The 57671-nt window shown below is 48.9% G+C and carries 53 protein-coding genes (2 of these 53 cut by a window edge); 15 read left to right on the top strand and 38 right to left on the bottom strand.

Going from position 1 to position 57671, the window contains the following annotated elements; all coding sequences use genetic code 11:
• The 4 genes from ABCW45_RS06545 to ABCW45_RS06530 all read right to left on the bottom strand — a co-directional run.
• On the bottom strand, positions 1 to 1403 hold the 5' portion of the coding sequence (locus tag ABCW45_RS06545; protein ID WP_117468990.1) for a tripartite tricarboxylate transporter permease. 100 nt of this gene lie to the left of the window's left edge; only the first 1403 of its 1503 coding nucleotides appear in the window; its start codon is at positions 1401 to 1403; its stop codon lies off the left edge, out of view.
• 15 nt (positions 1404 to 1418) lie between these two features.
• Positions 1419 to 1946 carry a tripartite tricarboxylate transporter TctB family protein gene (locus ABCW45_RS06540; RefSeq protein ID WP_117567658.1) on the bottom strand — a complete coding sequence of 176 codons (528 nt, stop codon included), beginning with the start codon at positions 1944 to 1946 and terminating at the stop codon, positions 1419 to 1421.
• 3 nt (positions 1947 to 1949) lie between these two features.
• Complete coding sequence (locus tag ABCW45_RS06535) at positions 1950 to 3080, bottom strand: Bug family tripartite tricarboxylate transporter substrate binding protein (protein WP_343220508.1); 1131 nt, start codon at positions 3078 to 3080, stop codon at positions 1950 to 1952.
• A gap of 173 nt (positions 3081 to 3253) precedes the next feature.
• Positions 3254 to 4615 carry a sodium-dependent transporter gene (locus ABCW45_RS06530; protein ID WP_343220507.1) on the bottom strand — a complete coding sequence of 454 codons (1362 nt, stop codon included), beginning with the start codon at positions 4613 to 4615 and terminating at the stop codon, positions 3254 to 3256.
• A gap of 278 nt (positions 4616 to 4893) precedes the next feature.
• Between ABCW45_RS06530 and ABCW45_RS06525 the strand changes: the two genes are divergently transcribed.
• Positions 4894 to 5799, top strand: a complete 906-nt coding sequence (locus ABCW45_RS06525; RefSeq protein WP_343220506.1) for a LysR family transcriptional regulator — start codon at positions 4894 to 4896, stop codon at positions 5797 to 5799.
• A gap of 225 nt (positions 5800 to 6024) precedes the next feature.
• Positions 6025 to 6528, top strand: coding sequence for a shikimate kinase (locus ABCW45_RS06520; RefSeq protein WP_117468987.1), 504 nt, complete (start codon positions 6025 to 6027; stop codon positions 6526 to 6528).
• Between the two features lie 94 nt (positions 6529 to 6622).
• On the opposite strand, the gene ABCW45_RS06515 is transcribed toward ABCW45_RS06520, so the two are convergent.
• The 5 genes from ABCW45_RS06515 to ABCW45_RS06495 all read right to left on the bottom strand — a co-directional run bounded on the left by ABCW45_RS06515 (position 6623) and on the right by ABCW45_RS06495 (position 10866).
• A complete protein-coding gene (locus ABCW45_RS06515; protein ID WP_015552966.1) occupies positions 6623 to 6820 on the bottom strand; it encodes a DUF951 domain-containing protein in 198 nt (65 codons plus the stop codon).
• 109 nt (positions 6821 to 6929) lie between these two features.
• Positions 6930 to 7919, bottom strand: coding sequence for an L-glyceraldehyde 3-phosphate reductase (gene mgrA, locus ABCW45_RS06510; protein ID WP_343220505.1), 990 nt, complete (start codon positions 7917 to 7919; stop codon positions 6930 to 6932).
• A 119-nt stretch (positions 7920 to 8038) separates the two neighbouring features.
• Entirely contained in the window at positions 8039 to 8761 is a 723-nt protein-coding gene (locus ABCW45_RS06505) for an NAD-dependent protein deacylase (RefSeq protein ID WP_117503081.1), read from the bottom strand.
• 146 nt (positions 8762 to 8907) lie between these two features.
• Positions 8908 to 9933 carry a GNAT family N-acetyltransferase gene (locus ABCW45_RS06500; protein ID WP_015552963.1) on the bottom strand — a complete coding sequence of 342 codons (1026 nt, stop codon included), beginning with the start codon at positions 9931 to 9933 and terminating at the stop codon, positions 8908 to 8910.
• A 3-nt stretch (positions 9934 to 9936) separates the two neighbouring features.
• Positions 9937 to 10866, bottom strand: a complete 930-nt coding sequence (locus ABCW45_RS06495; protein WP_015552962.1) for a DUF2156 domain-containing protein — start codon at positions 10864 to 10866, stop codon at positions 9937 to 9939.
• A gap of 356 nt (positions 10867 to 11222) precedes the next feature.
• Between ABCW45_RS06495 and ABCW45_RS06490 the strand changes: the two genes are divergently transcribed.
• Positions 11223 to 12182: a bifunctional 4-hydroxy-2-oxoglutarate aldolase/2-dehydro-3-deoxy-phosphogluconate aldolase gene (locus tag ABCW45_RS06490; RefSeq protein WP_117483544.1), complete on the top strand. Its 960-nt coding sequence runs from the start codon at positions 11223 to 11225 to the stop codon at positions 12180 to 12182.
• Between the two features lie 154 nt (positions 12183 to 12336).
• Positions 12337 to 13362 carry a sugar kinase gene (locus ABCW45_RS06485; protein WP_021905128.1) on the top strand — a complete coding sequence of 342 codons (1026 nt, stop codon included), beginning with the start codon at positions 12337 to 12339 and terminating at the stop codon, positions 13360 to 13362.
• Between the two features lie 143 nt (positions 13363 to 13505).
• Here the strand turns inward: ABCW45_RS06485 and ABCW45_RS06480 are convergent, their stop codons facing one another.
• The 10 genes from ABCW45_RS06480 to ABCW45_RS06435 form a co-directional block, all read right to left on the bottom strand.
• Entirely contained in the window at positions 13506 to 14138 is a 633-nt protein-coding gene (locus ABCW45_RS06480) for a GNAT family N-acetyltransferase (protein WP_120039906.1), read from the bottom strand.
• A 2-nt stretch (positions 14139 to 14140) separates the two neighbouring features.
• Positions 14141 to 16285: a M28 family peptidase gene (locus ABCW45_RS06475; RefSeq protein ID WP_343220504.1), complete on the bottom strand. Its 2145-nt coding sequence runs from the start codon at positions 16283 to 16285 to the stop codon at positions 14141 to 14143.
• A 126-nt stretch (positions 16286 to 16411) separates the two neighbouring features.
• Positions 16412 to 17287 carry an SseB family protein gene (locus ABCW45_RS06470; protein WP_117468982.1) on the bottom strand — a complete coding sequence of 292 codons (876 nt, stop codon included), beginning with the start codon at positions 17285 to 17287 and terminating at the stop codon, positions 16412 to 16414.
• A 154-nt stretch (positions 17288 to 17441) separates the two neighbouring features.
• A complete protein-coding gene (locus ABCW45_RS06465; RefSeq protein WP_015552957.1) occupies positions 17442 to 18821 on the bottom strand; it encodes a L,D-transpeptidase family protein in 1380 nt (459 codons plus the stop codon).
• Between the two features lie 364 nt (positions 18822 to 19185).
• On the bottom strand, positions 19186 to 20436 hold the full coding sequence (locus ABCW45_RS06460; RefSeq protein ID WP_117503546.1) for a M20/M25/M40 family metallo-hydrolase: 1251 nt from the start codon (positions 20434 to 20436) through the stop codon (positions 19186 to 19188).
• 388 nt (positions 20437 to 20824) lie between these two features.
• Positions 20825 to 21337, bottom strand: a complete 513-nt coding sequence (locus ABCW45_RS06455) for a nitroreductase family protein (RefSeq protein ID WP_015552955.1) — start codon at positions 21335 to 21337, stop codon at positions 20825 to 20827.
• A gap of 31 nt (positions 21338 to 21368) precedes the next feature.
• Entirely contained in the window at positions 21369 to 21656 is a 288-nt protein-coding gene (locus ABCW45_RS06450) for a cation:proton antiporter domain-containing protein (protein ID WP_015552954.1), read from the bottom strand.
• 2 nt (positions 21657 to 21658) lie between these two features.
• Entirely contained in the window at positions 21659 to 22423 is a 765-nt protein-coding gene (locus tag ABCW45_RS06445; protein ID WP_343220503.1) for an amino acid ABC transporter ATP-binding protein, read from the bottom strand.
• 19 nt (positions 22424 to 22442) lie between these two features.
• On the bottom strand, positions 22443 to 23093 hold the full coding sequence (locus ABCW45_RS06440) for an amino acid ABC transporter permease (protein WP_343220537.1): 651 nt from the start codon (positions 23091 to 23093) through the stop codon (positions 22443 to 22445).
• Between the two features lie 346 nt (positions 23094 to 23439).
• Positions 23440 to 24300 carry an amino acid ABC transporter substrate-binding protein gene (locus tag ABCW45_RS06435; protein WP_117567680.1) on the bottom strand — a complete coding sequence of 287 codons (861 nt, stop codon included), beginning with the start codon at positions 24298 to 24300 and terminating at the stop codon, positions 23440 to 23442.
• Between the two features lie 347 nt (positions 24301 to 24647).
• On the opposite strand from ABCW45_RS06435, the gene bsh reads away from it, so the two are divergent.
• The gene (gene bsh / locus ABCW45_RS06430) at positions 24648 to 25622 is read left to right on the top strand and encodes a choloylglycine hydrolase (protein ID WP_343220502.1); all 975 of its coding nucleotides are present in this window, start codon (positions 24648 to 24650) and stop codon (positions 25620 to 25622) included.
• Between the two features lie 62 nt (positions 25623 to 25684).
• Entirely contained in the window at positions 25685 to 26629 is a 945-nt protein-coding gene (locus tag ABCW45_RS06425; protein WP_343220501.1) for a dipeptidase, read from the top strand.
• A gap of 300 nt (positions 26630 to 26929) precedes the next feature.
• Here the strand turns inward: ABCW45_RS06425 and ABCW45_RS06420 are convergent, their stop codons facing one another.
• The 3 genes from ABCW45_RS06420 to ABCW45_RS06410 all read right to left on the bottom strand — a co-directional run bounded on the left by ABCW45_RS06420 (position 26930) and on the right by ABCW45_RS06410 (position 31221).
• Positions 26930 to 28018, bottom strand: coding sequence for a mandelate racemase/muconate lactonizing enzyme family protein (locus tag ABCW45_RS06420; RefSeq protein WP_215704114.1), 1089 nt, complete (start codon positions 28016 to 28018; stop codon positions 26930 to 26932).
• A gap of 101 nt (positions 28019 to 28119) precedes the next feature.
• Complete coding sequence (locus ABCW45_RS06415; protein WP_117551886.1) at positions 28120 to 29802, bottom strand: M28 family peptidase; 1683 nt, start codon at positions 29800 to 29802, stop codon at positions 28120 to 28122.
• Positions 29803 to 29820: 18 nt separating this feature from the next.
• The gene (locus ABCW45_RS06410) at positions 29821 to 31221 is read right to left on the bottom strand and encodes a YfcC family protein (protein WP_343220500.1); all 1401 of its coding nucleotides are present in this window, start codon (positions 31219 to 31221) and stop codon (positions 29821 to 29823) included.
• A 272-nt stretch (positions 31222 to 31493) separates the two neighbouring features.
• On the opposite strand from ABCW45_RS06410, the gene ABCW45_RS06405 reads away from it, so the two are divergent.
• Positions 31494 to 32159, top strand: coding sequence for a Crp/Fnr family transcriptional regulator (locus ABCW45_RS06405; protein WP_181967959.1), 666 nt, complete (start codon positions 31494 to 31496; stop codon positions 32157 to 32159).
• Positions 32160 to 32236: 77 nt separating this feature from the next.
• On the opposite strand, the gene ABCW45_RS06400 is transcribed toward ABCW45_RS06405, so the two are convergent.
• From ABCW45_RS06400 to ABCW45_RS06390, 3 genes are all read right to left on the bottom strand, one after another.
• Positions 32237 to 33619 carry a M20/M25/M40 family metallo-hydrolase gene (locus ABCW45_RS06400; RefSeq protein WP_343220499.1) on the bottom strand — a complete coding sequence of 461 codons (1383 nt, stop codon included), beginning with the start codon at positions 33617 to 33619 and terminating at the stop codon, positions 32237 to 32239.
• 192 nt (positions 33620 to 33811) lie between these two features.
• Complete coding sequence (locus ABCW45_RS06395) at positions 33812 to 34306, bottom strand: nitroreductase family protein (RefSeq protein WP_343220498.1); 495 nt, start codon at positions 34304 to 34306, stop codon at positions 33812 to 33814.
• 124 nt (positions 34307 to 34430) lie between these two features.
• Positions 34431 to 35069, bottom strand: coding sequence for a hypothetical protein (locus ABCW45_RS06390; RefSeq protein WP_343220497.1), 639 nt, complete (start codon positions 35067 to 35069; stop codon positions 34431 to 34433).
• Between the two features lie 416 nt (positions 35070 to 35485).
• On the opposite strand from ABCW45_RS06390, the gene ABCW45_RS06385 reads away from it, so the two are divergent.
• Both ABCW45_RS06385 and ABCW45_RS06380 read left to right on the top strand, forming a co-directional pair.
• The gene (locus tag ABCW45_RS06385) at positions 35486 to 35698 is read left to right on the top strand and encodes a helix-turn-helix domain-containing protein (protein WP_343220535.1); all 213 of its coding nucleotides are present in this window, start codon (positions 35486 to 35488) and stop codon (positions 35696 to 35698) included.
• A 136-nt stretch (positions 35699 to 35834) separates the two neighbouring features.
• A complete protein-coding gene (locus tag ABCW45_RS06380; protein ID WP_117468963.1) occupies positions 35835 to 36497 on the top strand; it encodes an AroM family protein in 663 nt (220 codons plus the stop codon).
• A gap of 312 nt (positions 36498 to 36809) precedes the next feature.
• Here ABCW45_RS06380 and ABCW45_RS06375 read toward each other — a convergent pair whose 3' ends face one another.
• The 8 genes from ABCW45_RS06375 to ABCW45_RS06340 all read right to left on the bottom strand — a co-directional run bounded on the left by ABCW45_RS06375 (position 36810) and on the right by ABCW45_RS06340 (position 46103).
• Complete coding sequence (locus ABCW45_RS06375; RefSeq protein ID WP_015552943.1) at positions 36810 to 37988, bottom strand: ribose-phosphate pyrophosphokinase; 1179 nt, start codon at positions 37986 to 37988, stop codon at positions 36810 to 36812.
• A gap of 211 nt (positions 37989 to 38199) precedes the next feature.
• A complete protein-coding gene (locus tag ABCW45_RS06370) occupies positions 38200 to 39198 on the bottom strand; it encodes an ATP-binding protein (protein WP_117515022.1) in 999 nt (332 codons plus the stop codon).
• Positions 39199 to 39311: 113 nt separating this feature from the next.
• A complete protein-coding gene (locus ABCW45_RS06365; RefSeq protein ID WP_117515034.1) occupies positions 39312 to 40439 on the bottom strand; it encodes a DnaD domain protein in 1128 nt (375 codons plus the stop codon).
• A gap of 405 nt (positions 40440 to 40844) precedes the next feature.
• Positions 40845 to 42227, bottom strand: coding sequence for a UDP-N-acetylmuramate--L-alanine ligase (gene murC, locus ABCW45_RS06360; RefSeq protein WP_117515024.1), 1383 nt, complete (start codon positions 42225 to 42227; stop codon positions 40845 to 40847).
• 323 nt (positions 42228 to 42550) lie between these two features.
• The gene (locus ABCW45_RS06355; RefSeq protein ID WP_015552939.1) at positions 42551 to 43054 is read right to left on the bottom strand and encodes a QueT transporter family protein; all 504 of its coding nucleotides are present in this window, start codon (positions 43052 to 43054) and stop codon (positions 42551 to 42553) included.
• Positions 43055 to 43291: 237 nt separating this feature from the next.
• A complete protein-coding gene (locus tag ABCW45_RS06350; RefSeq protein ID WP_343220496.1) occupies positions 43292 to 44731 on the bottom strand; it encodes an ATP-binding protein in 1440 nt (479 codons plus the stop codon).
• A complete protein-coding gene (locus ABCW45_RS06345; RefSeq protein WP_117503558.1) occupies positions 44712 to 45083 on the bottom strand; it encodes a hypothetical protein in 372 nt (123 codons plus the stop codon). Before ABCW45_RS06345 ends, ABCW45_RS06350 begins: the two co-directional genes overlap by 20 nt.
• 237 nt (positions 45084 to 45320) lie before the next feature.
• Complete coding sequence (locus tag ABCW45_RS06340; protein WP_117503560.1) at positions 45321 to 46103, bottom strand: helix-turn-helix domain-containing protein; 783 nt, start codon at positions 46101 to 46103, stop codon at positions 45321 to 45323.
• Between the two features lie 186 nt (positions 46104 to 46289).
• On the opposite strand from ABCW45_RS06340, the gene ABCW45_RS06335 reads away from it, so the two are divergent.
• The 6 genes from ABCW45_RS06335 to ABCW45_RS06310 all read left to right on the top strand — a co-directional run bounded on the left by ABCW45_RS06335 (position 46290) and on the right by ABCW45_RS06310 (position 51956).
• The gene (locus tag ABCW45_RS06335; RefSeq protein ID WP_343220495.1) at positions 46290 to 46892 is read left to right on the top strand and encodes a hypothetical protein; all 603 of its coding nucleotides are present in this window, start codon (positions 46290 to 46292) and stop codon (positions 46890 to 46892) included.
• Positions 46889 to 47659, top strand: a complete 771-nt coding sequence (locus ABCW45_RS06330) for an ABC transporter permease (RefSeq protein WP_343220494.1) — start codon at positions 46889 to 46891, stop codon at positions 47657 to 47659. The genes ABCW45_RS06335 and ABCW45_RS06330 overlap by 4 nt, the downstream gene beginning before the upstream one ends.
• Positions 47646 to 48362, top strand: a complete 717-nt coding sequence (locus tag ABCW45_RS06325) for an ABC transporter ATP-binding protein (protein WP_343220493.1) — start codon at positions 47646 to 47648, stop codon at positions 48360 to 48362. Before ABCW45_RS06330 ends, ABCW45_RS06325 begins: the two co-directional genes overlap by 14 nt.
• A 240-nt stretch (positions 48363 to 48602) precedes the next feature.
• Entirely contained in the window at positions 48603 to 49625 is a 1023-nt protein-coding gene (locus ABCW45_RS06320; protein ID WP_343220492.1) for an ABC transporter substrate-binding protein, read from the top strand.
• 380 nt (positions 49626 to 50005) lie between these two features.
• Entirely contained in the window at positions 50006 to 51286 is a 1281-nt protein-coding gene (locus ABCW45_RS06315; protein WP_117483569.1) for a DUF1576 domain-containing protein, read from the top strand.
• Between the two features lie 133 nt (positions 51287 to 51419).
• Positions 51420 to 51956: a VanZ family protein gene (locus tag ABCW45_RS06310; protein ID WP_117483570.1), complete on the top strand. Its 537-nt coding sequence runs from the start codon at positions 51420 to 51422 to the stop codon at positions 51954 to 51956.
• A 185-nt stretch (positions 51957 to 52141) separates the two neighbouring features.
• On the opposite strand, the gene ABCW45_RS06305 is transcribed toward ABCW45_RS06310, so the two are convergent.
• From ABCW45_RS06305 to ABCW45_RS06285, 5 genes are all read right to left on the bottom strand, one after another.
• A complete protein-coding gene (locus ABCW45_RS06305) occupies positions 52142 to 52870 on the bottom strand; it encodes a DUF554 domain-containing protein (protein ID WP_021905098.1) in 729 nt (242 codons plus the stop codon).
• Positions 52871 to 53226: 356 nt separating this feature from the next.
• Positions 53227 to 54009 (bottom strand): tryptophan synthase subunit alpha, encoded by a 783-nt coding sequence (gene trpA, locus ABCW45_RS06300; RefSeq protein WP_117567286.1) that lies wholly within the window; start codon positions 54007 to 54009, stop codon positions 53227 to 53229.
• On the bottom strand, positions 54002 to 55186 hold the full coding sequence (gene trpB / locus ABCW45_RS06295) for a tryptophan synthase subunit beta (protein ID WP_117483572.1): 1185 nt from the start codon (positions 55184 to 55186) through the stop codon (positions 54002 to 54004). The genes trpA and trpB overlap by 8 nt, the downstream gene beginning before the upstream one ends.
• A gap of 197 nt (positions 55187 to 55383) precedes the next feature.
• Positions 55384 to 56889, bottom strand: a complete 1506-nt coding sequence (locus ABCW45_RS06290; protein WP_343220491.1) for a xylulokinase — start codon at positions 56887 to 56889, stop codon at positions 55384 to 55386.
• Between the two features lie 122 nt (positions 56890 to 57011).
• On the bottom strand, positions 57012 to 57671 hold the 3' portion of the coding sequence (locus ABCW45_RS06285) for an ABC transporter permease (protein ID WP_117483574.1). 282 nt of this gene lie beyond the right edge of the window; 660 of the gene's 942 nt are visible here — the last part of the coding sequence; its start codon lies beyond the right edge, outside the window; its stop codon occupies positions 57012 to 57014.

Raw genomic sequence — 57671 nt, 5'->3', positions numbered from 1 at the left:
ACGATCGTGATCGGATGTCCGAACATCGCCATAAACGGGTTGTCGGAGGACGATGCCAGGGACACGGCCTGACGGAAGTTGGAATCCATCATCTTTCCGAGTACCATCGCAAGGATCAGCGGGGCAACCGGATAATCGAACCGCCGCATCATGAATCCCATCAGTCCGAAGAAGAACATAAGTCCCACATCAAACAGACGGTTGTTGCACGCGAAGGAACCGATCACACAGAGGCTCGTTACCACCGGGATCATGATGTTCTTCGGGATCGTAATGACCTTACAGATCCTCGGGGCAACAATCAGTCCTAACAGTAAAAGCGCAAAGCACGCGATGATTCCCGCTACTACGATCGAGTAGAAGGATTCTTTGTTCTGGGTGATAAATAACGGACCCGGCTGTAAGCCATGGACATAGAATACGGAAAGGATGATCGCGGTAACTGCGTCGCCCGGAACCGCCAACGTCAGCATCGGGATCAGTGCACCACCGATACATGCGTTGTTGGAGGACTCACTGGCCACGATTCCTTCCACTGCGCCCTCACCGAAGGGAACCTCCGGCTTCTTTACGAGACGCTTCGCCTCATTATATGCGATAAAGGATGCCACCGGTCCGCCTGCTCCCGGAAGAGCGCCGACTAAAAGACCGATCGTGGATGTATATAAGGAAAGCTTCCAGCTTTTTAAGATCTCTTTCAGGCTGACCTTCGCCTTTTCCATTGCAAGGACATTCTGCTCCTGCTTCATGTTGTATACAACAGAGAGCACTTCTGCGAAACCGAAGAAGCCGACAAGTGCCGGGACTGTGCTGACACCGCCCGCGAGGTTCTGGATTCCGAAGGTCAGGCGCTTTGTTCCCATCAGCGGATCCAGTCCGATCATGCTGATCACAAGACCGATCATAACGCTGATAAGGCCCTTCGCGTAATTCTTCGTGCTGACGGAACCAACCGTCGCAAGTCCGAAGAGGGCCAGAAGGAAATAGTCCATCTTTGTAAATTTGATCGCAACTCTCGATACCGGCTCCGCTAAGAGTCCCAGAGCCAGAAGACCAAATAAGCTTCCGATAAACGAGTAGATCGTTGCAGTAAAGAGCGCCTTGTAGGACTGACCTTTTTTCGACATCGGATAGCCGTCCAGTGTCGTTACGACCGATGAAGGTGCGCCGGGGATATTGATCAGGATCGCCGATACCGCGCCGGAGAAGACTCCGACTACATAGACACCCATGATCATCGCCAGGGCGTCTGAATGTTCCCAGGTATAAGTAATGGATACGAGAAGCGCGGTCGCCATGGACACGGAAAGTCCCGGGATCGCTCCTACGAACAGGCCAGCCACAGAACCAAGGAGAACCATAAGAATAAACCGCGGATCGACCACGGATAACATCTGCATCATTTTCCTTTCTCCTTTCTATGGCAGAAGCACATGTAAGAATGTGCGGAATGCGAGGCTTAAGAACAAGGTGGTTCCGATCGGCACGAAGACAAGGACCGGAATTTTTCTGACACCCATGAAAATCATCATGGCGATCAGGAATACCACCGTCACAACCTCAAATGTCGAAAATGTATACGCAAAAGATAAAATTCCGATGGTGATATACGGAATTTTAATGAAGGCGAGAGCCGCATAGTAGATCGCACAGAGGATCAGGGCGATCACGACCCAGCGCCTCTTTTCTGTTTTTCCTGCCTTTTCCGGCTTCTTGTCATCCGAATTTGCGGCAGCCTTTTTCATCGCCGTAACTCCCTCTCCGACGATCCATAAGGACAGACCGATCATGGCGATCGCCACGATCAGCGGAAACAGGTACGGGGACTGTGCCCAGCTTTTGTTAAACCCTTTCGCGTAGGATAAAAGAGAATACGAGAGCAGCACAAGGCCGCTCCCGCAAAATACAATTCCTTCGACGATCAGCGAATGAATCTTATTCTTCATTGATTATTCTCCAATTCTCTTGATGCCGAACTCTTCCGGACTCTTCTCGGCAACACCGTTGTCATACTGTAACCAGCAGATTACGGATTTCCAGTTGTCATAGAATGCCTGGATCGATGCGTCATCTTTGTACTCGTCATATACCGGATCCGCTGCGTTCTGTTTTACGAACTCGGTCCACTCCGGATCTGCGAATACCTTCTCAGATGCTGCCTTTAATACATCAACGACCTCCTGCGGTGTATCGTTGTTTACAACGAAGGAAAGGAGTGTGTACGGGATATTTAAGTACTTTTCAGCTTCCGGAACTGTCTCTGTAAACGCCGGGATATCCGGGTAAGCGTCCATTCTCTTATCGGAGAATACTGCTAACGGTTTCACATCGCCGCTTTCGATATAGCCGCCGAGGGTGGAGATATTCGGGTTTGTGAAGTCAACCTGCCCACCGATGACACCGAGAAGCGCGTCGTTACCGGAGTCAAAGCTTGTCATAGCAACTTCATAGCCGAGCTCTTTTAATACAAGTCCCTGATTGTGTCCGCTTCCTCCAGGGCCGGAGTGGGACATTGTGATCTTTCCCGGGTTTTCCTTGATCGCATCAAGAAGCTCCTGAAGTGTGTTGTACTTGGAGTCTTTTCCGACTACAAGAACCTTCGGATCACCAACCAACGGAGAGATAACGGTAAAATCATCGTATCCAAGGTCACAGATATTCATGGTTCTGTAGGTTCCCATCGTCTCTGCACACACAAGAAGTGTGTAGCCATCAGACGGCTGCTCTTTTACGAACTGGCTTCCGATGGATCCGGACGCGCCACCCTGGTTTGTAACGGTAATCGGCTGTCCTAAATATTTTTCAAGCAGAACTGCAAGCTTTCTGCCCCATGTATCGGTTGTTCCGCCTGCACCGTAAGGAATGATCATTGTGATCGGTTTTGTCGGATAATCTGCGGTCGCAACAAGATCGCCGGCAGCCTCTGCGGTTGTCTCGCTGTCTTTTGCTGCTTCTGCAGTTGTCTCAGCTGCTTCTGTTGCTGCTGCGGTCGTCTCGGTCTTGGAAGATGTGGAGACACTGCATGCAGTCATGGACAGGCACATCATAGCGGCCATGCCCAGTGCAATCATCTTTTTCATTGTGGTACTCTCCTCTTTTTTGTATTTGCGATGATTATTATAACACAGGTTATTTCGATATTCAATATAAAAGCTTTTACGCTTTAAAGTTTTTATGTATATATCGCGTTAAACCGATAAGTTTTTCATAAATTCCTGTCTTTTTATGAATTTCGTGCATATCGGACAGCCTGTTATCCGATCAGTCCCTGGATCAGGATCACCAAAATCAGCACCGGAAGAACATACCGGAAATAGATCTTCGCCCAGTTCGCCCCCGGCATCTTAAGTCCCGCTCCCTTGTTTGCCTCCGCGAGATACTTATCATATCCCCATCCCCACTTGCTCACGCAGAATAAGAGATAAACAAGGGATCCAAGCGGTAAAAGCAGGTTACTGACTAAGAAGTCCTCAGAATCCAGAACATCTCTCGCGCCGATGATGTGGAGGTTACTCCATACATTGTAGCCCAGAACACAGGGCAGGCTGGCGATCAGGACGAAAATGCAGTTGACCACGGAAGCCTTCCTTCTGCTCCATCCAAAGTTATCCATGCAGCTGGAAAGCAGATTTTCGAACACGGCGATAACGGTTGAGAAGCTTGCCGCCGACATAAATAAGAAGAACAGCATGCCCCAGATCCGTCCGCCTGCCATGTTTGCAAACACGTTCGGAAGTGTGATGAAGATCAGCTGTGGGCCGGCATCCGGCTGTACGCCGAAGGAAAAGCATGCCGGGAAGATAATCAGTCCGGCGGAAAGGGCTACCAGCGTATCAAGGCCGCAGATCCGTACCGCCTCACCTGCAAGCGTATGTTCCTCGGACATGTAGCTCCCGAAGATCTCCATTGCCGCAATGCCAAGGCTTAATGTAAAGAAGGACTGGTTCATGGCCGCCATGATCACCGATCCGAGCCCGACCTCCGATGCGCGTTTGAAATCCGGGAGAAGATAAAAGCTCAGTCCCTCTTTCGCGCCCGGAAGGATCAGGCTGTGTCCCGCAAGCACCAGGATCAGCAATAACAGCGCCGCCATCATCCATTTTGTGATCTTCTCAAGGCCATTCTGAAGACCTCTGCTGCAGATAAAGAATCCGACAACAACAGTCACAGCCATCCAGAATCCCATCTCACCGGGATTGCCAAGCATATCCCCAAATACTCCCGCGACCTGATCCGTATTCATTCCGGTGAATGTTCCCATCGCGAACTTCACGAAATAGCTGAGCATCCAGCCGGATACGGTTGTGTAATACATCATTAACAGGTAACAGCCAAGGATACAGAACCATCCGTGTACATGCCATTTACTGCCCGGCTTTTCCAGGACCCGATACGCGCCGACCGCGCTCTTTCGTCCCGCACGACCCACCGCAAGCTCCATTGTGAGGACCGGGACGCCCATACACAACAGGAACAGCAGGTAGAACAGGACGAACACGCCGCCGCCGTTCTGTCCCGCTACATACGGGAACCGCCACACATTTCCAATTCCGATCGCACAGCCCGCGCTTACCAGTAAAAAGCCTAAACGTGAGCCAAAATTTTCTCGTTTCATAAGCATAACTCCCCTCTTACAGCTGCGGCCCGCGCCTGTCTTATCCGCAGCTCTTATCCTGCTGCCTTACTGTATTCGGTATGGTACAGCATGTTCCGTTTGGAACATATCTGCCCTTGTTGCGCCATCCAGCATCAGTAGTCTTATGATACCGCCCGGTAAAAGGATTTGCAACCGCGCATTTTGTATGATATCATAAGAAAAACTTATCTTTTACGAAGAGTAACGATGCTTCCCACAGAGTGGGGCGATTTATTCCTATTTTTTAGGAGGAGCTTATGAACACAAACCAGCTGCGCTACTTCGTGACCGCCGCTGAATGCCGCAGCTTCACGAAAGCCGCGGACCAGTTTTATATTACCCAGACTGCCATCACCCAGCAGATCCGCGCGTTAGAAGACAGCCTCGGCATCCCGCTCTTTGACCGGTCGAGCCGCCCGATCTCCCTGACTCCGGCCGGAAGCGCATTTCTAAGTGATGCAAGGTCGATCCTCGGCCGCATTGATCAGGCGGTAAACCGGATTCAGGAGGTTTCAACCGGTATGGTAGGAACCCTGCGGATCGGATATACAAAAGGCTTTGAGCGAAGCAATTTTTCCAACTCCCTGCGTTTCTTCCATAATAAGTATCCAAATATTCTTGTCTCCTGTTACCGCCGGAACACCGATCTTCTCGCCGCGGGGCTATTGAAGGACGAATATGATATTATTTTTACCTGGGACAGCACGGAGCTCGTGAAAAACGAGTCCATTGAATACCGGCTCATTGAACGCAGTCCTCTGATGGTAGCGGTTTACAGCAATCATCCACTTTCCAGGCGGGAATCCCTTCAGCGGTCAGAGCTCCACGGCGAACGCCTGCTGTTCATGACCCCGTCCAGCACCGGGGATTCCGTCAGTGACCTCCGCTTCTACGAGATGTATGAGCAGGCCGGATATCATCCGGACATCTTCTTCCGTTCCAACGATGTGGAGAGTATTCTCATGATGGTATCCATCGAGGAAGGGATCTCCATTATTCCTTCCTATGTGACGCATAAGCTGACAAATGCGGAAAACCTTGTGTTTATCCCGCTGATCGGCGAAGAGGAGGTCGTTGAGATCATTGCGGCGTGGAAAAGATCCTCCGGGAATCTGGCGCTGCAGCAGTTTTTGGGGCATTATCCATTGTTGAAGTCGGAGTAAAATATGTGTCGGCAGACTCGCCCGCCCACGTTTTAGGAAACCGCTTCTGCTATTCCCGGAAACTTTGTCCTCACTCTTATTGCCTTTCTTCTATATCTATGGTATTTTATATGTGCTTTTCATTTACAGACCGACATTGCCGGCTCATTTGATACCCGGTGCGGTATTATCAAAAACGCAGAATACTTTCGCCAGAATCAGCAGACCTTTCGAGAGGAACCAGACATGACACCAGAACATCCAATTATTTTATGCGGCTTCACAAGCAGCGGAAAGACCACTATCGGGAAACTTCTCTCCGAACAGCTCGGTCTCCCCTTTTACGATACGGATCAGATGCTGATCGAACATTACAAGATGACAATCCCGGAGATCTTCGCAAAAGGCGGGGAGTCTTTGTTCCGGGACTATGAACATGAGATCGCCCATCAGGTATGCGACCTCGGCCCGTCCGTGGTCTCTACCGGAGGCGGAATGCTGACCTTTGACCGGAATGGGGAGATCCTCGAAAAGAGCGGCACGATCTTCTATATCGACCGCCCGTTCGAGGACTGCTACCGGAACCTTGCGTTACACCCGGAACGACCGTTATTTAAGAACCATACAAAAGAGGAAATCGAGAATACCTATCTCACGCGACGCGGGTTATATAAGAAATATGCAAAGTACGATATCCCGAATACCAAGGGGCCGCAGGACGCGGTTGAGAAGATCTGTGCGCTTTTATAGTTGCCTCCGAACTCAAAAACCAGCCACATGTTTTCCATTACGCTTCCCGCTCTAATGGATCCCATGTGGCTGGTTTTTGTTTTTCAAGTTTCCTTTATTTTACTTCCGTCCCATCCGGTTTCCTGAGTCCTCTGGTATTCTTCTCCACCAGCCGTCTCGTCACCATGACCATATGGCCGCAGCCCATGCATTTTAAACGGAAGTCTGCGCCCACGCGCAGGATTTCCCATTCCTGACTGCCGCAGGGATGCGGTTTCTTTAATTTTACGATATCGCCTACTTCATATACCATTCTCTATGTCTCCTGTTGCCTGAAACCTGTCTTCTCAAACGATCTCTTATTTCTTACAAATTTTCACGCTTCATACGTTTTCTGCGTGTTGATCCTGTTCTAAGTTCTTTTATGCCAGGATCTCGTCGATCTTTTTCAGCTCATCCTCCGAAAATCCCGTGCCCTCAAGCGCCGCAAGACTGTTATCCAGCTGCGAAACTCTGCTGGCGCCCACCAGGACCGTTGTCACCTCCGGGCGGCGTAAGATCCAGGCGATAGCCATCTGCGCCAGCGTCTGTCCGCGTTCTTCCGCAAGTTGGTTTAATTGTTTGATTTTTTCTAATTGTTCATCAGAAAGATACCGCTGTGCCACCGTCGTTCCCTCACGGGATGCGCGGGAACCTGCCGGGATCCCCTTCAGGTATTTATCTGTCAGTGCGCCCTGAGCGAGCGGGGAAAAGCAGATACAGCCCACTCCGTTTTCATCAAGCGCGGAGAGAAGTCCGTCCTCCACCCAGCGCTCCAGCATATTATAGCGCGGCTGGTGGATCAGGCACGGCGTTCCGTTCTCCTTCAGGATCTTTACTGCTTTTCTCGTCTCTTCCTCTTTATAATTGGAAAGTCCGACATAAAGCGCTTTTCCGCTGCGGACGATATCGCTCAGTGCTCCCATCGTCTCCTCGATCGGTGTCTCCGGGTCCGGTCTGTGATGGTAGAAAATATCGACATAATCAAGCCCCAAGCGCTTCAAACTCTGGTCGAGACTCGCCATCAAATACTTTCTGGAACCCCAGTTTCCGTAAGGTCCCGGCCACATATCATATCCGGCTTTTGTGGAGATCACAAGCTCATCCCGGTATGTACCAAGACAGTCCTTAAGCGCCTGACCGAAATTTTTCTCCGCAAGGCCGTTTGCCGGATGTCCGTAGTTGTTCGCAAGATCAAAGTGTGTGATCCCGCGGTCGAATGCATGGCACAGGATCTCCTCCTGATCTGTAATCGTCTTTTCCAGTCCGAAATTCTGCCATAATCCCAGCGCGACCCGCGGAAGCTTTAAACCGCTTCTTCCACAGCGTTTATACTCCATAGTCTCATAACGATTCTCTGCTGCCTGATACATAGTTTCTGCCTCCTGTTTTCTGCGCTTTTGCCGCGCGCTTTATATGTGCGCCCATTCCAGCCTATGTATGATGTTCAAACTTACTGCGGCATTCATCGATCATTCTAAACAATATTTGTTTATACTCCGACTGCGTCCCCGAGAACCTCCCCGATCGGCCCGCTGATCACGAGATCCGCGCGGTTATCCATCGATGTCACGGATTTATTGATGAGGACCAGCTTATGTCCCCGGTAATAATCGATGAGCCCCGCTGCAGGATATACCGTGAGGGACGTTCCGCCGATGATCAGCACATCCGCATTCGCGATATATTTCACGGATTTTTCGATGGTCTCCTGATCCAGACCTTCCTCATAGAGGACTACATCCGGCTTGATCGTTCCGCCGCAGGTACATTTCGGAACTCCCGTAGAATTTAAGATTGCATCCAGTCCATAGAACTTTCCACAGCGTGTGCAGTAATTCCGCAGTACAGAACCATGGAGCTCCAAAACCTCCCTGCTGCCCGCTTTCTGATGCAGTCCGTCGATATTCTGTGTCACGACTGCCTTTAATTTTCCCATTTTCTCTAACTTTGCAAGTGCCTTATGAGCTCTGTTCGGCTCCGCGTTCGGAAACAGCATCTTGTTCCGGTAGAATCGGTAAAATTCCTCCGGCTTTCTCATATAGAAGGAATGGCTTAAGATCGTCTCCGGCGGATAATCATACTGCTGGTTGTACAGTCCGTCCGTACTCCTGAAATCCGGAATATGGCTCTCCGTGGACACGCCAGCCCCGCCAAAAAATACGATATTGCTGCTCTCATCCAGCCACTTTTTTAATGTTTCCCGCTCTGTCATGACAGATCTCTCCTTTCTGTATTCAAGAACGTCTCGGCATTCTTGCTGCTCGTCACCTAAAGAGGTGGGAGTCATCTCACATCTGATATCATGCGCTTTTCTGCTTTGCTGTCAGCGGATCATGCACCGTTTGACCCTGATATCATTTACACAACTTCATCTAAGAACACTCCGCGAAACGGCTCAATATACTCCCCATACGGAATCTTCGCCACCTGCGCCGGTGTCCGGTATCCAAACAGCCACTCGGTAAGCTCCGAGATCGTCAGGACCTCCATTTTCCCCTTTGCGATAAACCGGGATTCCTGGATCATCCTCGAGCCTTCCTTTGTCAGCTGCCACAGCCATGCACCCTGATTCTGCGGTACGAAGAGATCGTTGATCCCGATCTCCACCGTCACTTCATCCTGCGGACAGTTCTCCGCTAACCGGATCGTCTTTACGAACTCCGGCATGCAGACGATACGCGCCATGATCGCCGGCTTCCGTCCCGCCTCGCTCCGGTAATGTTCTCCGGTGTAGAGATAACGCATCTCCCGTTCCTTTAAGCCCCACTCACTCTGCATTCCGATAAACCAGTCATCGTCATAGAGCAGTGTGCAGGTTCCATTTTCGCTGGCAAGCTCCTTCTCCATCCGCTGTAAATATGCCTCATCGCGGATCGCAAAGACCTCATATTTTCTCTTTAACCAGGCAGTCTGCCACTCCGCCAGATCTGCACCCAGCGTCTTCAGGTTACAGGGCTCTCTGTGGATGTGGGGATTATATTTGAGGACCCAGCGCGGCTGATCATAAATATACCGGAAATCGTAGGGACGGTACAGGGACTCTCTTGCGGGCATCAGAAACGTAAACGGCATCCGTTCTTCCTGCATGTCCCGCAGCATCGCCAGCATGAGACTTCTCATGTATCCCTTGTGGCGCCCAGCAACCAGTGTGGAAACGCCGACGATATAGTCGCACACAGCCTCACTTCCCCGCATATAGATCCTGTACGGGTTCCGGTGGAGCATGGATACAATCTCACCGTTCTCCTCCCGGACAAGTACCTTGTTGTCCTTCATTTTTTCCTTAAAATAATAATCACAAAATTCCGTGGAATCTTCCGGGAACGCCTCTCTCCAGAGATCCAGGCATCTTCCCTTTTCTTCTGTCTCCAAATACCGTATCATACTTTACTCCGCGCTCTGTGCCTCAAAATCTAACTGTTTAATCCGATACTTTCTCGCGAAATCCATCGGCGCATAGGACATCTTCGCCTGACGGAGTCCCGGGAGTCCCATATCATCCTCACGGTTTACGATCTCCGCCTCGGGGAATTCATGGATCAGGAACTGCTGGTTGATCATCTGGTAAAGTCCGCGCATCTCCGGGTTCGCCTTTTCGATGTGGATGATCGCCATCTTTTCCTTACTATTATAGCTTCCGATGGAGAACGCCTCCAACCGGTCATCCACATAGATCCCTCCCATGCGGACTGACAGCATCGAGCAGTTCCTTAAGATCTCGTGGATTCCTTCCACTTCATAATCCAAGTGTCCCTCGACCTCCTGGCCTTTTCCCTCTCTCCATTGATCCAGAAACTTCCAGATCTCGCAGCCGTCCGAACAGCAGAGCGTCCGGTACTCATATCTTCCTTCATATGCTTTTTTGAACGCGTTCAGGTTGTTTTTCTTCTTGTGGAGCGCCTTTCCGGCCAATGTCTTCAACGCCTCCGCGCTGTAAAGGTAGTCCTTTGCATCCGGAAGCTCCGTTACGGAGTAGCGGTCCGCCGGGAGATTTAAACAGTCCACCGCCTCCTGGTCCGCCAGATAGATCTCAAGCGGCAGATGAAGATTATCGTTGAAATACTGTTCGATCTCTTTAAAGTAGTGGGGCATATCTTCGATGGCGCACACAGGAAGAGAGGCATACATCTTTCCTAAAATCTTCATGATCCAGAGAACTGCCTTGTCATCTCTCTCGCAAAAGTGGACATGATAGTAATCCGCCCAGAGGAAATTATCAAGCATCACACTGTCACAGGTATTGTCGTGGCGCCTTCCATAATACTTACTGAGTTCCGCAAAATTCTCGGCGCCCAGCTTCTGAAACTGTATATCCATATAATTGTTTTTTCCCTTTCTAACTGCCGCTCATCTCCGGCAGCCGTTCCCGGTCTTTCACAGGAAATATTTTTCTGTTCTTATGGTTCCCTTGTTTTTACTTTTTATAGTTTACCACACTTCCATAATAAAATGAAGCAATTTGTTTTTCGGCAGTTTTACTCAGAAAATCCAGTAAAATTAGGCTTTTTCGCTATTGACAATTCGAATCTCATGAGTATAATCTAATTTAGATGATACCGCAATGCGAAACTTAGTTCCGTATTATGAAACTCGGTATTAAGACTCAATATGACTTGATTATTGACTAAAACTGAATTTCCTAAATTTATAAAGCAAAAAAGGAGACAGGAATCATGAACGAAGTTTTAGAGAAAATCCAGAAAATTGGTATTGTTCCGGTTGTTGTACTTGACGATGCAAAGGATGCAGCACCGCTTGCAAAGGCACTTTGCGAGGGCGGTCTTCCGTGCGCTGAGGTTACATTCCGTACAGCTGCAGCAGAAGAGTCCATCCGTATTATGGCAAAAGAATTCCCGGAGATGTTAGTTGGCGCAGGTACTGTTCTTACAACTGAGCAGGTTGACCGTGCAGTAAACGCAGGCGCAAAATTCATCGTAAGCCCGGGCTTAAACCCGACCGTTGTTAAATACTGTGTAGATAAGGGAATTCCGGTAACTCCGGGTACTTCCAATCCGAGCGATGTTGAGATGGCGATCTCCCTTGGCCTTGATGTTGTTAAATTCTTCCCGGCTGAGCAGGCTGGCGGAATCAACATGATCAAAGCTATGGCAGCTCCGTACACACAGATGAAGTTCATGCCGACAGGCGGAATCAACGCTAAGAACATCAACTCCTACCTTGCATTTGACAAGATCCTTGCTTGCGGCGGAAGCTGGATGGTTAAGAAAGACCTCGTAGCTGCCGGTGAGTTCGATAAGATCCGCGACCTCACAAAGGAAGCTGTTCAGACAATGCTCGGTTTTGAGCTCGCTCATATCGGAATCAACTGCGACAGCGAAGCTGAAGCTGAAAAAACTGCTGACGCATTCGACGGTCTGTTCGGATTCACAAAGAAAGTCGGCAACAGCTCCGTATTCGCAGGAACCGCTGTTGAGGCTATGAAGTCCAAGGGACTTGGCTCCAAGGGTCATATCGCCGTTGCTACAAACTCTGTAGTAAGAGCTAAAAACTACCTTGAGATGATGGGCTACAAGTTCAACGAAGAGTCCGCTAAGTTCAAAGGCGACAAGATGACAGCAATCTATCTCGCAGACGAGATCGGCGGCTTCGCAGTACACCTTGTTCAGAAATAAGTAAAATTGCACAACGTGCAATTTTACGCTACGCAAACGTAGCGCAGCGGAGTTCGCGGTTCCCGTCGCGCTGTGCAAACGAAGTGGCGTTCGCACTTCCCGTCACGCTACATTATCTGATTATAAATTATATTAAAATTTAAGGAGAATCCTCATGTCCAAGAGAGTTATTACATTTGGTGAAATCATGCTCCGTCTCGCTCCGGAGGGATACTATCGTTTCGTTCAGGCTAACAACTTCGGCGCTACTTACGGCGGCGGCGAGGCTAACGTAGCTGTTTCCCTTGCAAACTACGGTTTTGACGCTGCATTCGTTACAAAGCTTCCGAAGCACGAGATCGGCCAGGCTGCTGTCAACGAGTTAAGAAGATACGGCGTTGATACTTCCACTATCACACGCGGCGGTGACCGTGTAGGTATCTACTTCCTTGAAAAAGGTGCTTCCCAGAGACCGTCCAAGGTTATCTATGACCGTGCACATTCCGCAATCTCCGAGGCTACTCCGGAAGATTTCGACTGGGCTAAGATCTTCGAGGGCGCTGACTGGTTCCACTTCACAGGTATCACACCGGCATTAAACGACACTGTTGCTGCTATCTGCCTTGAGGCATGTAAGAAAGCAAAAGAACTCGGCATCACAGTTTCCTGCGACTTAAACTACAGAAATAAGCTCTGGACAAAGGCTAAAGCAGGCGAGGTTATGGGTGAGCTCTGCAAATATGTTGATGTCTGCATCGCAAACGAAGAGGATGCTTCCGATGTATTCGGTATCAAGGCTTCCAACACAGACGTTACAAAGGGCGCTGTAAACCACGAGGGTTACAAGGACGTTGCAAAACAGCTTGCTGACCGTTTCGGTTTCCAGAAGGTTGCTATCACACTTCGTGAGTCCATCTCCGCAAACGATAACAACTGGTCCGCTATGTTATACGATGGCAAGGACTACTACTTCAGCAAGAAATACGCAATGCACATCGTTGACCGTGTAGGCGGCGGCGACAGCTTCGGCGGCGGACTGATCTACGCTTGCTTAAGCGACATGGATGCTCAGAGCATCATCGAGTTCGCAGTAGCAGCTTCCTGCTTAAAGCACTCCATCGAAGGCGACATGAACATGGTTTCCGTAGATGAAGTTAAGAAATTAGCTGGCGGCGATGGATCCGGACGTGTTCAGAGATAATTGATCTCAATTTATATCGTTGCCCCATTTGCCAATAAGGGCAAATTTATTCCTCAATATATACCATAAAACAAGGACCTCAGCGGCTGCCAATCGCTGAGGTCCTTGTTTTATGTACAAAATGTTGAGTTAAGTCTCTATTGTCAAATTTCTCTTACTAAACAATACTGCTTTAGTCCCATCCCCTTCTCGACGATCCCAAACACCTTAAATCCAAAATGCGCATAAAACGCCACATTCTTCTCATTATGTGTCTCCAGCGAGATCATCATCCGATGTTTCTCCGCATAGCGGATCGCGTCATCCATAAGCTTCTCCGCAACTCCGTGGTGCTGCACATTCGGGCTCACCGCGAGATAGATGATATGTAAACGGTTCTCCTGGTGGAGCTGGGCGGTCCAGTGGGAGTTTAAGTAATCACGTCCCCTGATAAAATTCCACAGCGTCTTTAAGCTCTTATCCTCCTTGATCAGATACTCATCTGTCTTCAAGGATGCCCACGCCTCCGTCAGGTAAAAGCGGACCGGATCATACTCCTCCGCCTCATCGGAGACGACCAGCAGTCCGTTTAACTCCGGGCTGTCCGCAAAGATCTCACATGTCTCATAAAATTCGTTCAGATCACACTCAAAAAGCTCCGGCATCAGCCGTTTTCTCGTCTCGGCATCCGGGATCAGAGTCTCATAGAGCGGGTCCCTGGCAAAACATTCTACCAGCATCTTCTGGAGCCTGGGCAGATCTTCTCTCTGTACCCGGTACAATATCTGGCTGTCCATAACTAAAAATCCAACACCTCTTTCGCTTTTTTTAACCCCGCCGTCAACGTATCCACGGCCTGGGTCATATATCGTATATCATCGTCAAAGCAGACAAGCTGCTCTTCTTCCATTTTTCTGAGAGCGGCAAGTTCCTCCGACACGTCATGTCTGCCTTCCGCGATCTTCTTTTGGAGGCTCTTGACCTCCTTCGAGAGATCCACATGGTGGACGATCCGTCCGGCACCCCACTGTAACCGGTCACAGTCCTGATTCAGGACATATTCCGTAAAGTAGTGGTACACTTCATCATCGAACTGGAACGCGTACTGGTTGTTGTCCACCAGGTACAGGGCATCCAGAGCCCCCTGCACATCCCCGTTCTCCAGACTTCGGACCGCGTCGCAGATATGGCGCAGATTGCTCTGGGCAGCCTCGTGGGGGAACAGGACCTCATCGTGCCAGTTCAGCCGGACGAAATAGTCCTGGCATTTGCGGAATAGGTAAAGAAGCTGTTTCTGGAGCGCAGCGTTTCTATCATTCGCTTCTGTATCCGCTGCATTTTCGCCACGTTGAACAGTCGCACTTTCCGCTGCATCCGCCCCATCGGCCTCGGATTTTTCTTCTATATGAGATTCTTGACCGCCTTTATGTATACAGCATGCAGCATCGGCATTCTTCACATCATTAATTTCTTTTACCTTCCGGTACACCTCATCCGCGATCTTCTTCGCCTCAGCCGTCCGCTCCAGCAGAACCCGGATACTCTTCTCGTCCTCCCGTCCCGTAACCGGTCTGACGCTCTCCTGGAGCGCCTGGAGCGTTCTTCCAACATTCACCGGCGCAACTTTCACCCGGTCGAATGCCATGACAAGAAGTCCATACAGCTCATGGTGGAACCGGAACACATCCGCGTTGTAATACTCGTCGTTGTCAAACTGGGAGTGATAATGGGTCTCCATAAACTCCGCGCTGCTGAATTCATTCACCATGGACGGAATTCCTGAGATCGCAACGGAGAAATCATCCGACCATGTCTCGATCGGGCACTGGACCCCGAGACCTTCCGGGTAGACCTTTCTCGCGTCCACAGGAAACTCTTTCACAAATTCCGTCAGGAAGTCTTCATATTCGTAGGTGGACCGGATCGCGTCCCAGGGATTGTGGGCGTAGGCCGGGAGCTCGAAATTCAGGTCCGCGATGACCTTTCCCTGCCATTCCGGACGGAGCTTAAATACCTGCTGCCATGCACCGGTAGACCAGTCATACTTGGAGTTCTCGATCCCCCATTCTTCCGCCGCCATACAGCAGAAAACGATGGTCTTCTCAGGTTTATATCCAATTTCTAAAAGCGTCCTGGCGATCCCAAACATCAGCGCGATAGCGCAGTTATCATCCTGAAATCCATCAAAATAAGAGTCATAATGGCCGCTGAGCAGGATCATGTCCTCCGACCTTCCGGGAATGGTTCCCCAGACATTATAGGATGGCATATTTTCCTTCACTACGGATTTCGCGTCAAACTGTACCGTGATCCGCGGTTTCTCCTTTAATGCCGCTTTCAGGATCTCCGCATCCTTTCTCGACATGGAAAACGCCGGGGCGTCCTTCGGTCCTGCGATATCCTGGGCATTTAACGCCTCACTGTCGATCTCCCCATAGCCGTTGTCCTGAACCGCGATCACCGCCGCCGCGCCCTTTAAGCGGGCCTGATATACCGGATAGTTGATCCACCACTCATCTCGCTGATTGATATCCACCATCACAAGGCATCCTGTCACATCCACGTCGTCATAGTCCGCTTCCTTTCCGCGTCCGGCGTAGACAAGTGGATACTCTTTCCATCCATCCGTCACAAACTCCGTCTGATAAGCGCCGAGCTGGATTTCATGTTTTTCTCCGTCTCGGTCCGTAAACCGCATGACCGCCTTCTCAAACTCCCAGGAATCCAGACAGATCTCATCCTTATGGATATCAGAGAGCCCGATCCGCTCCATCTCCGCCTTCAGGAATTCCCCGGTATCAAATTCCGCCTTCGATCCCGCTGTGCGGTAGCCAAGGACCGGATTGCTCTTAAATTCCTCCATCTTCTTTGCGAGGCGGTAGGAATATCCGATATCCACTGCCTTTAAATATGTTTCTTCGATCTTCCTTCTGTCACTCTCCAAAGCTGTCAACCTCCTTATCCCACCTCTGCGGGCCTGCTCCCTGAGACCGGGAAGTATTACAAACTCCGCCGTATCCTGCTCACTGTTTTCCGTGATGCGGACACGCCGGAGTTTCATAATTTTTCTTTAGTTCTCTGCCTTATTCCCGGCTCCGCTCTCTTCCTCAGCGCCTGCTCTCTCATGAGTCGCATTGACCTCGACCTGAGTTGCCTGAACTGCCGCCTGGGCATCCGCATGTGCAGCAGCTTCCGGGTTCGGAACAGTACGCTTTGTGATCGGCATCTGGAGATTAACGCCAAACGGGTTTACAACCACTCCCTTTGCCTCTTTTACGAGGATGCTCGGGATCTTATCTGCGGTTACCGCGATCGCTTTGAACTGGTTCTTCGAGTTGAATTTTCCGAACTCAATGATGTCCGTAAAGATCGGCTGGTACGCATCACCGTTTTTCTGTTTTAATAACGGAACGCCCGCACCTTCCTGAAATGCGGTGATGTATGTTCCGCGGGTAAAGTCTGCAAGGATCTCCTCCTGCATCTCCTTTAACTCATCCGGCATCTTCTCGAATTTCTGTCTGCGAAGCTCCTGCATAAAGTACAGGGCGGTCAGATGAAGGCTCGGGTTCTCGATCCAGGTTTTCTTCTCTTCTTCCGGTGCATCCGGCTTATTCTGGCCCGGACGGTTCACAAGCTCCGAAAGCTGGATCCGGCACTCGCTCTCCATATACTGGTCTACCATCAGGCAGTTTACACCCATCGTGTAAAGGTTTCCATAAAAGTGAAGCATCTGGTTCGCGTCGACTTTCGCGATCTGTACCGGAATCTTCTCCTCGATGAGGCGCTTGCCCTCACGTCTGATATCTTCTTCCTTAAAATAGAGCAGAACTTCGTCATCGAATGTCTCTTTGTCGCATACCACATACGGCATTTTTGTGCACAGAGACATGATAACATAGATCTCCTTTGCGTTTCTTAACTGATTTAAAACCTGCTGTTTATCCATTTTTTCTTTCCCTTTCGGTATTCATGCTGCGGCTTTTGTCACCTTTTCCGGTGCATATCTCCCTCTGATGAATATTCTTTCCATAATTATTTTTCGTAAATGCGCAGCCATACTGAACAGTTACTTTTCATCCTTTTTGAGATCCGTCCCCGCTTTAATTGCAGCAGATGATCGGAATTCCCTTATATGCGTTCTCATACACCTGTGCTGCTACCTTCGGCGGCAGGTTGATGCATCCGTGGGAACCGTTTGTCTGGTAGATCGTTCCGCCGAACTTGCTTCTCCAGTCCGCGTCATGAAGTCCGATCCCACCGTTGAACGGCATCCAGTATTTTACAGGAGCCGCATAATCTTCTCCCTTTAATACACGGTCTTTCTGTTTATAATACAGCTCAAAGAGTCCCGGAGGTGTCGTGTAGTTCTTTGACACGTTTCCGGATACGAACGGGCTGTCGATGATCACTTTTCCATCTTTATAGAAATAGAGATGCTGTGTGGCAAGATCCACCTCGATATAAGTCTGTCCGAAATCATAACCATCGTGGGTCGCGCCGCGGCTCTCGTAGATCGGCTCGCGCTCCGTTGTCTGGCACGCTTTTACTGCCTCCACGAGGGCGTCTGTCTCGGCTGTCTGGTTGATCTTCCAGCCATATTTTCCGTATACAACAACATCCCGGCCGGATGTCGTCTTATACTTATGGTTTCCGTAAGTGTCATACTTATCCGCTAAAGACTTCACATATGCTACTGCCTTGTCACGGTCTACCTGGATCTCGGTGCCGTTCGTCCCAGTCACCCATTTTGCCAGTTCCAGACCATCCAGGGTCTCTCTGCTGGATCCAAACACATATGTAATCTGGATATCCTTGTATGCGTTTAATGTTGTGCAGAGCTGTACCAGGTTCGCGTCATCAGATTTTACGGTGATCTTTTTATAGCAATCCTCGTCTGCAAGCCGGATCTGTTTTTTCTGGCTTAAAAGTGCTGATTTAACGGCAGCCTTCATTTTATCCATATCCAGTTCGTTTCCCTGAACTTCTGGAACGATCGTAAAGGGTTTTCCTTCCTCGTAAGCAGAGATATACGCGTTGGAAGTCGGTGTTGCCGCCGTCACACAGTGCAGGTTTGCCAGCGCTGCGGCAAGCTTCCCGTCATCGAGAGTTGCCTCCACGGTCACTGTGTAGCTCTGGTCAGAGCCGGGCCCCGTCTTTCTTCCTGTGTCATTCTGCTCCTTTAAAATATCATCGACGCTGCCGGTAACGTTTAAGTGGTAACCGACATCGGTTCCCTTTAAGACTTCCAGGTTGCCGTCCGCGTCCTGTATTTTAATCTCGTAGTGTTCGTTGAAATAACCTTCCAGATATCCTTTCGCCTGCTGTGCCGTCTGCTTGGAGACATCCACCGCATTGATCGTAGTGCCGCGTACAAATTTTGCCGTATCGCTATCTGCCGCTGCCATCGCAGGAAACGCTGTTCCCACCACCAGCATGCCGATCACAGCGCCTGTCGGAAGAAGCATTCTTATTTTTTTCATGATTCCATCCTGCCTTTTTTATTTTCAGTTACCGGATTGCTCTCTTCTTGTTCGCCTCCGGCGCACAAGAAGCTCCGGGCGTTGCCCTTATACCGCTTTTCATTCAAAAGCGTTTATGCGAGCAAGCTTGCAGCACGCTTTCGACTGCAGATCGGCACAATCCAACTGTCATTCTCTATTTTATCCAACGCACTACATAGTGTCAAGGTGATTATTTCTTGCTTTTTCCTTGATTTTCTGCGGCAAATGTGCGGCTTTTCATAAAAAGTGTCACCATGCAGATCGGTCGATCAAAAACGGCACACCCCCGCCATTTACCTGACAGGTCTGTGCCGTTTTCATACTAAGCTTTCATTTTGTCCTGCTATTTCTCGATAATGCTCTCCACATCATCCATGCCCGCGCAGAGCAGCGCAAGCAGCAATGTCTGCTGGCAGCCCTTATATGCGCCCTCGACCTTAAACTGCTCGGAAAGCATATGCGCGTGGATATCATAATCCGCGCCCATGCCGAGGCACACTGCCGGAAGTCCTGCTTCGAGAGCACGGTTGCAGTTTGTGGAACCACCGTTTCCAAGCTTCGGCTCCTCGCATCCAAGATACTCTGCCGCCGCCATGGCGCCCTCTACGATCGGCGCATGGGCATCCTGATGGCCGGCATTGACATCACAGATATGTTTTACATCGTATGTGATCGTATCCATGCCCCAGCGCTCTGTCTCCTCCTTGCATGCCTCATCGATGGCATCGAAGATCTTCTTGCGGAGCTTCTCAAGCTCTTCCTGAGAGTTCGAACGGAAGTTGAAGCGGATCTGTGCCACCGGAACGATCGCATGGACAGCCTCGAAGCTTCCCGCCTGCATGGTGGTCACCGCAAATGTAGTCATCGGCTCCTTCGGAACCTGGATCTCAGAGATCTTCGCGATCGCACGTCCTGCCGCATGGATCGGGTTTGCTACCTTTGCGAAGGCTCCGCAGGCATGTCCGCCGATGCCGTGGAAGTTGATCTCGTATGTCTGGATTCCGGTCGCCTCATAGGTGATCTCCTGAAATCCCGGGCCGTCAACGGAAATGCTGGCATCCAGCTCCGGATGGTGGTTTACATAATACTGCATTCCTTTTAACGCGCCGGTTCCTTCCTCCTGAACCGTTCCGACAAACTGAATATCGCCCTTTGTCTCAATTCCTGCCGCATTTAAAGCGCGGATCGTAGACAGGACGGTCGCACATCCTCTCGTATCATCCACGATTCCCGGGCATTTGATAAAGCCGTCCTCACGGACGATCTCAAGCTTTGTATCAAGCGGGAATACCGTGTCCATATGTCCCTCTACAAGAACCGTCTTTCCGCCACCGGTACCTTTTCGGATTCCGATGCAGTTGCCGTACTCGTCGATATGGCAGTCTGTAAGACCTTCCTCCTTAAACATCTCAAGAAGTCTCGCTGCTTTTTTCTGCTCATGGTTCGTCGGTGCCGGGATCAGGGTAAGCTCGATCTGTCTGTTGATGATCTCGTTCTGGTCATCTTCCATAAACTGAAGGGCTTTCTGAACCTTTGCATCCTTTGTCAGTGTGTCGAATTTCTTCTGAATCTTCTCGGAAACCTTATATTCCATCTGTCATTCCTCCGTTTTTCAATACTGAGTAACAGAAGCGGTCATCTCAGGCTGCCTCCTGTCCGATATTTTACCACAAAAAAGATATTTTGTGTATTTTTTATACGAACAAAAGTTTTTATGCCGCGAACACGTCGTTACAGTACACGGGCACTCCATGCCCGCGCACTGTAACAGGATTTTGCCGATGCTTCGCATTCCGAATCGGCAAAATCCACTACCACCACTGTATTGTACGGAATTTTCAGTTCAGAAAATTCCTACCCGTGTACAGTAACAACACGTCACTGACATTGCCCGTGTACAGCAACGCGAACACTTCAGAAAAAGAAGAGACCTGCCCGTGGCTTTCTTCCACTTTGGCAGGTCTGAATCTATGTATATGCTTTTACAGACGGATCACCATCTCATCTAACGGCATTCTGTCGGTGTGAAGTCTTGACGGATGCGCCGTCTCTGCCGGATATCCGAGCGGAAGCATCGCAGTCGCAACAAGTCCCTTCATCTCCGGGAACAGCTCATGAAGCTTCTCCTGGCTGAACATGCCGACATAGCAGGTTCCGAGACCGAGATCTGCCGCCTGAAGCATCATCTGTGTCGCCGCGATCGTCGCATCGATCTCCCCGTGGTTTTTCATATCTCCCTCACGGTTCCAGGCCTTCGCCGGATCATACGCGACAACAAGGATCACCGGTGCATGGAACTTGCATGCGGTGCACTCCTCTGCTTTCTCCAATGCCTCTCTGCTCTGCATCACAAGAATGCGCTGCGGCTGGAGATTGTGAGCCGTCGGTGCATTGTGACCTGCCTCCAGCACCTTTTCCAGCTTTTCTGCCTCCACCGGGCGATCTGCATATTTTCTAAGAGAATATCTTTCTGCGCATAATTTTTCGAAATCCATAATTGCCTCCTGTTTTGCGGTATTTCAAATATCAGCTCAGTGAAATAAAACGTCCCTGATGAAAACGCCTGCCTGATACCGCATATTTTGCGCTCATTATAGCCCACATCCGGTATTTTTTCAATAAAATAATAATAAGAGCCATCTGCCGGAGTTCCGATGAGATCGACAGGATCTTGTCATCCAGAAGACCTAAAACATGCGGTCCCAGAATAATTCCCGTGAACAGCATACCAATAATACGCGGCAGCCGCAGCCTCCCGCAGATTGCTGCGGCGGAAAGTCCCACTAAAAATATTAACGCAAGAGAGGTCAACATAATTACAGGATCTCCCCATATCGTCCCAGAAAGCTCCTCATTCTCTCATTATCGGATGCAAACACCTTCTCTGGCGTTCCCTCCTCGACGATCACGCCGCCCTCCATGAAGATCACGCGGTGGGAAATATCCCTTGCAAACGCCATCTCATGGGTAACGATCACCATGGCGATATTCAGATCTGCCAGAGAACGGATCACCTTTAACACCTCGGCTGTCAGCTCTGGGTCCAGAGCTGATGTGGGTTCATCGAAGAACAGGATCTTCGGGTTCAGCGCCAGAGCTCTCGCGATCGCCACACGCTGGCACTGTCCTCCGGATAACTGGCAGGGATAATAGTCTTCCTTGTCCGCCAGTCCCATCTTCTTTAACAGCTCTCTCGCTTCCTGATATACCTTCTCCTTGTCTCGCTTCTGCACATGGATCGGCGCGTCAACGATATTCTTCAGCACAGAATAATGCGGGAAAAGATTAAAATTCTGGAACACGAGACCATACTGGCTCCGGATCTCCTTCATGTCCTTCTTATCCGCATAGACCACATGTCCGTCCTTGTCCGTCCATGCCGCTTTTTTCCCAAGATATACGATCTCGCCGCCATCCATCTTCTCAAGCATTGTCGCGCACCTGAGCAGCGTTGATTTCCCGGATCCGGACGGTCCGATGATGGATACGATTTCGCCCTCGCCGATGCTGATGGAGATATCCTTCAGCACGGACAGGTTCTCAAATGATTTTTCTACATGATTTAACTCTAACAGATTCATGATCCACAGACCTCCAGTCCTACCGGTAATAATCCAGCTTTTTCTCGATCCACTCCATAACGACAGCCACGATGAGGTTGAACACATAATAGAAAATTCCGGCTGCGACAAACGGGATCATATTTGTCTGGGATGCTGCCAGAGCTTTCGCGATCGTGAACATCTCAGCGACACTCAGGGTGAATGACAGGGACGTATCCTTTACAAGTGTGATCACCTCGTTTGTGATCGACGGCAAAATGCGCTTGATAACCTGAGGCAGAATGATCTTGAAAAAGGTCTGAGCTTTCGTGTATCCAAGGATCTGTGCCGCCTCATACTGGCCGATCGGCATCGACTGAATGCCGCTGCGGTAGATTTCTGCAAAATATGCCGCGTAGTTGATCACAAAGCCGATAAAGGTCGCTGTCAGGCGGTAACCGCTGCCGACTTTAATATGAAACAGATAGTATGGTCCGAAATAAACGACCATCAGCTGCAGCATTAACGGAGTTCCGCGCATGATAGAGATGTAAAATTTTACGATCATGCTGATCACGCGATTTTTCGATAAGCGTCCGAACGCCACAATAAGTCCAAGTGGAAGAGAAAACATCAGCGTGATCACGAAGATCTGCGTACTGATCAGCATACCACTGGCGAGCTGTGCGACCATCTGCCCGATTGTCATTTTACCCATACGATCTTTACCTGCTTTCCTTCATATTCAAGTCGAACGTCCGTGAGACTTGGCGCGTGATTCTGGTCAGCAAAGCTGACATATTCCATACAGAATCACTGCGCATCCTCGCGGAGCGTTTATCTCAGTCAGAGACCTGACTCCCACTGAGACAAATTTGCTATTATTCACCATCTAAAGAGGTGGGAGTCTTCTCGACTGAGATAAATAACACAAATTACGGGAACTGTTTTCCGGTTCCCGTAATCAAAATTCTTTTACTATTTTAGCCGATATGGGAATGTCTGTCAAACAGCATTTCCGTATCCCGCAAGATTTCTACAGCTCCGACACGCGCTTACTTTCCGATCGTCGTAACGTCCTCGCCGAACCATTCATCAGAGATCTTCGCTAATGTGCCGTCGGCAGCCATCTCCTCTAACGCTCCCTGTACTTTATCTCTTAACTCTGTGTTGCCCTTCTTAAAGCCAATGCCATATTCTTCCTCAGAGAGGGAATCGTCAAGGATCTTAAAGTCCGCGTTTCTCTGCTTGATCTGGTATCCTGCAACGATCACGTCCATTGCGACTGCGTCAACCGCACCCTGTTCGAGATCCATAAATGCGGTATTATAATCCGGTGTCGTTAAAAGCTGGCCGAATGTATTTGCGAGATCCTGATTCTCCTTCAACGCAGCCTCCGCGGAGGAATCGGCCTGTACTTCCACGACTTTTCCCGCAAGGTCAGCCTGACTCTTGATATCGGAATCGTTCGCTACAACGAATACCTGCTTGTTTGCCATATACGGTGTAGTCCAGGTATAATCATCCTCGCGGCCTGTGATCGTAAATCCGTTCCAGATACAGTCGATGTTGCCGGATTCAAGCTCCATATCCTTGGAGTCCCAGGCGATCGGCTGTGCCTTGTATTCGAGACCGAGACGGCTTGCGACCTCTTTCGCGAGATCAAGGTCAAAGCCTGTGTATTCGCCGTTGTCACCAACAAATCCCATTGGCGGGAAATCCTGATCGAAGCCGACGATCAGTGTGCCTCCTGCTGCTTCTGCCGTCTCCGCAGCTGTCGTACCTGCTGTTGTTGTCTCCTCTTTTTTCTCGGCAGTTGTCTCTGCTGCTGTTGTCTCTGTCTTTGCTCCGCCGCATGCTGCGAGGGAAAGTACCATTGCGGATGCCATAACTGCGCTTAATAATCTCTTTTTCATCATTATTTCCTCCTCTTATCTGTCCGTGATCCGGCTGCCCGGACCAGCTTTTCGTCGTATCCGAAAACCGCCCGCATTTTTCTGTCCGGTTTCATTTCTCTGTTTTCATCGTGTTATCATGTTACCATACTAAAGTGTTTTTGTAAAGCTCTTTTTAATGAATTTTTCCAAAAAATGCGGTATAATCTTTTTTATGCAGAAGAAACTATATCCGTATTTATCTCAGGCGAAAAGACTCCCGCCTCTTTCAGGTGGTGAGTAACAGCAAATTTGTCTCCGTGGGAGTCAGGTCTCCGAATGAGATAAACGCGCTGCGAATTTACTATTTTTAAGGAGGTTCCTGTCTTATGTGTACAGCAGCAACTTACAAGACAAAGGGCTTTTATTTTGGAAGAACCCTGGATTACGAATTTTCCTACGGAGAGGAGATCACGATCACTCCCCGCAATTACCCGATCCCGTTCCGCCATATGGATACGCTTGCATCCCACTATGCCATCATCGGCATGGCGCACGTTGCAGACAATTATCCTCTGTATTATGATGCCATGAACGAAAAGGGACTCGGCATGGCAGGACTCAACTTTGTCGGAAACGCCGCCTATGCAGAGCCGACGGATGGAATGCAGAATGTTGCCCAGTTTGAATTTATCCCCTGGATCTTAAGCCGGTGCGCAACTATTCCGGAGGTCCGCGAAGCGCTTGCCCGCATGAATCTTGTCGGAACACCTTTTAGTCCGCAGATGCCTGCCGCAAGCCTCCACTGGATCATTGCGGATAAAAACGAGGCGATCGTCGTGGAATCCATGACCGATGGACTCCATGTCCATGATGATCCTGCCGGTGTTCTCACAAACAATCCGCCCTTCGATCTGCAGATGTTCCATTTAAATAACTATCTCGGGCTTTCCCCGCGCCAGCCGGAAAATCATTTTTCTCCGGAGCTTCCGCTTGCCACCTACAGCCGCGGCATGGGCGCTCTCGGTCTTCCGGGGGATCTCTCTTCCCAGTCCCGCTTTGCCCGCGTGGCATTCACCCGCGCAAACTCGATCTCCGGTGACAGCGAAGAAGAAAGCGTCAGCCAATTCTTCCATATCTTAGGCTCTGTGGACCAGCAGCGCGGCTGCTGTGAGGTTGCAGAAGGAAAATATGAGATCACGATCTACACCTCCTGCTGCAGTGCCGAGACTGGAACCTACTACTATACGACCTACGAAAACCACCAGATCACCGCGGTGGATATGAAAAAAGAAGCGCTTGATTCCGATGCCCTGATCCGCTACCCGATGATCTTAAAAGGCAAGATCCGGAGACAGAATTGACGGAAACGTCTGAACGGTTCCGTTACAATAAATTCAAAATATATTTTCAGGAGGAATTTCCCATGAATCCCTATGCTTTGATCGACCTGCACTGTGACACACTCACAGACTGTATCCATAAGGGGCTGACCCCGGACACGCTTGATGATCCGGACCGTGTGCTCTCCCTGAACGCGATCCCGTCTGACGTTCACTGGGCACAGTTTTATGCCATCTTCATCCCGGATCAGCACCGCGGACAGGCCGCCATCGATTACTACGAAACAAACCGTGACAATTTTAACCGCCAGATGGAAAAATTCCATGACCGCATCTCCCCCTGCCGTTCCGCTTCCGATATGCAGGCTGCATGGGAGGCAGGAAAGACGGCCGCTTTTCTGACCATCGAGGGCGGCGCCGCTCTCGCCGGTGATATCACCCGCGTAAAAAAACTGGCAGATGACGGAGTCCGCTGCATGACACTTACCTGGAACGGCGAAAATGAGCTCGGTTCCGGACACGCCACCACTCACGGAATGACAGATTTCGGACGGCAGGCAGTCCATGAAATGGAAGACCGCGGGATCCTCGTTGATGTCTCCCATTTAAACGACACCGGCTACGCCGACCTCTTTGAGACCGCCCGTCGCCCGTTCGTAGCGACCCACTCCAACGCGCGCGCCATCTGTTCCCACAAGCGGAACCTGACGGATGATATGATCCGCGAGATGGTCCGCCGGAACTGCCTCATCGGCCTCAACTACTGCAAGAGTTTCATTACCGACGGAGGCATCGGCGATTCTCCCGACGACCTCTACCGCCACATCGAGCACTTTTTCAGCCTCGGTGCCTATGAAAACATCGCCCTCGGCTCCGACTTCGACGGTGCGACACTTCCTACATACCTGAACACTCCGGCAAAAGCTGCTGATCTCTACGAATATTTCCTGGAAAAGGGAATGTCAAAGGAGCTGGCGGAGGGCATTATGTTCCGGAACGCAGAAGAATTTTTTAGGAAAAATCTGTAATTTGCATCCGTCTGCCCGCAAATGCGCATCATCGGCACGTTAATGCCTTTTGTGTAGCAGGGAATTCCTCGAAACTTTCTGTTACACAAAAAGGGCGTGTGAAAAATGAAGCTTTATTCTTCACACGCCCTTCGCGTCCGATCCTGTTTTGTTTCAGGATCATTTTTTTAATTTTTTCAAGGCTCCCTCAATTCCGCCTTCTACCAGAATGCAGGCATCCGAAAATATCTGCGACGACCGGACAGGACTGTCTTTCTGGCACTCAATTGACAACTTGGGGGATTTGTCAAAAAATCAACCTCAGACGATCTTCATCTCTTTCAGGCTTCGCACCCCGATTCCGGCTTCATCTCCAACCGTCAAATAGCCATCCTTCAACACATGACATGTATCTGCCATATCCGGCTGGGTCGCATAGCAGGTGATATCATTGGACATCGTAGATGCCGGAAGGGACGATGCAAGATGAAGGCAGACAGCTCCATTGATCTGTGTATCGTATGTACTGGTCACTACACAGCGGATTCCTGCGGATGCCGCAATTTCTGAAATCGTAACAGCATTCTGGATCCCGCCGGTTTTGACAAGCTTCAGAACAAACACATCAGCCGCCCGCTCATATGCATACCGGACTGCCTCCTGGACCGTATTGATCGCTTCGTCGACTCCGATCACAACACCGGTATCCCGTTTCAGCTGCTTTGTCCCATTAAAATCATGTTTATCAAGCAACTGTTCATACATTTCCAAATCCAGATCACTGGTCTTTCGAATAAACTTATATGCATCCGAATAGCTGTATCCCGCATTGGCATCCACGCGAAGTTTCATTTCATATCCAACAGCATCCCTGACTGCGCAGACCCGGCGGATATCTTCTTCAACATCCGTACCGATCTTCATTTTTATGCTGTGATACCCTTGTTCCCGATACTGGACCGCCTTTTCCACCGCCTCGTCAATTCCCATGATTCCAAGATGACGATTGATCATAACCTTCTCCCGCAGCTTTCCACCGAACATCTGGTAAAGAGGAAGCTTCCGCTCTTTCGCTGCAAGATCATAAAAAGCAGCCTCCAACGCCATCTTGGCCGCTGCATGCTCCGGGAGCTTATGATTCCATCGATTTCTGGCTTCCCACAGATCTGCCGCATCTACTCCTATGATTTCCGATATAAGTTCCTTCTCAAGTACATACTGTACAAATTCCGGCGTTTCGCCGGTAAATTTCGGGAGTGGAGTCGCCTCGCCCCAGCCACAGAGCCCATTCTCGTCTGTAAGCTTTACGATCACGTGACCTCTTACCTGTGCCGGACGTCCATAAGCCGTTGCCAATACGATTGTTTTTCTGTGCAGCAAAAACACCTCTGCTGATACAACTTTTCCCATAGGTCAAATCTCCTTCCTCTAATTCTGTCTCCTTATACGGGAAAAAGCAGGTTTCCCTGCTATTTCCGTTGTTATTCAGTGTCTTTTTATCATACCTGCTGTCAGATCCGCTCTGCCTGTTCCTGAATCTCCCTAAGTCCCATGCAAAGCCGGTTCTTCATTCGCAGATACTCGCTTCCCGCCATTACATAAACATCTAACGGCGTATTATCCTTTGTGATTCCCTTGCAGCGTCCAATCGCTCCAAAGATCCCAAATCCATCACCATAATCATGCAGATACGGTGCTTTTCTGCAGTAAACGATATGGAGCAGCTTTCCCACTGTCTCCTTCAGAAAGAGATCACTGTCCTCCATACTTTCCGCGCGCTCGGCCGCCTTTTCCAACGCCTCTTTCGTTCTGTTCCATTCAGCGCAGATCTCCGTCGTGTCAAACTCCGGTGCCAATCCGGACAATGTCTTCTTTAATCTGCCATCCAAATCTTCTAAAAAGACTGGAATATTTACAGGAATCATCTTTGCGCTCTGAATATCATCCAGCATTTCCATGTTGATCTTCGCATCACGCATCATGATCTTCTCGTCGAGTTTATCGATCGTATCTTTCGGGGTATGCCACCATGGTCCGCCGCTTGGGCAGTCTGACAGGCGTTTTTCCGGAAGCGGTTCATATTTTAACATGATCGTGATCGGCACATAGGCCCCCCAGAAAGACTGATCTGCTCCACGGATCATCGGAATATACACATCGGGTCTCTTTCCCGTGTACTTTTCGATTAGGTCTGCTGTATAGGAAATGCCCTCAGAACCTGCTGTCCGTGCTACGATCTGCTCTGAGTTTTTGCACCCGGTCAGATCCAGATTCACATGCGCCACACAGTTCTTTCTGAGATCTGCGTAATGGCTGTCACAATACCATGTGGATCCGGAGAATCTTCCATCTGAATGACCGGACCACCATGCGATCCGTACTCCACGCTTTAATTCCGACCGATGTGCATAAAGCACTCTCGCATACTCTAAAAGGATCGCATCGCTGACCGCGTTATCTGTAATTCCCTCGTACCAGGAGTCGTAGTGACCGGAAACAAGCACAAAACTGTCACTCTTTCCCTTGATATCAACAGCCACCATGGAACTTCTGCGGATCTTTGTCTCCATTTCAATCGTGACTTCAGCATCCATTTCTCCTGCTGCCATCTTTTCGATCAGCGCTTCTCCGTCCGCACGTCTGATTCCCGCTGACGGAAGGAATTTCATATACGCAGCCTCATCAAAATCCGGTGTTCCCCATATCATCCCAATATTGCTGTGATGAATATAGTCACCTTTTGTTGCACAGATATGCAGTACTGCTTTGGCTCCTGCCTCCATTGCCCTTCTCACAAAAACGCCCTTGGATTCCCACGTCAGAACGATTTTGTCGCGAAATGACTCAAAACGATCTTTTTCCTGATTCTTTGTGAGTCCTTTTTCCTCGCTGAGAGAGTCATAATACAACGTTCCCTGAAGGCTGTCTGCTTCTGCACTGTAAACATCTCCGACTAACGGATATTCCACTCCGTCAACTTTCGCGAATGCCCGCACCGGGAGGCTGAAAAAGCCATCATACTCACAATGCTCAAACGGAATTCCATACTCCGAAAGCTTTTCTTCCAGATAAGAAACCGCTGCCTCTCCCTCTGCTGTTCCGCTATAACGGAATAGATGATTGAATGTTCCAATCGTCTCCAGCATATTTTTACTGTTTAATTCTTCAAGAAGACTTTCCCTTAATTGTCTCATCTTAACCTCCGATGCCTATTAGAACGGTCCATAATGGATCATCTGTGCTACGATCATTGCAATGCATGCAAGAACGACCCAGCTTGCAAATACTTTCTTCATGAATTTCATCCATGTGCCATAGGATACACCTGCTGCCATAAGGTTTGCCATCAGCGCTGAGGACATTGGAATGATATAGTTTCCAAGTCCGTCACCAAAGTTGAACGCAAGAACAACGGTCTGTCTTGTCATTCCGATCAGGTCTGCAACCGGAACCATAAGCGGCATAACGGCAGCAGCCTGTCCGGAACCGGACGGAATAAATACGTTGATCAGAACATTCGCGATAAACATCATCGGTCCCTGGATAAATGCCGGGCATGCCATCAGAACATTCGCGATCGCGCGTACAATTGTATCGATGATCTTTCCATCAGAAAGTACACTGGAAATTGCTGTCGCAATACCAATCATGATAGCTGCTGTCATCATCTTTGCTGCGCCTTTGCTAAAGTGTCTTGCAATCTCACTTGGCATCATACCGCCGACAATTCCACCGGCAACTGCAAGCCATACAAACGCAACTCCTGTCTCCGTATTGCCCCAGCCAAGTTTGATGCCGCCGTAGACCTGAACAAGGACACTTGCAAAAAATACGATCAGTACAAGGATCTGACGTACTGTGATCGTTGCTTTTTTATCTACGCTTGTATCCAGTCCTTGTTTTCTTGCATTTTCTTCTAAGTCATATACAAGACTGTTTTTCGGATCTTTCTTTACCTTCATCGCATACGTAACGATAAAGTATGCATTCAGCGCAAGGAACACTGCGCAGAGCACTAAACGATAGCCGATTCCGGAGAAAATCGGGAGATCTGCGAATCCCTGCGCGATCGCTGTTGTTGCCGGAGCTACCGGTCCAATACTCTGGCTGCCACCTGCCGCAAGAACAACAATAGCCACCGCAACCAGCGCATCATATCCACACATACGACAGAACAGGACAAGTACCGGAATAAATCCAATCATACTGACCGGGTTTTGGCGCATACCGTAAATACCAAATACGATGATTGTTCCAATCAGCAGCAGCTTCTCACTGCTTTTATACTTGTGGATCATAATATTGATTGCTGCGTCGAACGCGCCTGTCGCAAGAATTACTTCGATGGAAGCCGCGCTGAAGATCGTCATCCAGATCAGACTTGAGCCCGCCAATGCTTTCACTATGTAGTTCGGAATTTTAAAGAAACTTACCGGACATTGTTCAACCCATGTGAAAGAGGTCGCGTCAACGATCATTTTTCCTGTTGCCTCATTCTTCACTCTGGCAAATTCTCCTGCCGGGATGATATATGTCATAGCTGTTGCAAAAATGACAATCATTACCAGAATAACAAATACGTGAGGAATTTGAAATTTTTTCTTCTGACTCATACATACAACTCCTTTTCTTCTTGACTTCTCGAGGGGCCTGATCAGGTTTTCTTTTGTGGCTTAACTATAGCAAAATTTCTTACTATTTCGCTATAAACAATGTCACATTGTAATAAATGTTACATTTTTTCTTGTTTTACTCTATAAAGCTATACTTCTTGACAATTTTTAGGCATAATGATAAACTTTTTCATAACTGTATGATGTATTTCACTTTCATATTTTTAAGCTGGAGTCCCGGCATTCCCCGCATTTTAAGGAGGTGTTTGGCTTTGGAACGAGAATACTGTGTAAATTTCGAACCATATATCAACGACGAGCTTTCCGAGCTCGTAAAAACATATGGGTACCGCATTGAGGTGCCTGCTAATACCTACTATATTAAACCCGGTCAAAAGCTTACAGAAATCACTTATATTGCAAGTGGCTCGACCTCCCACTCCATGTTTGGGCTGACCGGGCAGGAAAAGATTTCCTACATTCTCAGTGCCGGATGGTTTCTTACGGAAAGTCTGTTTGCAAATAAAAAAATGTTTTCGATCGCAGAGCGTTATACCTCTGCGCTGACTGATCTTGTTTTATATAAAATTGATGCCAATGCATATGATATTCTGATTGAAAAAAAGGTGTTTCGCGATGCCATCATCCGCAGTCTGAGCAATAAGCGGGCATTCTTACAGCGGGAACTTGAAAGTGTAACTCTCGAATGCGTGAAAGAACGTTTGAAAAATTTCTTTGTTCTCCTGTCCGATCCGGCATCCAGCAAAGACCGCACCTGGTATCCGTTGAGCCATTATTACACACATCAGGAGATTGCCTCTATTATAGGAACAAACCGTGTGACGGTGAGCCGCCTGATCAGTGAACTGGCCCGCGAAGACTTTCTCCGTGTCATTAATAAACGGGTGGAACTCAACAGCATCCATATTACGGATTGATCGTGATCCCACCTTTGATATCTAAAGTAAAACAGATCTGGTATTATGTGTAAATACCAGATCTGTTCTTTTATTTCTTATTCTCTATCTTGTTTCTCCATCTCATACATCAGCGCGATCATATGTTTTATGGATGCCTTGTAGTCATCCAGCTTCATATTTTCATTCGGTGCATGATGGTTTGCATTTGTATTTCCTGGTCCTACGCCAACGATCGGCATATCCGGCCATGCACGGTGGAAATAGATTGCCGGGCCACCGCCAAGCGCTGTCGGCTCGATCACCATCGGTTTGTCATAAACTTCCGCCGCGGAATGTTCCAGCCATTCCTTTAACGGAATATCCACGCTGGTACGGACCGGAGTATTTCCGCCTCTGCGTACGACTTTTACATCTCCAAAACCATGCTTTTTCAGATGTTCCCGCAGCTGTTCTTCCACCTTATCCGGAGACTGGTTCGCAACCAGATAAAATCCGATCCGCGCGTATGCTTTGTGCGGCACGATTCCTCTGGCTCCATTGTAAAGCTCACCGGCTTCCAGACCGCAGACTGACATGGATGGCTCCATATAGATCTGCTTTTTCAGTTCCAGCCCACTGCTTCCCCGCAGGAATGAGGTCAGTCCCAGTTTTTCCAACTGGCTCTTTTCATTATATGGGAATGCATTTAATATCTCTTCATCCTTTTTCGTCACCGGAAGGACATCATCATAGAATCCTTCAATCGTGATCCTCTCATCCGCACTTTTCAGACTTGCAAGCGCCCATACAAGCCGCCAGGATGCACTTGGAACATATGTCCCCATTCTGGCATGAACATCTTTTTTCGCAGTTTCTACCGACAGTTCAAAGCTCACACTTCCCCTGACGCCGAATCTCGCCCATGGTCTTCCTTCTTCATCGCGGCGCCCATTTTCCCACAGGCAGACGTCTGCTTTCGATAATTCTTTAAACTTTTCTGATTGTTCTCTGGAAAACTTTGATAAAGACGGGCTGCTCGTCTCCTCATCGCCCTCAAACAGGAATTTTACATTGATCGGCAGCTTCCCCTCCACTGCAAGAATCGCTTCCACCGCCTGAATTCTTGAGAGAAGAGGACCTTTATTATCCGACACACCTCTCCCATAGAGGACACCGTCACGGATCACCGGTCCAAACGGCTCGTTGGACCACAACTCATGTTTTCCCTCTTCCACGACATCGTAGTGATTATAGAATAACAGAGACGGATGTTTATCTCCATCTTCTCCGGAAACAGAAGCTGAGATCAGATCATTTCCATTCTCCACTTTCTGAAATTCGTGCGGAATTCCCACTGCACTTAGCTTCTTGTCAATCCAGTTTCTTGTCTCTTCCAATCCGGTCTTATCCCCTGCTACGCTGCGGTGGGAACAAAATTCCTTCATTTCCTCCATCATGCGATCAAAATTCTGATCGACATAATCAAAAATTTTCTTCATGATCATTCCTCCCGGTCTCTTTCTTTTCCTTCATGATATCGGAATCCGGTTTTATTTTCTATATGAATTGCTACAGTGTAGCATGGGTTACATTTCCACTTATCATCTGAGCATCTCGCCGGCATTTTCTTTCTGACATGAGCAAAAGAGACAGTACGGATCTCTCCACACTGTCTCTTTCCTTCTTCTATCCTATTTCACATAATGGATCCTGCTCTGATCGAACCGATCCTGCTGGGTCCGCTCCTCATCCGGGTAACCGAGAGCAAAGATGCCGAAGGCCCGCTGTCCCGCCGGGATTCCGACGATCTTCTCTACATCCTTCATCCGGTCCTCTCTCGGAGCTACGCCGAGCCATACGCCGCCAAGTCCGATCTCATCCGCTGCAAGCCACAGGTTTTCCATCATGATGCTCATATCGATCTGTGCAAATTCCGGCAGATCGCACTCCTCACGGTATGCGGTCACGATCGCCACCGGTGCTTTTCCTGCCGGGGCGGAAAACGGGCTGGACTCTCCGAGCTGTTTTAAGACTTCATGGTTTTCTACTACATAAAACTCCCACGGCTGCTGATTCTTCGCGGACGGTGCTGCCATCGCTGCCTCCAGAATATAGCCGATATCTTCATTTGATACAGCCTCAGCTTTAAATTTACGAATACTTACACGGTGAAATAAATCTGCCATTTTTAAACCCCATTTTCTTTCTTGATATATTATAATTCTCAAAAACTTTGCTATTCCCGGACAGCTAAACTGAAGACCGTTATAGCCAGCTATTTTCCGGGAAAAATTCCCATATTTATATTTTTTACTGCAATTTCTTGATCTCCAGCGGGAAACTTACATCCTCGGAATCCATATATACAACGCCAATCTTCGCTCCGCTGTCTCCGCCCAGAGCATCCTCATCCATCGGACAGCCATCCTTCATGAAGCCCATCTCAGTTCCATCTGCTGTCACCATCATAAACGTGCTCATCGCATTGGCCGTCGTCGTTCCCTCTGCGTATGCGATCGTCCAGTCATCATCTCCCGGTGCCGCGATCACCATATTGACTTTCTCCAGATCCATATTGTCATGGATCTCGACACCGATATATCCAATCACAACAAGACTGTCATCCGCGATCTCGGTCTCCACGTCACCGATATTCCCGGTCGTGATCACATATTCCCCACCGTCATCTGCTTTGAGCGTAAACGTTCCTTTTTCGTCATTCGTCCCCGTCACGATTCCCTGAAGCAGGTGATAATCCGCAAGCCTCTCATCGTCCTGCGCCGCTGTTCCACCGGTTTCAGAAGACTCACTCTCTGCCGTCCCTGTCCCAGTTGACTCAGCCACTGTCTCTGCTGCCGCAGTTGTCTCCACCGGTTCTGCCTTCTGGCATCCGGCCGCCAAAGCTGCGCTCATTGCTACTGCTGTCATGTACAAATACGTCTTTTTCATAGCTGTCTCCTCTCTGCAAGCCGCATTTCATTATAGCATATTTCTTATATCTTATCAATCAGACTGCTGACGCACACATTGGTCACGCACATCAGCCTTTCTGTGCCAATATCATACCACATCCTGACAGAGGAAAATCCTAAATTTCTTTTAAATTTGTTTTACCTCCTGACATACACCACCGAATAAGCGGCAAGTCAGTTACTGTACACGGGTAGGAATTTTCTGAACTGAAAATTCCGTACAGTACAGTGGTGGTAGTGGATTTTGCCGATTTGGAATGCGAAGCATCGGCAAAATCAGTTACTGTTTGCGCAAGGCGTAAACAGTAACGCAAGTCATAAGAAACCCTCCGGTCACCGCATTTTTGCTATTCCCGGAGGTTTCTTCATTTTCAATTCGGTAGGGTTTTCTCTATTTTCTCACAAACTCCCCATGCGCCCTCTTCTCGAGGAACGTCGTCGTCGCCTCCAGCTGAGAACGACTCTGCCCCCCTCACAGGATGCCGGGTTCATTCCTTCCATGCCTACGAAAAGTACGGAAACGTCCGTGAGGCCGCAGAGAGCCTCGGAATGACACCTTCAACGTTCGTTCGGAAGAGACAGAAATATACGAAAAATGTGGATTGATCGGTGGGAAGCACAATGTTTATCTGGCTTTGAGGCTGCAGATGTGATATATTGATGATATCTGAACAAAGGTAGCATGTACATGTGGACTGTCACTGACAGCCCTCAAACCAATGATTCTGAAAGGGGTATCACTATGAAAAAAATCGGCGCGATTACTGTCGGCCAGTCTCCCAGAGTTGACCTGATTCCTGAGATCCAGCCCATCCTCGGAGACTCGGTTGAGATCATTCAGGCAGGAGCTCTGGACGGACTTTCAAAGGAAGAGATCGCAAAGTTTGTTCCGCGTCCCGGTGAAAATGTCCTTGTGTCGAGACTTACAGACGGAACCTCAGCGACATTCGGAGAATCCTACATTCTTCCCCGCCTGCAGCTTTGCATTGACGATCTCGAACAGCAGGGTGTTTCCCTGATTCTTTTCCTCTGCACCGGAGAATTTCCGGCTGAATTTCGCTCCAATGTCCCCCTGATCTTCCCTGACCATATCTTAAAGGGACTGATCCCGGCCATCGGCGTGAAAAATCTGTCTGTCATCATTCCTACAAAGGAACAGGAGGCACAGATGCCCGGAAAATGGAAAGACTGCTGTGACTCTCTCCACGTGACCTCTGTATCCCCATACGGTGATCCTCTCGCTGTTTTTGCAGCCGCAAAGGAGATCCCCGCCGATACAGATCTGATCCTTTTAGACTGCATCGGATACACCATCGAAATGAAGGAGCGCATCCAGGCTCTGACCCAAAAACCAGTCCTTCTTTCCCGTACACTCGTAGCACGGGTGATTCGTGAATTAGTCTAATGTTTTTTCCCCTGGCAGTTTTTCCCACTTCATTTTCCAGGGGATTTTCAGCATCTCCTGTTTCCAATACTGTTCCGGTTATCGGGCCAAAACAGCCGAATATCCTGGCATCTCAAGGCGCTGCCTGCAATATAGGATCAAAGAGTACCATATCTCATCGCAATGTCACTATGATGAAAGCTGAATCTTTCACAAGAGTCCCAGAAATAAAGAAGTGCCTGTCCTTCTCCGGAAAATTTCCGGTAAAGGACAGGCATTCTTATATGGTCACATAATTTCTAATTCACTGCGGTTCGTTCACTGCCAATATTCTTATCTCTCCCCGGCGCGGTACTTCGCCAACAGGCGGTTGATCCTTCCTGTCGGGTTTAAGAGATCGCTCAAGGATGCGTCGTGGTTCAAGTTGTCGATGATAAGAGCAATGTACTTACTCATGTCAACATTGATATAGTACGGTTTTGAGAGCAGCTCCGGTGTCTGGTAAACAAGGTTCGTCGTCAGGACGCGGTCGATGATGCCATTCTCGTAGTACTCATCAAATTTCTTTAATCCGCCTGTAAAGAGACCGAATGTCGTGCAGATGAAGACCTTTCTTGCCTTCATTCTCTTTAACTCTTTTGCGGTGTCGAGCATGCTCTCGCCGGAGGAGATCATATCATCAACGATGATCACATCCTTGCCCTCCACGCTTGCGCCGAGGAACTCATGGGCAACGATCGGGTTGCGGCCGTTGATGATCTTTGTGTAATCACGTCTCTTGTAGAACATACCGAGATCCAGTCCGAGAACATTTGCGAAGAAGACTGCGCGTCCCATACCGCCTTCATCCGGGCTGATGACCATCATGTGGTCACTGTCGATCTCAAGCTCCTTCTCGTTCTTTAACAGGTATTTGATAAACTGGTAGATCGGCTGTACCGTCTCAAAGCCCTTTAACGGGATCGCATTCTGGACGCGCGGATCATGCGCATCGAACGTAATGATGTTCTCAACGCCCATGTCGACGAGCTCGCGGAGCGCCATCGCGCAGTCTAAGGACTCACGACCCGTTCTCTTGTGCTGGCGGCTCTCATAGAGGAACGGCATGATCACATTGATCCTTCTGCCCTTTCCGCCTACGGCTGCGATCACGCGCTTTAAGTCCTGATAGTGGTCATCCGGAGACATGTGGTTCTTTAAGCCGTTCATCGTGTATGTCATATTATAATTGCAGACATCTACCATAATATAGAGGTCATCACCGCGGACAGACTCTGTCAGCTCTCCCTTTGCCTCACCAGAGCCGAAACGCGGAGTCTTTGCGCCGATAATATAGGAATCTCTCTGGTATCCAGCAAAAGCGATCGTGGTCTTGTGCTCACTCTCTCTTTCTTTTCTCCACTCGACCAGCCAGGCATCTACCTTCTTACCCAGATCCTCACAGCTTTTCAGCGGAATCAGACCTAATGGTCCAACCGGTATTGTCTCAATCTGCTTTTCTTCGTACAGCATTCCTGTTCCTCCCTGTTTTTTCTACTCATTATTTGATATTTTTATCCGCTGCTCTCCGGTCAGCCTGTTCTTCACGGCATTTACCCGGTTCCCCATTTTTGCAGCGTACATACATTTCATTTATAACACCATCCACCCGCCCCGTCAACCGGATTTCCGGCCGTCTCCGACAGGATTTTCCTTTTTTCTCCGGCCATCCCGGCACGTTTTATTATCCTCTGCGCATAAATCCTCTGCGCACGAGACGGATGTCATCCCCGATCAGTGGTATGATCTTATACCGGCTCATGATCCTTGAGGTCACGCGCTCCGTGAACGCGTCCTGAAGCTCGCCAAGTGTCAGGTTTGTGGAGATGATCGTTCCCTTATTTCGATTTAGCCGCTCATTGACGCAGTAAAACATCTGGGATGCCGTGAATGTATTGATCAATTCTGTTCCGAGATCGTCGATGATCAGGAGGTCACAATCCAGAATATAGGATGCCCGGTCCTTCGCCTCATCGTCATCGCCTCCATTGAAACGGCTTCCTGCCAGAATGTCGAACATATCCGTTGCCGTGAGATAGACCACAGAAAAATATCTTCGGATCAGCTCCCGCGCGATGCAGTTGCTCAGAAATGTCTTTCCGCAGCCAGTATTTCCGGTAAACAGGATGCTTCCTTTCTCATTTTTGAATTTTTCCACATATTCCCTACATTCCCTGATCACCTTGGACATATAGTCGTAGACAGTCATCCCTGTCTTTTCGTCCACATGATCTCTGTCATAGTATGCCATGGAAAGTGTGTCGAAATTCTCCCGTTCCAGAACTTCGCGGATATTCGACTGGTCATACAGGATCTCAATCTCCATGTGCTTGAAGCAGTGGCATTTTTTTCCGTCCGCGTATCCCGTATCCTTACAGTCCGGGCAGACATACTGGAGTTCCAGGTAGTTTGCTGGGTATCCGTTCTGTTTTAAGTAGACCGCTTTCTGCTCTTTTAAAAATTCCGCGTCTTTTTTCAACTGATCCGCCGCCGCGCGATCACCGGCGAGGATCTTTCTCGCCGCCTGAGCCATAGTCGCCGCGATCTCATCGGACAGTGCCTCTACCTGTGGGACTTTCTCGTACACTTCCGCGATCCGCTTATCCTGCTCGCGCTTGTCCTGAAACTGTCTCTGATTGTAGACACGCATGATCGCGTCGTACTGGGAATTACTGAGTGCCATCCGCACTGCCTCCTTTTATCCTGCATTTTTTACGAGGTTCCATTCAGAGAACTTATTCCCCCGTACACAATAACTCTTACGGTCCATGCATCAATGTGCGGACCGGCTGGCCGTTATTTTCTGTTCTTTATGTCTTCCCAGACATAATCATCGTAATTGTAGGACCGCTGTTCAAAGTTGTTGAACCGGTTTGTCGATGTGTTCCGGGTCTGTCTCGATGCCGTGCCGGATTTCTTCGCCTGTTTCTCCTGACGGCGTTTATCTAAGGTCTCAACGTCCTGTAAGGTCCGCACGCCGTTTTCCTTCCAGCCTGTGAGGATCTTGTCGGCATATGGGAAGCTCGCCGCTCCCGTGGCTGTGAGCGTCCTGTTGCATGCCTCCGTGACGATCGCAGCGTCGAAGCCGAACTCCTTGAACCAGCGGCGCATAAACTCCTGCTCCGCGGTTCCGGCGTTCCGGCCCATGATGCCGAAGGCTTTCATGACAGCGGAGGTGTCTTTTGAGTATCTCGTGGAGTGCTCTCTCGCCTCGTCGCGGGTATGGATCCCGGCCTGATACCAGTTCAGCGCCACTTTTTCTATGTAACGGATGCTGGTGTGGCCGCCCTCAGCGCAGTATTCCGCCAGGTATTCCAGAAGCTCGCAGGACATGTGGAGAACGTCATAGAAATAGGCGAATTTCTCGCACTCGATGGCGCTGAACGTCTTTCCGAGGTACTGTTGGACCGCGTAGAGGAGAGCAGAGAATTCTTCATCTGCCGACAGACGCTTCATGCGGTCGTAGCTGTTGCCGGCGTCCGGGATATCCGGGGTTCCGGATTGCTGCTTCGCCATGCCGCGGTCGCTGCTCTGCGGCTGTTTTCCGTTGTCCGCCATAGTCTCTTCCGGCATTCTTCCCTCCACATCAGTATCCCCGTAATTTCTCCGTGATTCCGGTGCCATGTATCCGGTGTCTGTCATGTTTTCTCTCGTAACCGCAGATTCACTCACCACCGTTTCCTCTTTCTCCGGTGCAAGCACACCGGCGCGCTCCCAGTATGCCAGGGCACGGCGGACATCTGCCTCTGTGTGGTTCAAAGCGTCCGCGATATCCGGGATCTCCACGCTTTCCCCGGCGTGGCGCAGAAGATATAAGTACACCTTTACATATTCTCCGCTGGCTGTCCCCATGTATTCGTCAATAAATGTATTGGAAACGGCGGTCACTGCCGCATTTATGTTGTTTTTGTAGCCTAAACCCATTCTTTTTTCACCCTTTATGTTCACGTTCCATTTCAAATCTGCCTGATATATCCGCCTTCTGCCCTATCGGTCGTTCTCTCCATCGGCCACTTACGTCTCACATTTTCAGTTTTCCGGGCAGCACCGCACTTTCCGGCACACTCGTTATCTCTTCTCATCTTGAAATATCATAACATACCCCCACAAAAAATGAAATAGCCGGAATTATCCACTGTGCTGATTGTGGATAATGTGGATAACGTGGATAAATGCGTTACATAATTATCAATAAAACTCGAAAAATTCCCGATTTTCCTTATTTTTCCCTACTTTCCGGCATTTTCAAATTTACAGTTATGTAAATCAAAAAATCCACAGGGTATTCAACAGGATTCTGTTGAAAACTCTGTGGATAATGTGGATAACTTACTGTCCAAGGAGCTTTTCGCCCACTTTTACAATATCTCCGGCCCCCATAGTTATCAACAGGTCGCCGTTGACACAATTTTCAAGAAGGAATGTCTCGATCGCGTCGAAACTCGGGAAATAGTGGGTATCCGTCCCCAGCGCGGCAATCTTTTCCGCCAATGTCCCAGAGCTGATTCCCAGATTGTCCGTCTCTCGGGCTGCATAGATGTCCGCGAGAACCACATGGTCTGCTGCGGATAACGCCTTCGCGAAGTCCTCCATCAGTGCCTTGGTTCTCGTGTATGTATGCGGCTGGAAGACGCACCAGATCTCACGGTGCGGGTAATTTTTCGCCGCTGCCAGAGTCGCCGCAATCTCCTGCGGATGATGCGCGTAGTCATCAATGACGGTCACGCCGCCGATCATGCCTTTTTTCTCGAATCTGCGGTGTGTGCCCGTAAATCTTAAGAGTCCGTTCCTGATCCCCTCACCGCGGATTCCCAGCTCATGAGCCGCCGCGATGGACGCCAGGGAATTGTATACATTGTGAATTCCCGGAACGCCCAGAGTAATTGTATCAATTGCTTTCCCGTCTTCTAAGAGAGTGTACGTCGCGCAGGCATTCTCGTTGAAGGTCACATCCGCGGCGCTGTAGTGGCTCTTTGCCGGATCACTTCCGACGGTGATCACCTTGATCGGAAGTCCGTCACAGATCTCCTTATAGTCACGGATGTCACTGTTGATGATCAGGACGCCGTTTGCCGGTAGAAGCTCCGCAAATTTCCGGAAGGAATGGCGGATATCTTCAATATCCTTGAAGAAATCGAGATGGTCTGCTTCTATATTTAATATGATCTCCATGTTCGGGAAGAAGGAGAGGAAGCTGTTTGTATATTCACAGGCCTCTGTCACGAAGAGCTCCGGACCGCCGACACGGATGTTGCCGCCGATAGAGTCCAGCATTCCGCCGACAGAGATCGTCGGGTTCTTCTTCTCGTCCATAAGGATCTCCGTCAGCATGGAGGTCGTTGTTGTCTTTCCGTGGGTACCGGATACGGCGATGGATTTCTCATAGTTTTTCATGAGCTGTCCGAGAAGCTCTGCTCTGGAAAGGATCGGCAGATTCTTCGCCGCTGCCGCCGCGTACTCCGGGTTATCCGGGTGAACAGCTGCTGTGTATACAACAGCGTCGATATCGTCGGTAATGTTCTCCGCCCGCTGCCCGTAGACGACCTTTGCGCCGTGGGCGGTGAGCTTGTCGGTGAGCTCGGACTCATGGGCATCGGAGCCGCTTACTGTGAATCCTCTCTCCAGCAGGATCTCAGCCAGTCCGCTCATGCTGATTCCGCCGATTCCGATAAAGTGAATGTGTTCTGGTTTATTAAAATCGATATGATACATCGTTGTCTCCTTTCGGATGTTTGATCTCTATTTTAAATGTTTTACACTGTATACATTTAAGCACGTATAAAATATGTGTTTAAATATACACAGTCTTTTACACATGATATCACAAAAATTAAAGAAAATCTATCCTCGAGGAAAAATTAACATGAGGCGAAATTCACGCAGATCTTTTCTTTTCTGTGCAGCACTTTCTATATAAAGCATCTTTGGCACGTTAGTGCCTTTTTATGGAACAGGGAATTTCTCGAAATTTCCTGTTCCATAAAAAATCCCGCATCTACTGGATTTTTCATCCAACAGATACGGGATCACTAATTTTACGCTGCAGCTTTTCCAAAAATCACATGCTGATACCGGATCAGAACGGATAACAGGATCTGTCCGAGAATACCGATAGCCAGGATCTCTCCGATTCCGACTGTGATCGTGGAAAACCAGATCATGTCCTCAGAACCGTATGCGAAGCGGAGCACCCACGGAACAATGATCATGTTCGCGAGGATCGGCGGAACAGATACCAGGTAACGGTTTTTCCGGAGTAGGTAAGAACCTACCGCACCGATCAGGGTCGCAATACTTCCAAAGATCACATCGAGAGCCGCCGCGCCGCCAAGAAAGTTGGCAAGCAGGCATCCGATAAAGAGTCCCGGAATTGCCGCCGGGGTAAAGTACGGAAGTACGCAGAGAAGCTCAGAGATCCGAAACTGGATCGGTCCAAAGCTGATCGGCAGGAACACCATCGTCAGCACCACATAGATCGCCGCGATAGCCGCCCCGTATACAAGTGTCAGTACCGGGCTGTTTGTTGCGTTGTTTTTCATATTCAGTTTCTCCTTTAGTTTTGTTTTACGAGTGGAAGGTCACGAACACTCGATTCATTTTCGCGCAGCAATGAGTCAGGCGGACATGCTCGTATGTACATCTGACGAATGCCGCGGAAGGCATATACTGCAAGTATATGACCTTACGCCGGGAATCGGCGAAAGCCCTTTAAGACCTTGGTTTTTGCGGGCTTAGCAACGTTTGAAAGTATATCACTGCCTTTCTAAGATTTCAAGTTAAAAATTCAATTTTTCCAGAAGATAAATGGGTACGGTCTCTATTTTTCCTTCCTGCCCCCCTAACGTATCACCTTTCAAATACAATAAACAATCAGCTTTTCCCGATTCCAATACTTTTTTTGCCGTATTTCCAATGTGTTTTCCAGTTTTCACTTCTATTGCATATCTCCGGGAGGACTTCAGACCTTGTACCACAAAATCTACTTCTCCACCCTTAAAAGTCGCAAATGCTGGCATTTCAAAGGCAATTTCTTCTGGAAAATCCTGCCGCTTCTTCAAATTAATATATACAAAGTTTTCACTCAGCATGCCTGCAATTTCTGTTTGTGCAGCCCCAACTCGCGCCATATAATAACTTGCTAATCCCAGATCCATAAAATAACATCTGCATCCTGGTTTAAAATTTAGAATGTCCATTTCTATAATTTTCCCACAAAATCCAATTACGCCGCAAAAACGTAACCAACTAATTGCCCGGTTGCAGACTGCCTTGCTAATATTGCTGGAATAGTCTCTTGTTACCAATTTTTGAAGTTCTTCACTGATACTATCTTCTTCAAGTCCCTTTTTTTCTCTGCCAAGTATCCTGCAAATTGAAAGAAAAATATCCGTAAATACCTGAGTGTCAAGAACATCTGTAAAATAACGAATTGATTCATTCATAAAGGTATCAATGATTCTAATCAATTCACTCCGTGCTCGCTCTATACTTTTTGAATTTAAGTATTCACGAACAACAGATGGATAACCACCAATTTGACAATATATATCATACCATGATTTTAATTCTGCCCCTGTCACTGAATCCAGTTTTTTTCCAAGCAGCTTATATTTTTCAAATAGATCCGTATCTGCTGCTTCCAGAAATTCTTCATATGATAAGGTATAGATTTGAATACTTGTAACATCCCCACTTGAATACCGAAATTCCGGTTCATAGATTCTTCCAAGATAGCTGCCTGTAACAATAAAGCGACACCGAAACTGTCGTGTGAATTCACGAATTCGGTTATAAATTTCTGCTGACTCTTGAATTTCATCTATGATAATAACGGTGTCCTCTGTGTCTGAAAAATTTTCATCAAACAGACGAAATGCATCATGTAGCGGAGCTTGAGGGCGCGGTCCTTCTCCCGGCCGCCAATTGCATGCTTTTTGGTAGCAGGAAATGAACTGTTCTCCGCTCAGTTCAAATAAGTTTATATACACTTTATGACTAAAATTTTCATCTGCAAATTTGTTAATGATATACGTCTTTCCTACCTGCCTCGCACCATTAACCTCTAGTGTCGTATGACAATTGTCATTTTTCCATTTGAGTAATGTCTGGTAAACATGCCTTTTAATATCCATACATTCACTTCCTATTTTAATTTTATTGGCTTTCCCTTCTTCAGCTGCTTTCATATTTAACAGGTTATATTCTTTTGTACTCAACAGGAGTATAATTTCCTATTACCACTGCTGCATTGAGTGCTGCCAATTTTACAAGAGCGGATACTGACAATTTTTTATCTTCCCAAAACAATTCCATAGGAATATAAAATTCCGGGAAAAATTCTCTTGAATTTGAATGCCAATAGCCATATTTTCTCGCAAACACAGGAGCTGCCTCATATTCCAAGTTAAATGCATTTCTATGAGTCCCATCTCCGCCTGATCTTCCCCGCGTCAAAGAAAGCACAAATGCACAAATCCAAACAGCAGCAAACTCTTCTTCCTTTTCACAAGAACATAACAAGGCAGCCGTTCTAATTGTTCCTTTGCTCCACCCTGCTTCAATTTCCATTCGTCCTGAAGTTAGGGCCGCTACATCAGATTCAATAGATTCCTTCTTTCTTTTTCAATCCAGTTGAAGCTGTAACACGGTCCAAATCGCGGTTTAGAAATTTCTGTTTTTAAACAGTACTTTTGAGCTGATAAAACAGGAAATTTACACATTTCCCATTTCCAGACTTTATAAATGTCTTCCCATTTCATTGTATCATTTTTATTCATACTATCTCCCTAAATCTTACACTATCTCTTATTCATTATCCATATAAAATTGCTGTTCATTCCAATGCGTGAAAAAATACGGATGATCTTCCTCTAAATTACTATTGGAATATAAAAAAGTAATAATATCTTCATCATCAAACATGTCAAAAACCCAGTCCTCTGAATAGCCCAAATTTTTACTATCTGTTGCTACCCGTTCATCGCTGACTTCCATAAACGCCATTGCTTCCTCATTACATAAATAAATAATGAGTTCTTCCATAACTGTATGTGCTTTAACCATTCTCCCAGTACTTAAACTTCTGCGCAAATGAACAAGTGTACATTTCATTTGATAAAGAAAATCATACGTATATCTCATCAGAAACTGTGCAGGAAGATCCATCTTAATAAACGATGTGTTTAATTGACCAATATGAGAACCCACAGGCATAGATGCAAGATCTGATAGATCCTGTTCAATATAATCAAGCAGGACATCACTGCCTACGGCAAAAGACACAGCTGCTTTAACTCCATAGTTATCTGCTAAAAACTGTGACCATGCTTTATGTCCCTTGTATTCTTCAATCAAATTTTTCCCCGGCTCACTGCCTGCATTGTCAGGAAAACTGCGCCAGTTTAGAGCCTTACAAATTCCTTTACATTTATCTTTTCGAATAGAGCCTCCTGATTCATAGCGGCACCAGGTTTTTACACCTACGCCCGCTCGCGAAGCCGCTTCTTCAATTGTGAGTCTAAGTTCATTGCGCCTGACTTTTATTTTTTTTCCAAGATCCTCATTGCTTAATATTGTTTTAGGAGCCATATTCACTTTCCTCCTTGGCATTTATTGACATGTTATTATATAGTCATTATGTCATTATGTATTATAATTGTCAAGTTAAAATTCTCCTCAACTATAAAAGACCTCCATTCCCAATTGACATTTCCCTACTAATCTGCTATGCTGAATAATATTGGTTAGTTATAGCTAATTGAAAGGAGTTTTACTTTGACTTATCTATGGATCAATCCAGTATCGGAGAGGATGATCTCGGTGGAGGCACTGGAGAGGATGCTGGAAAAGCATGACCTGACGCGAGTGGTCTGTCGGGAAAGCTGGGGCGAGATCGTGCTTCGGAAGTATCGGGAGCTTTTGGAACATGCAGATGGAACTTTTGCGGACGCGAGATGTCCGGAGGCGGTATCTCTGGTGCGTTCCCTGCAGCCTGAGATCCAGATCGCGGATATTGAGCCGATTCTGATCCACTGTGCGAGAGAACTGGCAGAACGTCCGGATCTCGCGGACGGTGAAAAGATCATCACAACTCCATGCCGGATCTTAGCCGACACGGGAAATAAATTGGAATTAAAAGACACACATTTCGTACCATGGAACCGCCTTCTCGCTGCACTTGGCGAGCCAATGGAACCCGCGCCGGACGCAAGCCCGATCCCGCCTGGATTCTTTAAGGACCTGCCGTTTCCAGTGGTCAGTAAGTCCGGCCGCCCGGCGATCGAATCCTATGTAACCGGAAATGAATGGAAGGATGCAAGACTGATCGAGCTTTTGTACTGTGTTCAGGGCTGCCACAGAGGAGATGGAGTGCGATGAATCAGAAATTTAAAAAATATTTCCCACCGCTCATCGGTATCCTGGCGGTCTTCGCCGTCTGGTATATCGTCTGCCGCGCGGACATCTTAAGTTCCTATGTGCTCCCGTCCCCGGGGCGGGTCTTCCAGAGCTTCTGCAAAATGCTGCAAAGCGGTGAACTCTTCCGTGACTTAAGGATCAGCTTCCTGCGCGTCGGAAAAGGCTTTGTAATCGCCTTTATCCTGGCATTTGCCTTCGGCATGCTGTGGGCGATGATTCCGGCCTCCGCAGGTTACTATGAGTACCTGGTGCAGTTCTTCAGGAACGTACCGCCGCTCAGCATGATTCCGCTGCTTATTTTATGGTGCGGAATCGGCGAAACTACAAAGACGGTCATCATCGTTCTGGCCTCCTTTTTCCCGATGTATTTAAACATCGTCAAGGGATTTACGGGCTGTGACCGGAAGCTTCTGGAAGTAGGAACCATGTTCGGCTACACGGAACGCCAGAAATTTTTCCGCATCATGCTGCCCTACGCCATGGCGGACATTCTCGTAGGAATGCGCATCGGTCTGGGCTACAGCTGGCGCGCTATCATCGGTGCGGAGATGGTCGCAGCGTCCACCGGTCTGGGGCACATGATCCTGTTTGCCCAGCAGATGTCCCGGACCGACAAGGTCATCGTCGGCATCTTCGCCATCGGCATCGCAGGTTATCTGACAGACCGGATCTTCGGTCTTCTCATCAGCATCTTTCTGAAAGGAGCCGGTGAAAATGGCTGGAATTAGATTAAAAGACATTCATAAAACATATCAGGTTGACGGCCGGATGTTTCCTGTCTTAAACGGCGTCGATCTCGAGATCCCGGAAGGAAAGATCACCGTGATCTTAGGTCAGAGCGGCTGCGGAAAAACGACTCTGCTGCGGCTCACCGGCGGTCTGGAATCCGCCGACAGCGGTGAGGTTCTCTGGGGCGGCGCCCACAAGACCGCCTTTGTGTTCCAGGAACCGCGGCTCATGCCATGGCTCAATGTCTGGAACAATATTATTTTCGGTTTGAAGAAAAATCAGGTCGATCAGGAGAAGATTCAGGACATCGTCTCCACGGTGAACCTGTCCGGCTTTGAAAAGGCATACCCATCACAGCTTTCCGGCGGCATGCAACAGCGCGCGGCCATCGCCAGGGCACTGGCCTACGAGCCAACCTTTATCCTGATGGATGAGCCATTCGCAGCTCTCGACTATTTCACGAGGGAACAGATGCAGAGGGAACTTCTCCGCGTTCAGCAGAAGGAACGTTCCAGCATCATGTTCGTGACCCACAGCATCGATGAAGCACTGATCCTCGGTGACCAGATCGTGATGCTTGAAAAGGGGCTTGTGAAGCATGTTTATCCGGTGAAGACGCCATCCGGGGAAAGAAATCTGCTGAATGAGGAGTTTATTGCACTCAAGAGGGATATCATTGAGAATCTGAATTTTATAAATTAAATATATTTTATGTGTAATTCAAGATATTCTGATTTTTATGATATTATTCTTACGCTATTTCCAGCAGATATTACATTCAAAGCATAAACATAATGTTATGAGCTGTCCCAAAAAAAATTTTATTAGCTGGTTTCCTTATTTAAGGGATTCCCATCATTTTATTAAGTTCGGATATCTGCCTATTAACTTAGGCGTATCATACACTTATTTTTTCAACTTACATGAGGAGGACAAAACAAAATGAAAAAACTGATCGCATTAGGACTCGCGGCATGCATGACATTTTCCCTTGCAGGCTGCTCCGGATCTGCAGGCAAAGAGACTGCGGCTGCTTCTGCTGCCGAGACAACCGCTGAGACTTCCGCTGAGGCTGAAACTTCTGCCGAGGCTACAGCTGACGCTGAGACATCCATCGATAAACTCACAGTTACCTATGTAACATCTCCGTTAAATGTACCGACCATCATCGAAAAGGACCAGGGAATCTTCGAAAAAGAGCTCGGCGTTCCGGTTGAGTACGCAGAGCTTACTTCCGGCGCTGACCAGACACAGGCTCTGGCTTCCGGCGACGTTCAGGTTCTCTACGCAGTAGGTGCAACATCCGTGATCCTGTCCGCTGCAAACGGTGCTGACATCAAGGTATTAAACATGTACAGCCGTTCCCCGAAGGCATTCTGCATGTACTCCAAGGATGAGACTCTGACAACTCCGGAGAGTTTAAAAGGCAAGACGATTGCAGGACCAACCGGTACCAACCTTCATGAACTCCTTGTCTCCTACCTTGCTCAGGCAGGCATGACTCTTGACGATGTAAACTATGTAAACATGACCATCCCGGACGCAAAGGCAGGTCTTGATGGCGGCAGCGTTGACGTTGCCCTGCTCGCAGGCGCAACTGCTTACAACGCAGAACAGCAGGGCTACCACCTTGTTGCAGACGGCGAGGGCCTGATCAGCGCACTGATCGCAGTTGCAACGACCCTGAAGTTCTACGATGAGCATCCGGATGTCATTAAAAAATTAAACGCTGCACAGGAAGAGATCGCATCCTACATGGCTGATAACCAGGAGGCAACCATGGAGACTGTTGCCGCAGCACTTGACCTTGATGTTGACGCGGTAAAGGAAATGTACGGTTTCTATGACTTCTCCACAGAGATCACTGACGCCGACAAAGAAGGTTTCCAGAATACAGCCGATTTCATGTATGAGTCCGGCATGATTGAGAATGAGCTTGATGTAAATACACTGTTCATTCAGTAATTTCGATACTCAGAAACTTTTCGCACTGACATTTTTCGGTGGAGCAAAAGAGATCCAACGCATTCTATGCCTGGATCTCTTTTTTATTTCAAATTGCGTTTTGAGTTATTACATAATCATCTCTATTATTTATTGAGGCTGCAAGCAACCCTGTCAGCATATATCCGAAATCAATAAATTCTCTTTCTCACAGAAATACTTTCTATTCCTGCGATTTTACGGTATACTAATCCATGTGCGCATTCTGCCATGCCCGTCGGATACCCCAATTTTCCGAACCGTGGCACAGAATTTACGGATGCTGCACTGCAAAAGCCTGTCACGAAGCCCATTCTCAATGGTTTTTCACTTGTAATTTTATCTTTAGAAAGGACACGTACATGACAAATTCCCACCCCATCACAAGACTCCAGAAATTCCGCCTTCTGTCCCTGATCCCACTCTATTTCATGATCGTGGGACTGTTTTTACAGCCCATCACGGAAATCCTTCCGGGACTCTGGACATTGATCAAGGAGCCGGACTTCCTGATCACGGACTACTTCCTGGTCGGCGGCATCGGAACTTCCTTTATCAACGCCGGACTGCTGATGCTTTTATGTATCTGGACCATCTATTTCCTTGATATGGAGATGGACGGACATACGATCACATCCAGCTGCCTGATGTTCGGCTTCTCCCTGTTCGGAAAGAACCTCTTAAATATCTGGGCGATCCTGTTTGGTGTGTACCTCTACTCCCACTACCATAAAACACACCTGTCCCGTTACGTTTACATCGGTTTTTACGGCACCAGCCTGTCCCCGATCATCACGCAGATCATGTACATTTCGCATCTTCCTTATGCGATCCGCCTCATCACAAGTCTCGCGGTGGGACTCATGATCGGCTTCGTACTGCCACCGCTGTCCACGCATGTTCACTACGCCCACAAAGGTTACTCTCTCTACAATGTCGGATTTTCCGCCGGAATCATCGCCACCGTCGTGGTCTCCGTGCTGAAGTCCTTCGGCATCAGCACTGAGTCCCGCCTGATCTGGTCCGAGGGCAATAACCAGTTGCTGTTTGCGATCCTCTGCGGGCTGTTTGCCGCCATGATCATTGCGGCATTCCTCTTCGGCGGAAAGGAAGTCGGTGAATCCTACAGAAAGATCTTATCCTGCTCCGGAATCGGCGGAACCGATTATCTCCGGGATAACGGGGGCGCAGCAACGATCCTCAATATGGCAGTCAACGGTTTATTTGCAACGGTCTTTATTCTCGGCGTCGGCGGCGAGTTAAACGGACCGACTATCGGCGGAATCTTCACGATCGTAGGATTTTCCGCCACTGGAAAACATATCCGGAACATCGCCCCGATCATGTTTGGCGTCCTCTTCGCGAGCTTCACAAAACGCTGGACCATTAACTCCCCGTCACCGATGCTGGCACTTTTATTCTCAACGACACTGGCGCCGATTGCGGGGGAATTCGGAGTTCTCATGGGACTTCTCGCCGGATTCCTGCACTCTTCCGTCGCCTTGAATGTTGGAATTGTGTATGGAGGCATGAATTTATATAATAATGGATTTGCAGGTGGAATTGTGGCAATTTTCATGGTTCCGGTGATCCATTCCATCCGCGACCGGAGAGCGCGGGCGAAGGGAGAGATTTCGCTGTAATGCATGCGGTATCTACCCTCTGCTTTTCAATACACTGCCCCAGTTAAAAAGACCATCTTTTGAGATTACTTCAGTGGATTTTTCATGATTATAAAATAATAGATTTCTACAGATTTTTAGGAGTTTTTAAGATATGGGCAATTCAAGTGTATCTAAAAAAGGAAATATGAATGATAAAAAAGAATATCCTACTGCCGCAAAGCTGCTTTCCTGGCTCCCAGCGCTCTTCGTCGCAGCCGCCATCTGCTGGTTCTCCGCCCAGCCGGCGGCGGAGTCCACGGAGATGAGCGACACCGTAAGCCGCTTAATTCTTTTACTCGGCACAAAGCTCGGCTTTTTCCACGGAAATCCGGCGCAGTACGCCGACCTCATCGAACTTATGAGCTTCCCCGTCCGAAAAGCCGCTCATATGACTGAATATCTGGTATTTTACTGCACCGTCCGTTTTGGACTGCACTTTACGTATCGGACCTCCAACGTGAAACGCCGTCTTCTCACCGCTCTCGCCATCGTCTTCCTCTACGCCTGCACCGACGAATTCCACCAGCTCTTCGTCCCTGGCCGTGCAGGGCGGTTTACGGACGTGCTGATCGACTGCTTTGGCGTCACAGTCGTGACACTGGTCTGCCTGATGAGACAGCAGTCCCGCAAACACTACCAGAACGCATAAACCGGCTCTCATTATGATTATGGTATTGTCCGCACAGGTATTGACCGATAATATCAGTACCTGCCGCTGACAGCTTCTTCCGAATGCATGACTGCAAAAATCCCTGAATACGCACATCACATTGATCTGCATACTCAGGGATTTTTTATTTTCATATTATGTGCTTTTCTCGTCCGCCTGTACTCTTACAGCATCGGCACCACCACATTCCCCCAGAACCAGCTCACCGGCATGACAAGCACCATGGCGGGGATCATATCAGCGACCGGGAAGTTGTGGATCTTTGCGATGCGGAAACCTGTGGCCAGAAGAAGAAAACCACCGCAGGCCTTGAAGTCCGCGATCATATCCGGTGTGGTAAGCGGAAAGATGAACTTCGCCGCAGCGAAGATTGCGAGAAAGATCACGCACTGCGGGATTGCAACAGCCGCGACCACCATTCCCAGGGTTCCTCCAAAAATCATCGCAGTAAAGAAGTCCAGAATGGACTTGGAGATCAGAATCGTGTGATCACCGCTCATTCCGGAATCCAGAGATCCATAGATTCCTGTTCCGCTGGCACAGAACAGCACGATGATCGTCACGAGCATCGTCATATACTCTTCTCTGGACATGGACGCATTCTTATTCGGGAAGATCTTTCCGACCGGCTTCTCCATGCACGCCGCGCCGCTGTTGATGATCCCGCCGAGATTCACCGCCAGCCCAAACGCGGTCCCAATGATCACCGCAAAGATAACGGCGGGCATATTTTTCATAAGACCGATGGAGCTCACGCCCATTCCCATGGAGCAGACGCCGAAGATCTTCGTGAGCTCTGAATTGATCCTTGTGGGCAGCTTATGCCCAAATAAAGCCCCGACCACACCACCGATGGCGACGGACAGGGCATTGATGATAATTCCTACTGGCATACATCCTTCTCCTTTTCAAAAAGGAACGTGCCTTGGCACATTCGTGCGTCTCGCGCGGTTGCTTGCGACAACCTACATCTTTGCGCAAGTAACACAAACAACTGCGGTGCAAAGGAGTCCCTGCACCGCAGAATTGACAGTTCGTTATTTAATTTTAGCACAAAGTACGGTACAACGCAAACACTTTACCTCGCAAAAGTGCATGTGAAGTGCATGTTCCCAATTACCATTTTGACAACATTCTTCTCATTTAAGTCGAACGACCGTGAAACTTGGCGCGTGATTCTGGTCAGCGAAGCTGACTTATTCCTATCAAAATCACTGCGCATCCTCGCGGAGCGTTTCCCAGCCGCTTCTTAGATCCCATGCACCGCGTCACACATGGACTTCACATACTCTTTCACATACGGAACCGCATCTTTTCCATACGTTCCGCAGAGCTTCACGATCGCGGAACCAACGATAGCGCCGTCGGAGAGACCTGCCATCTTCTTTGCCTGCTCCGGGGTGGAGATTCCGAAGCCAACCGCGCACGGGATATCTTTCGCCTTTTTCACAAGCTTCGCCATCGCGCCGATATCCGTTGTGATCTCGCTTCTCGTTCCGGTAACGCCAAGAGAGGATACGCAGTATACAAAGCCGGACGCCTCTTTCGCGATCATGCTGATTCTCTCATGGGAGGTCGGGGCAATGAGGGAGATCAGATCCATATCATACTTTTTGCATACCGAATCAAACTCTTCTTTCTCCTCATACGGCACATCCGGCAGGATCAGTCCGTCCATGCCAAGCTCAGACGCCTTCTTGATGAAGCGCTCAGTTCCGTAGGAGAAGACAACATTCGCATAGGTCATGAAAACCATCGGAATTTGTGTGTTTTTCCGGATTTTTTCAACCATTGCAAAAATTTTGTCGGTGGTCACGCCGCCGGACAGGGCGCGGATATTTGCCGCCTGGATCACCGGTCCCTCTGCCGTCGGATCGGAGAACGGGATACCAAGCTCGATGAGGTTTGCGCCTGCCTCCTCCATTGCGTATACAAGCTGCTCCGTGACCTCTAAGGACGGGTCACCGCAGGTGATAAACGGGATAAATGCCTTTCCATTTCCGCCTTTGAAGGCGTTTGCGATCTTACTCATGAATATCCTCCCCTCTGTATCTTGCGATTGCTGCACAGTCCTTGTCTCCTCTTCCGGAAACATTGACAACAATGATCTTATCCTTTCCCATCGTCGGTGCGAGCTTCATTGCGTATGCGATGGCATGGGCGCTCTCGATCGCCGGGATGATTCCCTCGATTCTGGAGAGATACTCGAACGCATCGACTGCCTCGTCGTCAGTGATCGCCACATACTGGGCCCGTCCGGTATCGTAAAGGTTCGCATGTTCCGGTCCGATTCCCGGGTAATCAAGGCCTGCAGAGATGGAATATACCGGGGCAATTTGGCCGTACTCATCCTGGCAGAAGTAAGATTTCATGCCGTGGAAGATTCCGAGACGTCCTGTGGCGATGGTCGCCGCTGTCTCTGCCGTGTTCACACCGCGTCCTGCTGCCTCACAGCCGATGAGCTGAACGTCTTTATCTTCAATAAAGTTGTAGAATGCGCCGATGGCATTGGATCCGCCGCCAACACAGGCAAGAACTGCATCCGGAAGACGTCCCTCTTTCTCTAACATCTGCTCCTTGATCTCCTTGGAGATAACCGCCTGGAAGTCACGGACGATAGTCGGGAACGGATGTGGTCCCATACAGGAGCCGAGAACATAGTGGGTGTCCTCGATCCGGTTCGTCCACTCTCTCATTGCCTCCGAAACAGCATCTTTGAGGGTTCCTGTTCCGGTTGTCACCGCATGCACCTTTGCTCCGAGAAGGCGCATTTTGTAAACATTTAATGCCTGACGTTTTGTGTCCTCCTCGCCCATGTAGATCTCGCATTCCATGCCGAAGAGCGCTGCCGCCGTCGCTGTCGCTACACCGTGCTGGCCTGCGCCTGTCTCAGCGATGACACGGGTCTTTCCCATCTTCTTCGCGAGAAGCACCTGACCGAGCACGTTGTTGATCTTGTGGGCACCGGTGTGATTCAAATCTTCTCTCTTTAAGTAGATCTTCGCTCCGCCGAGATCCTTTGTCATGTGCTCCGCGTAGTAGAGCCTTGACGGTCTGCCCGCGTATTCATTTAAAAGCATTGTGAGTTCTTTCTGGAATTCCGGGTCATTCTTGTAGTGGTTGTATGCCTCTTCGAGTTCCAGTACTGCGTTCATAAGCGTCTCAGGAATGTACTGACCGCCATGCGCGCCAAATCTGCCTTTTGACATATATTTTTCCTCCTCGTGTAAACTGGTTTATTGTCTGTAACTGTCCATACCCATATTTCCGGAGTGATTTTTCAAATCTCCGCCAGACAGTTATCGAAATCGTGATTTTGTAGCAGCGGAAATGTTACTTAACCGTTACCATATTTTCTATTTTTGCAGACCACAGGTTTAAAAAAATCATGGCTACCGACTGACCTTTATCTGCTGTAAAACTCTCTTACCAGCGGATAAATGTTCTTATATTTCTGATAGATCCCGTGATACTTCTCCGAAACTTCCAGATCCGGCTCCACCGTATCACAGTGTCCCTGGTTCTCCAGTGTCTCGATAAAGGACTTGTAATCCGGGATCACGCCCTCCGCCACGAACACCGCCGAGGCGATGGCCAGTGCCGGTAAAAGGTCCGGATCCTTGTATACAAAGATTTTCTGTCCCATGACATTGCATAAGATCCGGCACCATCGCCGTTCCCTCGCTCCGCCTCCGATCAGCGTGATCTTTGACGCCGGATGGTCGAACAGTTCCAGTCCCTGACGGATGGAAAATGCCACTCCCTCGAGGACACTCTGTGCCATATCTGCCGCCGTGGTCTCTTGAGATAACCCCAGAAAGCTTCCCCGGACGCTGCTGTCCATGATCGGGAATCTCTCACCTGTCACATAGGGCAGGAAGAACAGTCCGTGACTTCCGGGTTCCGCTTTCTCAAGAATCTCTGAGATATACCCGAAATCCGGTGCCCCGTCGGGATCCCTGGACAGGATCTTCGCGATCAGCCGGTGGACGTTTCCGCCGTTTAGGAACGGGACTACATTGATGAGCAGGTCCTTCTGCATCGCCGCCAGATTGAATCCGCCGCCTTCACTCTCCATCCTTTGGTTGGATACGGCTGCCACCCAGCCGGAGGTTCCGAGGTTGATGTTGTACTCCCCCGGTGCCAAGATGCCGCTGGCAAGTGTCGTCGCTCCCGCATCCCCGGTTCCGGCATAGACCTTTGTTCCTACCGGATAACCACTCTCCGTCGCCCCGGTCTCCGTGACCGTGCCGACACACTCATGGCCGTAAAAAAGTTTTGGGAACTTCTTAATATCGACTCCTGCCGCTCCAATCAGCTCCTCCGACCAGATCTTCTTGTCCAGATCCATGGCCCCCGCCGTGGAGCAGGCGGTCATGTCTCCGGCGAACACACTGGTAAGTCTACCTATTATATAGTCCTTTGAGCTGATCAGGAAACAGGCGGTTCTTGCATAGATATCCGGCTCATTTTCCTTCAGCCACAAGATCTTCGCCAACGGCATCGATCCGTCAAAATGGTTTCCCGTGATCTCCGCGATATACGCGTCCCCAAGAGGTACTACATTCCGCCTTGCCGCCTCTCTTATGATCACCCGTGCCTGCTCGTCCGCCCGACCGTCGGAATAAAGGATCGCATTCCGGAGTGCTTTTCCTTCTGTCCCAACCGAGATCACATCCTGCATCTGTCCGGAGAAGATGATGGCCCCAATCTCTGCTGCCGGTATGATCTCAAGCATTTCTTTCGACAGGCTGCAGAATGCCCCGTACCACTCATCCGGATCCTGTTCCTTGAAGTTTCCCGTTTCGATGGTGTGGATCACGGAGCTTCCGGTAGAGACGGGCTCTCCATTTTCGTTCACGACCACTGCCTTGACGGCTGTCGTTCCGATATCAAAGGTTGCTGCTAACATCTATTCCCTCCCCGTTCTGTACCGTTACACAGTACTGGGGATTTTGCCAATCCTTCGCATCCTAAATTGGTAAAATCCGCTCTCTCAATGTTATTTTACGGTATTCTCGGTACCAAAAATCCCTACCGTGAACCATGACCCGCGCCGAGTTTTTGGAGCACAACTGCGAGAATGATGATCCCGCCGGTGATAATGTTCTGCATGAAGCTCGGCATCTGAAGGATCGTAAGTCCGTTCGCCAGAACCGCCAGAATGATGGTTCCGACTAAGGTTCCGATCACACAGGGAACACCGCTCTTTGAGACGGTGCATCCGATAAATACCGCCGCGTAGGACTGTAAGAAATATCCCTGCCCCGCTGTGGTATTCGCGGAACCTACACGAGATGCCACGAGAGCGCCTGCAAGACCTGCCATTGCCGCGCTGAGCGCAAAAGCGAGAATTCGGTAACGGAAGATCCGGATTCCTGCCGTCTCTGCCGCCTCTTTACTTCCTCCGATGGCATAAAGCTTTCTTCCGGCTGACATATGATTCATAAACATGTGGAATACGATATAAAGCATTGCCGCCACGATGGTGATAAACGGGATGCCCGCGATTTTTAAGATCCCGGGGATCGTAAACGCCTTCGGAATCCCGTTAAATACAGTCGTGCCTCCGGTAAGTCCGTAAATCACGCCGTCCAGTACGGTTCCCATGCCAAGTGTTGTAATAAAGGAAAGGATCCCGAACTTTGCTACGATCACTCCGTTCACGCAGCCGACGATCAGACCGGCCACTAC

It is taken from the genome of Pilosibacter fragilis (assembly GCF_032490495.1).
In the GTDB taxonomy this organism is placed as follows: Bacteria; Bacillota; Clostridia; order Lachnospirales; family Lachnospiraceae; genus Pilosibacter; species Pilosibacter fragilis.
This window is presented reverse-complemented; position numbering and strand designations above follow the sequence as displayed.

Excerpts from the sequence above, each read along its gene's own strand:
- ABCW45_RS06505 (WP_117503081.1), bottom strand. The coding sequence starts at position 8,761 with ATGACAGAGCGGGAAACATTAAAAAAGTGGCTGGATGAGAGCAGCAAT.
- ABCW45_RS06320 (WP_343220492.1), top strand. The coding sequence starts at position 48,603 with ATGAAAAAACTGATCGCATTAGGACTCGCGGCATGCATGACATTTTCC.
- ABCW45_RS06495 (WP_015552962.1), bottom strand. The coding sequence starts at position 10,866 with ATGGATATACAGTTTCAGAAGCTGGGCGCCGAGAATTTTGCGGAACTC.
- ABCW45_RS06345 (WP_117503558.1), bottom strand. The coding sequence starts at position 45,083 with ATGGAAATTGAAGCAGGGTGGAGCAAAGGAACAATTAGAACGGCTGCC.
- ABCW45_RS06480 (WP_120039906.1), bottom strand. The coding sequence starts at position 14,138 with ATGGACAGCCAGATATTGTACCGGGTACAGAGAGAAGATCTGCCCAGG.
- ABCW45_RS06310 (WP_117483570.1), top strand. The coding sequence starts at position 51,420 with ATGGGCAATTCAAGTGTATCTAAAAAAGGAAATATGAATGATAAAAAA.
- ABCW45_RS06370 (WP_117515022.1), bottom strand. The coding sequence starts at position 39,198 with ATGGCACTCAGTAATTCCCAGTACGACGCGATCATGCGTGTCTACAAT.
- ABCW45_RS06540 (WP_117567658.1), bottom strand. The coding sequence starts at position 1,946 with ATGAAGAATAAGATTCATTCGCTGATCGTCGAAGGAATTGTATTTTGC.
- ABCW45_RS06315 (WP_117483569.1), top strand. The coding sequence starts at position 50,006 with ATGACAAATTCCCACCCCATCACAAGACTCCAGAAATTCCGCCTTCTG.
- ABCW45_RS06420 (WP_215704114.1), bottom strand. The coding sequence starts at position 28,018 with ATGGGAAAAGTTGTATCAGCAGAGGTGTTTTTGCTGCACAGAAAAACA.
- ABCW45_RS06525 (WP_343220506.1), top strand. The coding sequence starts at position 4,894 with ATGAACACAAACCAGCTGCGCTACTTCGTGACCGCCGCTGAATGCCGC.
- mgrA (WP_343220505.1), bottom strand. The coding sequence starts at position 7,919 with ATGTATCAGGCAGCAGAGAATCGTTATGAGACTATGGAGTATAAACGC.
- ABCW45_RS06515 (WP_015552966.1), bottom strand. The coding sequence starts at position 6,820 with ATGGTATATGAAGTAGGCGATATCGTAAAATTAAAGAAACCGCATCCC.
- trpA (WP_117567286.1), bottom strand. The coding sequence starts at position 54,009 with ATGAGTAAGATCGCAAACGCCTTCAAAGGCGGAAATGGAAAGGCATTT.
- ABCW45_RS06325 (WP_343220493.1), top strand. The coding sequence starts at position 47,646 with ATGGCTGGAATTAGATTAAAAGACATTCATAAAACATATCAGGTTGAC.
- ABCW45_RS06440 (WP_343220537.1), bottom strand. The coding sequence starts at position 23,093 with ATGACAATCGGGCAGATGGTCGCACAGCTCGCCAGTGGTATGCTGATC.
- ABCW45_RS06455 (WP_015552955.1), bottom strand. The coding sequence starts at position 21,337 with ATGGATTTCGAAAAATTATGCGCAGAAAGATATTCTCTTAGAAAATAT.
- bsh (WP_343220502.1), top strand. The coding sequence starts at position 24,648 with ATGTGTACAGCAGCAACTTACAAGACAAAGGGCTTTTATTTTGGAAGA.
- ABCW45_RS06465 (WP_015552957.1), bottom strand. The coding sequence starts at position 18,821 with ATGAAAAAAATAAGAATGCTTCTTCCGACAGGCGCTGTGATCGGCATG.
- murC (WP_117515024.1), bottom strand. The coding sequence starts at position 42,227 with ATGTATCATATCGATTTTAATAAACCAGAACACATTCACTTTATCGGA.
- ABCW45_RS06445 (WP_343220503.1), bottom strand. The coding sequence starts at position 22,423 with ATGAATCTGTTAGAGTTAAATCATGTAGAAAAATCATTTGAGAACCTG.
- ABCW45_RS06500 (WP_015552963.1), bottom strand. The coding sequence starts at position 9,933 with ATGATACGGTATTTGGAGACAGAAGAAAAGGGAAGATGCCTGGATCTC.
- ABCW45_RS06390 (WP_343220497.1), bottom strand. The coding sequence starts at position 35,069 with ATGAAAAAGACGTATTTGTACATGACAGCAGTAGCAATGAGCGCAGCT.
- ABCW45_RS06460 (WP_117503546.1), bottom strand. The coding sequence starts at position 20,436 with ATGGAATATAAGGTTTCCGAGAAGATTCAGAAGAAATTCGACACACTG.
- ABCW45_RS06305 (WP_021905098.1), bottom strand. The coding sequence starts at position 52,870 with ATGCCAGTAGGAATTATCATCAATGCCCTGTCCGTCGCCATCGGTGGT.
- ABCW45_RS06355 (WP_015552939.1), bottom strand. The coding sequence starts at position 43,054 with ATGAAAAACAACGCAACAAACAGCCCGGTACTGACACTTGTATACGGG.
- ABCW45_RS06530 (WP_343220507.1), bottom strand. The coding sequence starts at position 4,615 with ATGAAACGAGAAAATTTTGGCTCACGTTTAGGCTTTTTACTGGTAAGC.
- ABCW45_RS06520 (WP_117468987.1), top strand. The coding sequence starts at position 6,025 with ATGACACCAGAACATCCAATTATTTTATGCGGCTTCACAAGCAGCGGA.
- ABCW45_RS06380 (WP_117468963.1), top strand. The coding sequence starts at position 35,835 with ATGAAAAAAATCGGCGCGATTACTGTCGGCCAGTCTCCCAGAGTTGAC.
- ABCW45_RS06450 (WP_015552954.1), bottom strand. The coding sequence starts at position 21,656 with ATGTTGACCTCTCTTGCGTTAATATTTTTAGTGGGACTTTCCGCCGCA.
- ABCW45_RS06485 (WP_021905128.1), top strand. The coding sequence starts at position 12,337 with ATGTCCAAGAGAGTTATTACATTTGGTGAAATCATGCTCCGTCTCGCT.
- ABCW45_RS06340 (WP_117503560.1), bottom strand. The coding sequence starts at position 46,103 with ATGGCTCCTAAAACAATATTAAGCAATGAGGATCTTGGAAAAAAAATA.
- ABCW45_RS06395 (WP_343220498.1), bottom strand. The coding sequence starts at position 34,306 with ATGGCAGATTTATTTCACCGTGTAAGTATTCGTAAATTTAAAGCTGAG.
- ABCW45_RS06535 (WP_343220508.1), bottom strand. The coding sequence starts at position 3,080 with ATGAAAAAGATGATTGCACTGGGCATGGCCGCTATGATGTGCCTGTCC.
- ABCW45_RS06365 (WP_117515034.1), bottom strand. The coding sequence starts at position 40,439 with ATGGGTTTAGGCTACAAAAACAACATAAATGCGGCAGTGACCGCCGTT.
- ABCW45_RS06400 (WP_343220499.1), bottom strand. The coding sequence starts at position 33,619 with ATGAAGAAAATTTTTGATTATGTCGATCAGAATTTTGATCGCATGATG.
- ABCW45_RS06490 (WP_117483544.1), top strand. The coding sequence starts at position 11,223 with ATGAACGAAGTTTTAGAGAAAATCCAGAAAATTGGTATTGTTCCGGTT.
- ABCW45_RS06425 (WP_343220501.1), top strand. The coding sequence starts at position 25,685 with ATGAATCCCTATGCTTTGATCGACCTGCACTGTGACACACTCACAGAC.
- ABCW45_RS06470 (WP_117468982.1), bottom strand. The coding sequence starts at position 17,287 with ATGGATAAACAGCAGGTTTTAAATCAGTTAAGAAACGCAAAGGAGATC.
- ABCW45_RS06410 (WP_343220500.1), bottom strand. The coding sequence starts at position 31,221 with ATGAGTCAGAAGAAAAAATTTCAAATTCCTCACGTATTTGTTATTCTG.
- trpB (WP_117483572.1), bottom strand. The coding sequence starts at position 55,186 with ATGTCAAAAGGCAGATTTGGCGCGCATGGCGGTCAGTACATTCCTGAG.
- ABCW45_RS06415 (WP_117551886.1), bottom strand. The coding sequence starts at position 29,802 with ATGAGACAATTAAGGGAAAGTCTTCTTGAAGAATTAAACAGTAAAAAT.
- ABCW45_RS06435 (WP_117567680.1), bottom strand. The coding sequence starts at position 24,300 with ATGAAAAAGAGATTATTAAGCGCAGTTATGGCATCCGCAATGGTACTT.
- ABCW45_RS06290 (WP_343220491.1), bottom strand. The coding sequence starts at position 56,889 with ATGTTAGCAGCAACCTTTGATATCGGAACGACAGCCGTCAAGGCAGTG.
- ABCW45_RS06375 (WP_015552943.1), bottom strand. The coding sequence starts at position 37,988 with ATGCTGTACGAAGAAAAGCAGATTGAGACAATACCGGTTGGACCATTA.
- ABCW45_RS06330 (WP_343220494.1), top strand. The coding sequence starts at position 46,889 with ATGAATCAGAAATTTAAAAAATATTTCCCACCGCTCATCGGTATCCTG.